Raw genomic sequence first — 56468 nt, 5'->3', positions numbered from 1 at the left:
TCGCGGGCCATGGCGTTGATGAAAAGGGCAAGCTCGGCATCGGTGAAACTGCCGCCGCCGAACCAGCGGGCGAAGTTTTCGATAATGTCGGTGCCGCCGGGGCGGTATTCGCCGACGCGGCGGATCGTGCCGGGATCGTCCGCGCCGCGGCGTTGCTCGCTCACATGGGCAAGCTCATGGGCGATGATGCCGCGCCCGTGCGGTGTCTCGGGGCGGAAGGCGCCGCGGGCAAAGCCGATGTCGCGCCCCTGGGCGAAGGCCGTGCTGTTGAGGGCGCGGGCGGTCTGGTCGGCCTCGGGGCCGGTGTGCAGGCGCACGTCCCCGAAGCGCTCGCCGAAGGCGCCCTCCATCTGGCTGCGCAGATCCCGGTCGAGCGGGCGGCCCCCTTGGGGCACGGTGGCGGGCTGCGGCGCTGCATCGGGCGCGCGGGCGGGCGCCGGGCCAAGCGCGCCGCCGTGCAGCGCCGCAAGGCCGGGCTCGGCGCTCAGCCGCTGTTCAACTCGCGCTTCGGCCGGATCATCGCGCCGGCCGACCACTGGCCCTGCGGGTTTGTGCTGCTGTGCCTGATCACTCATCGCCCGATCCTCCCGGTTTGGCCGCGCGGATTTCAGGGCCGACGCGCTGCGCGATCCCCGCCGCCGCGCGCGCCGCATGGGCCTCCATGCTGCGGGGAAGCGGGGGCGCCGCCGGGGCGCCCGTGGGGGCCATCCGTGCCTGCACCGCGCGCTTCAGCGCCTCGGCAAAGGCGCCTTCCTGACCGCGCATCGTGCCCGGCAGGGTGAGCCGCGCGATGGAGAGATGGACCGGCCGGCTCATCGCCCGACCCTCCGCCGCAACACGCCCAGATCGACCGGCTGCGCGAGCTTGGCGTTTTCCGACTCCAGAGCCGCGACGATGTCCTGCAGTCCGATCGCCCGTCCCGCCTCGGCCGCGCGGAACCCCGCGCCAAGCGCCGCATTTCGGATCGTCCCGCCGGTGGCGGGCAGGGTCGCCAGAAGGGGGATGTCGATCTCCCCCAACGGCGCCGCCTCGGGGAAGGCCGCGGCCCAGAGCCGCGCCCGCTCCGCCGCGCCGGGAAAGGCGAACTGGACCGCGAAGCGCAGCCGCCGCAGGAAGGCATCGTCAATCGCCCCGCGCATGTTGGTGGCGAGGATGCAGGTCGCGGGCGAGGCCTCCAGCCGTTGCAGCAGGTAGGCCACGGTCATCGCGGTGAACCGCGCGGCCCCGCTCTCGCCATCGCCGCGCTGGCGAAAGAGCGCCTCGGCCTCGTCGAAAAACAGCACCGCGCCAGCGCGTTCGGCCCGGCCAAAGACCCGGTCGAGGTGTTTTTCCGTCTCGCCCACGTATTTATCGACCACCTGCGCGAGGTTGACCGACAGCAGCGGCAGGTCGAGCGCCCCCGCGATCGCTTCGGCAGCGAGGGTCTTGCCGGTGCCCGAGGGGCCGGAAAAGAGCGCGCTGACCCCCAGCCCGCGACTGCTGCGCGCGGCAAATCCCCACGCGCGATAGACTGTCGCGCGGTGGCGCACCTGGGCCAGAAGCGCGCGCAGGGCGGCCTCCGTCGCGGCGGGCAGGATGAGGTCCGCAAGCGTGGCGCGCGGGGTGATGGCGGTGAAGAGCGGATCGGGCGGCGGGGCGCAGAGGCGCCGGGTCGCGGCCCATGCGGCGGCCGGGCGCGCCTCTGGCGGCACATGGGCGAGGCCGGTTGCGGCGCGGGCGATGTCATCGGCGCCGAGGGCGAAGGCTTCGGCGAGGGGGGCGAGTGCGGCGCTGTCGTCGAGCTCCAGCGCGGCGGCCCAGAGCGCGGCCCGCTCGGGCGCGCCGGGCGGCGCAAGCGTAATCTGGTCGCAGCCGGGCGGCAGGGCCTCGGGCGCATCGAGCGCGGGCGCGGTCAGCAGCGCCGTGCCCTCGATCCGGGCGAGCGCCTCGCCGAGACCCGCGTCGATGCGGGGCAGGTCAAACACCGGCAGAACCCGGTCGAGCACGGTCTCGCGGGCGAGACGGCGCAGGACCGCCTGCCGCTCCTGCGGGGCGAGCCGCAGCAGACCGGGGTCGATCGACAGGGTGTCACAACCGAGGCTGGCGGCGAGGTCGCTGGCGAGCCGCTGGCGCGTGGGGCCGTCGCTGCCGGTGATGAGTGTCAGGGCGCGCCCCGCCGTTTCCGCCGCCTCCGCGAGCCGGTCGGCGGCCGGGCCGATCTCGGCAGCGGCGGGAGCGGTGAGCATCGCGGCGGGCCCGGGCGGGCGCAGGTAGGGCAGCAGAGCCGCGTCGGGCCCGGCGTGGCCGAGGCACCAGTCAAGGCAGCGCGGATCGAGGAACGCGCGCCGGTCCGTGCGCCGGCCGCTTTCCGCCATCGAGATCAGCGCCCAGCTGCGCAGCACGGCCGTGGGCAGAAAGCTGTCCCACCCGAGCGCGGGCAACCGGGCGAGCAGCGCGCCGATGGGCAGGCCCGTCGCCTCGGCGCTCCCTCCGGCAAGCGCCGCGAAGTCCCGGTCCAGCTCGGCGCCGGCGAGCAGGGCGACGGCGAGGGCTTCGGGATCGGAGAGCCCGAACCGCGCGGCAAATTCGGCGAAGGTGCTGCCCCCGATGTCCTCGGCGCGCAGCGCGCGTTCCTCCGATAGCGCGGTCGTCAGCCGGTCGAGCACCGCCGCAACGCTGGTTTCACCCGCGTCTTGCGCCGTCGCGGGCCGGGGGATCTCGGCGAGAGTCATGCGGGCACCGTGACGATCTGCGCCGGGTCATAGACCGGCGGTTCGGGGGCGAAATCGGGCCCCGTGGGCGCGACCTCGCGGGTGATGAGCCAGCTTTCGACCCCATCCACCCGCAGCCGCACCGGGTAGGCCCCGGCGGGCAGGTCCGGGAAGGTGAACTGCGCCGTATCGGTTGCGGCGGTGCGCGCGGGCGCGACGGCCCCGGATCCGCCGAGGAAGAGCTCCACCATCTGCCCGGGCCGAAGCTCGGGCGCGGTGGTGAGCGAGACCTCGACCCGGGGCGGCGGCCCGGCGATACGGCTGACCGTGAGTGGTGGCAGGGCCGGCACGGGCGCGATCTGGAGCGCCGCTGCATTGGAGCGATAGAGAGGATCGCCGCCCCCGCGCCGCGCGGAAATCCGCACCTGGCAGGGGCCCGCGGCCATGACGCCCGGCGCGGCGGGAATGGTCACGGTCTGGGCGCGATCGGTCCCGCCGGGCTCGGGCACCACGTCCACTTCCGCGGCCAGCGCGGGGCTCTCGAAATGGGCGGTGACATCCACCCCGCCGAGCCGCTCGCCGCGCAGGACAATCACATCGCCCGGCCGCGCGCTCGGCTGGCCGTCGGGCAGGGTCACGGCGCGGATGAGCGGCGGGCCGATCTCCAGCGTCGGTTCGACCTGCGGCCCGGAATTGCCGCTGCCGATGGTCAGGACGGGAAGCGCCGACCGGCTGGGGCGGTCCTGCTGGATGATGACGGAGGAGACGCGATAGGCCATCGAACTGCGATAGTTGGTCTGGAAACTGGTCCAGATCCGCGACATCTCCTCGGCCGAAAGATAGACCGGCGCGATCACCAGCCGCTCGACCTGATCGGCGAGCCCGGTGGCGGCGAGCGCCTGCAGCGCGGGCGGCAGGGCCCCGGCCACGGCGGGCGCGGGCGAGAGCCCGGCGGCGATCTCGGCGCGGTCGAAACCGGGGTGTTCGTGCAGGATCTGCATCGCGTAGCCGAGCAGGATGTCCTGATGCAGGTCTTCGGTCGCCACGGCGCTGATGAGATAGAAAAGATCGAGCGTCAGCGGGGTGTTGGCGAGCCGTGCGCCGCGCGCGTCCCGCGTCGGCAGCACCTGATTGGCCCAGCCGGGCTGGTTCTCGACATTGTAGAGACAGACGTTGAGCACCGAGCCGTCCTCGACCAGATCAATCACCCGATCGGGAGGGCGGGCGTGGACAGTCACATTGGTGCCGAGGGAGGCGCCCACGTCATTGTCCACGAGCCCGTCGTTGAGCACGTCGCGCAGCAGCTGGGTGACCCCGGCGATGGCAAGCGCGGTGCTCATCGCGCCCCCTTGCGACGGCTGTCGCGGTAGGCCTCGAGCGTGAGGGACGGGGACCAGTCGGGCCGCTGCGGCGCGGCGGGCGCCTCGGCGGCGATCACGATCTCGCCGATGTGGACGTGGAGCGGCGCGCTGTCCGGGCCGGGGGGGTGCCCCCTGTCTTCGGCGTCCGGCCCGGCATCCCGGTCTGGGCCGCGCGCGGGGGCGGGGCGGGGAGCGGGCTCGGCGGCGTGTCGCGGCTCCGGCGCGGGGTGGGGGGCTTGCGGGCCCGTCATCTCGGCGCGGCTCGGGGCCGGGGGCGCGGCGGGGGAGAGCTCGCGCGCGGCGTCTTCGGCAGGGGGCATCATGCGCGGCGCCTCCTCCCCGCGCAGGCGGGCCACGGCGGCGGCGATCTCGGCGGCGATATCGGGCATCTGCGGCGGGGCGGCGGCGGGGGCCTCCGGCGGCTCGGTCCGGGGAGAGACGCGCGGGCGGCGCGCCTCAGGGGAAGGCGCAGGCGCCTCGACGGCGGGAGAGACCCGGGGCGCCGCCGCGGCCGGCTCCGGCGGAGCGGCGTCCATGAGGCGCGGGGCGTCCGCGCCGCGCGGCGTGGGCGGGGCCGCAGCGGGGCGGGCAATCTCGGCCTCCTCCGCACTCTGCGGCCCGGGCTCTTGGGGCGCGGTGCGCCGGCTCTCCACGGGCGTGCCGGGCACGTCCCGGGTAATCTCGGCCAGCTCCGGCGCGCTGGCCTCGCCCGCGAAATAGGGATCGATCCGGGGCCGCGCGAGGCGCGCCTTGCCCGCCGTCCGGGCGAGCAGGTCGGAGATGTATCCCGCCCCGCTCATGCCGTCACCATCGCGATATGCGCCGCGCGGCGGGCGGGAGAAAGCGCGAGGATTTCGCCGCTGGTCCAGCCGTAGCCGCGGGCGAGGATGTGGATGTCCCACAAAAGCTGCTGCGCCCGGGCCGCGATCCGGCGCCAGAGGATGTCGAGGATATCGACCCCGGCGGCGTGGCGCGCGCCACATTCGGCGCAGTCGTGGGCAAGACGCAGATCCTCGATTCCGGCCTCTTCGGCAAGCCGGGCCTCCAGCGCGTCGAGCAGGGCTGGCGCGGGATCGGCCTCGTCGATCAGATCGGCCAGAAGCGCCCGCCGCGCCGCGTCTGGATCGGGCTGGCGCAGGGCGCGGGCGAGATCGGCGCTGTCGGGCAGGCGGTAGGCGAGCGCGCGCCCGTCGTGGACAAGGCGCCGCCCGGGTCGGCCCGGGGCGGGCACACGGGACAGGATGTCGTCAAGCCGCAGATCGAGCTCCGTCTCGCCGCCGCAATCGGGGCAGACCGAGGTGAGCTGCAACTCCGGACCGAAGAGCGACTCCGCCAGCCGGAAGAGCCGCATGTCGCGCTCGTCGATCGGCAACCGGGCCAGCGCCGCGCGCGGCTCGCCGGTGGGCCCGGAGAGCAGCGTGAGCGCCCGGTCGATGGGATGCTCCCCTGCGCCGACCTCCCAGAGGTCGAGCAGCATGGCGTCGGTGGAGGCGGTCATGATCAGGCGGCCGGTATGTCAAAACTTGGCTCGCCGGGGACGGTGACCTCCGTGTCGCGTTCCCAGCCCTCGTGTTCGAGCTTGATCGACTGGATGGCAAAGGCCGAGCTGTCGGCCTGCAGGTCCGGGAAGGCGCGGAACTCCGAGACCCAGGCGCGATAGATGTTGTAGCCAAGCACGCTCTGGCCCGCCTCGTTGTAGATCTCGAGGTAAAGGTCCTTGCGGAAATCCGACAGCGAGACCTCGGCCCCGAGCGCCGCGCCATAGGCCCAGACCTTGTTGGCCCAGACCTCGAACTCGGTGTTGTTGGTCACGCCCCGTTCCATCGTGATCGGCTCGTATTTCACTTGGCCGGGCGATTTGCGCATCAGGGACGGATCGCCCCCCTCGCGGTATTCCATCACCTCAACCGTGCGCGAGAGCGCGCTGACCTTGTTGACGGCAAAGAAATAATCGCCGCCCACCTCCTTGATGCGGAACTTGTAGCCGGCGTAGGGGATCGCGCGGGTTCCGGTTGTGTCGAGCTGTGTCATCGCGGGCTCCTTCAGGCGTCTTGCTGGATTTGCAGTTGCAGGCTGATCACCACGAATTCCGCCGGGCGCAGCGGCGCGAACCCGATGAAGATGTTGACGATCCCGGCGTTGACATCCGCCGGCGTCGTGGTGGTTTCGTCGCAGCGGACGATGTAGGCCTCGGAGGGCGAGGCCCCCTGAAACGCGCCCTGACGGAAGAGCCCCTGCATGAAGGATTTCGCGGCAGAGCGCATTTCCGTCCAGAGCGGGGTGTCGTTGGGTTGGAACACCGCCCATTGCAGCCCGTCGAAGAGCGAGCTCTCGATGAAATTCGCCATCCGCCGGACCGGCACGTACTTCCAGTCAGAGGCCAGAAGATCAGCGCCCTGCAGCGTCCGCGCGCCCCAGGAGACGTTGCCCGGAATGTCGAAATTGCGCAGTGCATTGAGGCCGAGCGGGTTGATGACGCCGTTTTCCTGATCGGTCATCGCGAAGTCGAGCGCGAGCACATTGGAAAGCCGCGCGGTGATCCCGGCCGGGGCCTTCCAGACGCCCACCTGCCCATCGGTGCGGGCCCAGACGCCCGCCATCGTGCCCGAAGGCGCGACCGAGCGGGGCCGGTTGTCGAGCCCCGGATCGGGGACCTGCACATTGGGCACATAGGCGACCGCGTATTCCGAGCGCAGCCCCGCATCGGCGATGGCGTCAAGCCAGGCCTCGCATTCCTCGATCGTGTCGGTGCCGGGGGGCGGGTCGATGAAGACCATCGCCCGGCGCTCCTCGCAATAGGCGATCGCGGCGCCCATCACGGCGGCGAGATTCGCGGTCGAGCCGAGCGCTGCGGCTTCGGGAATCGACAGCATGGTGAAGGCGGTCACGTCGTCGAGCGCGTAGATGCCGGTGCGGGTGGCGCGGTTGCCGCGCAGGGTCGCGGCGTCGGGGGCGGAGCCATCGGTGCCGGCGCTGCCGGCCGACTGGAACCCCGCGGCCCCGTTGCCGGGCGCGTATTGCAACACGTTGATCTGGGCCGCGTCGAGCGAAAGCCGGGCCGCGAGATCGCCCACGTTGTCGGCGATGCTGATGAGCGTGGCGGGGCTGTAATCGGTCGAGTTGCGCCCCGGCGCGATGCGCAGCTGGGCGCCGATCACGGTGACGGAGGCCTGCGACCAGAGCCGGTCCGCCGGGAAGGCCGCGCGGATCGCGCCCTGCAGCAGCGCGGCGGCGTCCGCGAGGGTCGTGGGCGGCGCATCGACCGGAACCTCGACCTCCTGCGCGCCGGTGCCGAAATCGATGTCGAGCGTGTTGGCCGCGGCGATTCCGGCGAACTGGGCGGTGTCCACCGTGCCCGAATAGAACCCGGTGGGCGCGGGCAGCCCCCCGGTCCAGCCGCCATCCCGGCTGAGCTGGACAAGGCTGGACTGCGCGTTGACCACGTCGATCGCGTTGCGCGGCCCGGCGGTGATGGTGAGATTGCGGTAAACCTCGGTCTGGACCGGTTGCTCGATGCCATTCTCGACTAGCACTTCCGAGATCGTCAGGTTGAACTGCGAGGCCGGGTCGGCGCTGCGGTGATCGACGTCGATCCGCAGCGCATTGGCCCAGGTGCCGGGATCGTCATGCGAGGTGCCGGCGATCTGGCGCCCGGCGGTGAAGCGCAGCGTGTCCGAGGGCCCGGCCACATCCTGCACATCGATCACCGCGGCGCTCGCATCCGCGCTCACCCGGACGCCGTAGCATTGCCCGCCGCCGTTCAGGAAGAACTGCGAGACCGCGAAACTGGTGGGGTAATCGCTGCTGAGCCCGCCCAGATCGCTCTCGAAATCGCCGAGGTTGAACAGGCGCATCGGCATGTTGAGCGGCCCTCGGGCAAACGCGCCGACAAACCCCGCGATAGAGGTGGGCGCGCCGGCGATGGACCGCGCCCCGCTTGGAATTTCCCGAACGTAAACGCCCGGATAGGTTGGAACAAACGCCATGTGCTTCCCCCGCAATCAAACGCACCTCTCCCGGCCCTGCAAAATCCGTAGCAGGGGTGGGCAAGACGCTGGGTGTGTTGGATCGGAAGAGCCGCCGGGTAGAAATAATAAATTGAATTTTCAGATAGTTAGTGTGCAACCGACGCTCCCGATCAATCCATCGAAAACGTAAGCCGACTGTGACACGGACCTTACGTCAATTCAAGGTTCTCTCCTGTGCCACCGCGCGGCGCGGGGCCGTCTCGCCGCCTTGCGCGAGGCGAGAACGCGGCGCAGGACCGGCAATGCCGCAGCATGGCGAAATCGCGATTAACCAAAGCTTCTCAGATAGGTAAGCGGCGGGTTTCAAGTTTGCATCGGCAGGGGCGAGGCGGGTCGATCGTCCTCGGCAAAACCCTGCCGAATTCGTCGCGATCCGGAGCGATCCAGTGCGGCGGAGGCGGTCATTCGGGGCGCAATCGCCCTTCGGTCAGCCCCGGGATAGCGCCGGAAAGGGCGGACAACCGGACGTTGATTCGATGCCGGAGCGTGCCGCCCCTCTCAATCGGGCTTGCCGCGCAGCTTCTTGACCTCGCTGCGCACCTTCTTGGCCTTGATCCGACGTTCGACCGAGCCTTTGGTGGGCCGGGTGCGGATCCGCCGCTTGGGTGCGTGGGTCGCTTTTTCGATCAGCTCGGCCAGCCGGTCGCGCGCGATGTCTCGGTTGCGGCTCTGCGAGCGGGTTTCGTCGACCTGCAGGATGAGCGCCCCGTCCTTGGTCCAACGCCGCCCGGCGAGCCGCTTCAGCCGCGCCTTGACCGGCCCGGGCAGGTTGGGCGAGCGCTCCGCTTCGAAGCGCAGTTCCACCGCGGTGGAGACCTTGTTGACATGCTGCCCGCCCGGCCCGGAGGCGCGGACGAACTGCTCGGTCAGCTCCCACTCGCCGATCTCGATTGTCTCGGTGATCTTCATGAGGTGAGTCATAGGCCGCGCGGGCCACGCAATCAAATGGGGCCGTTGATTTGGCCATCAAAAAAGGGTCGCCCGGCGATGGACGACCCTTTCGAGAATTTACGGAGGTGGGGGCCGGTTAGGCATGCCACCAATCCGGGATATCACGCCACCAAGGTCTGCCTCAGTGAATGCTCTCCCGCACTGTTCCGACACCTCTCTCCAATGTTTCTCTCGACACTGGATCACCTCCTTTCTCTAAGTTTCGCCTAGGAGAACGGTGGCACAGATCCGGTGTTTGTCAAAACAAAATTACACCGCACGCGGCGAAAGCGCGCCGACAATGAGCCGGAATGGCAGCAAAGCGATCAAAGCGACGGCAAGTTTGACCAGCCAATCGGCCACGCCGAGCGTCACCCAGAGCGGCGCGGGGGCGCCGAGCGTCATGAAGGGCATCGCGTCGAGCGCCCAGGAAACCTGCCCGTCGGCGGCGGCGCCGAAGGAGAGGAAGCCGGCGAAGGCGATGGTGAAGAAAAGGGCCGTGTCGAGCGCCGAGCCGAGCACCGAGGAGACCAGCGGCGCGCGCCACCACGAGCCCGCGCGCAGCCGGTTGAAGACCGCCACGTCGAAAAGCTGGGCGATGAGGAAGGCCGTGCCGGAGGCGATGGCGATCCGCAGCGGGACGGCGGGGCCATATTCGAGCATGATCTGCGAGCCGATGAGCGAGCAGACGACCCCGACGAGAAAGCCGGTGAAGACCACCTTGCGCGCCGCCGAGACGCCGTAGAGGCGGTTCATCAGGTCGGTCACGAGGAAGGCGAACGGGTAGGTGAAAGCGCCCCAGGTCAGGAGCCCGTCGAGCAGCAGGAACTGCACGAGGATGTTGGAGGCAACCACGATGGCCGCCATGGCGAGAACGCCGGGGAGGAGGGTGCGTGTCATTATATCTGGTCCGTTTTGACAAGGTCGCGGAGACTTGGCCCGGGTGATCCGGAACGGCGGGCGTCTACAGGGTACCACGGATCAGGGCAAGACGTATTCGACGAATTCGCTGCGTTGGAAGAACTTGAAATTGTCGTCCGAGATCATCGTCAGCCGGGTGCGCCCCTCCCCGTCGCGCCAGACGGAGAGCCCTTCGAGGTTGTCGTATTGGCCAAGCTCGCTTTCCAGCAGGACCTCTTCGGAGGCGATGCTGTCGCCCGACAGGGTGAAGCGGCGGACGCGGCTTCGGAACTGCAGCAGGGTGAAGGCGCGTTCGAGCACGTAGAGCGCGCCGTCGGGGCCGAAATCGGCGCCCACGGGCAGGTAGCGGTCGCTTTCGGAGAGGCGGAAGGGCACCGACCAGTCGGGTTTGCGAAACCGGTAGACGGGGAAGCCCGGCGCGCCGTCGGGGGCCCGTTCGGGGATGGCGTAGATGTCGCCGCGCGCGTCGATGGCCAACGCTTCGAGCGAGGCGTTGGATTCGAAGTCGCGCCAGCCGGGGATCTGCTTGACCCAGCGGGCGTCGTCCAGCGCGCTGTCGTAGTGCCAGATCCGGGTGAAGCCCTCGAAGGAGATGTAGAGCCGCCCCTTGGGGTGCCACGAGAGCCCTTCGGTGTCGGGGTGGAAGCGCTGCGGGTAGGTGCCCTCGTCGTCCTTCAGGCGGATGTGGCGCACAGCGCGCACGCCGGTGATCCGGTCGTCCTCGCGCTCCAATTCGCCGCGAAAGGCGTGGCCCCGGTCCGTGATCGCGATGAATCCGCGCCCGTCCGCGTCAAGCTCCAGCCCCGAGAGCCCGCCGAAGGCCCAGTGCTCTTCGTCCCAGGTGAAGCTGGAGAGGGGCTGCGCCGGGTAGGCCGCTTGATCGCTCGCGCCGATTGCCAGCGCCCCGGACACGCCCCAGAGCGCGCCGCAAAGCGCCCCCAGAGCGGCCGCGCCTAGCGCGACTGAAGGACCGAAACGCATTGGTTGGGCAGGCTCGCGAGCATGAGTTCGCGGCGCGGCGCGGGGGCCGGCGCGTTGGGATCGGGCGGGGGCGGGTTGATGATATTGTTGACCCAGGTCTGGGCGTCGGCGCAGCCATCGCCAGCGGGCGGCGGGGCCTGATCGACGCAGCCCTCAAGCCCCTCGGGGCAGCTCAGCCGCACATGGAAATGGTAATGGTGCCCCCACCACGGCCGGATCTTGCGCAGCCAGTCGCGATCGCCGGTCTCGTCATTGCACATCCGCACCTTGGCGCCGGGGAAGACGAAGATGCGCGCAACGCGCGGATCGGAGGCGGCGGCTTTCAGCACCTCGTGATGCTGGGGCGTCCAGTTGCCGTTGGTATAGGCGCCGGCCGCCCGGCGCAGCGAGATCGAGGATATCTGCTCGCGCTCGGCGGCGGTGAGGTCGAGCCGCTTGGGCGGCAGCATCCAGATATCGGCGTCGAGGCCGATCTGGTGACTGGCGTGGCCGGTGAGCATCGGGCCGCCGCGCGGCTGGCTCAGATCGCCGACATAGAGCCCCTCCCAACCCGGCTGGCGCGCGGCCTTGGCCGAGAGATCCTTGACGAACTCGATGAGCTCGGGATGGCCCCAGTTGCGGTTGCGCGACAGGCGCATCGCCTGCCATGTGGGCCCGGTTTCGGGCAGTTGCTCGGCGCCCGCGAGGCAACCCTTGGCGTAGCTGCCGAAGGGGGCCGGGCGCTGGATGGAGGGCGCGGGTTTGGCGCCGAAGAGCTGCTTGGCCGGGGTGCCGGCAAGGCTTTCGGGAATCGCCGCGGTGGCGATGCGCGCGGTCGGCGCCGCGGCATCGGAGCCGCTCGTGGTCGAAGATCCGCCGCCGCAACCGGCGAGCAGGAGGCCGATCAGACCGGCTCTGAGGATCCGCGGGCGTAGAGGCCCTGTGCCGAGGATGGGTTTGCCTGCCATTGGGGGGGTATCTCCCTCTGCTTTCACATAGCGTAGCAGGAAGAGGCCGAGCAGGAAAAGCACGATCAGCGGGGTGACGCCGATTTGCTGGCTTCCGCTCAGATCCGTGACCAGCCCGATACTCAGCGGCGCGAGGAAGCTCGTCGCCTTGCCCGCCAGCGCGTAGAGGCCGAAGGCTTCGGTCATGCGCTCGGGGTTGGCTTGTCGGACCATCATCGTGCGGCTGGTCGAGCCGAGGATGCCGCCCGCCGCGCCGATCACCGCCCCGATGATGTAGAACGTCAGGTCCGGCAGGCGCGAGCCCGCGTCGATCGGGATGAGGAAGAGCCGCTCGCGCGAGACGAACACGGTCGCGATGGCCACGGCCAGAAGCGCGAGGATCGCCAGCCGGATCACCGGTTTGGGCCCGAACCGCGCATCCCACTTGCCCCCGATCCAGGCGAAGACCGCGCCGGAGATGACCGCGAGGATGCCGAAGATGCCGGTGTCGACCACGCTCCAGTCGAGCACGCCGGCGGCATAGATCCCGCCGAAGACATACATCCCGTTGAGCGCGTCGCGGTAGAACATCGAGGAGGCGAGATAGGCAAAGAGCGACGGGGTCCGGGGCAGGCCGCGGATCGTCCCGCCCAGCCCGCGCAGGGCGGCGCGCACCGCGCCCTTGGGCGGGCGGGCGATGCGCGGATCGCGCACGAAGAGCACGAAGGGGATCATGAAGATGACGTACCACAGCGCGGTGAAGGGCCCGACGCTGCGGGTGCCTTCGCGCGCGGCTGTGTCGAAGCCGAAGGTGGCGGGATCGAAGCCGATGAAGGTCCGCCCGGTGGCGGAATCCTCGGCCAGAAACAGCAGCATGATCACCAGCGCCAGCAGCCCGCCGCAATAGCCGAAGGCCCAGCCGGAGCCGGAAATGCGGCCGATCTCTTCCTTGGTGCCGAGGTCCGGCAGCATGGAGTTGGTAAAGATCGTGGTGAATTCGAGGCCAATGAGTCCGATCGCAAAGAGCGACATGATCAGGAGCAGGTTGTACTCCCCCGGTACGGCCAGCCAGAGCCCCGCCGAGCCGAGCACGTAAAAGCCCGAGAAGACCCAGACCCACTTCAACCGGTTGCCCGAGACATCCGCCATCGCCCCGAGCGCCGGGGCCAGCAGCGCGATGATCAGCCCCGCCGCGCCGACGCCATAGCCCCAGACCGATTGCGCCGCCGTCCCGTCGTCGAGCAATTCCTTGATATAGGGCGCGAAAATGAAGGTGAGCAGCAGGGTCGCGAAAGGCTGGCTGGCCCAGTCATAGAAGAACCAGCCCCAGATCCGCTTGCGTCTGGTTGCGTCCATGCTCTGCCTCCGCGTTTTGCCGCGATATGACAGGGTTTGGCGCGTTTAGGCAAGGGTGTCCTGCGCCGGGGTGCCCTGCATGGCGTCCTGCATCGGCGGCCAGGGGCGCAGCGCATCCGCGGCGATCCAGGCCGCGACCCATTCGGGCATCGGCGGGCAAGTCTCCTTCAGGCCCATCGCCGCGAGGACCGCGCTCGGGGGGATGATCCCGCCCTTGCCGGTCACGGCCGAGCGGTAGAGGATGTGGTTGCAGCAGGTGCCCTTGCGGTCGAACATCGCCTGTTCGAGATAGAGGAACCGCTCGTCCCAGCAGACCGCACGCGAATGGGTCTCGATGCGCTGGAACGCCCGGACGCGCGCCCGGTAGCGCACGCTGGCCCCCGCCATCGTCAGGCCCCAGCGGTTGTCCCGCAGCACCTTGACCAGCCCCGTGCGCTGCGCCAGCGGGATGCGGGCGAGATCGTAAAGCGTCAGCGTCCGGCCGTTGTTGAGCTCCATCCACATGTCGATATCCCACGGCCAGCAGATATGCTGCGAGACGTGCGTGCCCAGCAGCGGCAGCGGCGGCGCGTTGCGGTGCTTGATCATTTCCTTGGTCATGCGGATGAATGGGTACATTGGCCGGCCTCCTTGGCCCCTCTGCGAAGCATTGCCTTACGCTTGCGTCAACCACTACCTCGCGGAAGGCTTGCGATTTTTCGCCGCGGTGCTTACCTCGGTGCAAATCACTCAGCGAGGCCCGGCCGATGCAATCCCTTTACCAGATCCTGATGCTCCTTCTCGACGTGGCATGGTTCATCATGATCGCCCATATCATCATGAGCTGGCTCATCAGCTTCCAGGTGCTCAACCTGCACCAGCCGCTCGTGGCCAATATCTGGAGCGGGCTCAACCGGTTGCTGGAGCCGATTTACGCGCCGATCCGGCGCGTCCTGCCGGCGACGGCGGGGCTCGATCTGGCGCCGCTGGTGGCGTTCATCGCGCTGATCGCGATCCGCATCATCTTGCAGAATAACGCCGCGCTCTTCTTCTGATCCGGGGCTTGCCCCCCAACCGCTAGTATGAAACCTTTCCTGCCAGAGCAGATCTAGACAGGATTGAGTGGCATGAGCGAGTCGGCGCGGCTTCTGCGCGAGGTGTTCGGCTTCGACGGGTTCCGCCCCGGACAGGGGGAGATCGTCGACGCGGTGGCCGCGGGCGAGAACGTTCTGGCGATCATGCCCACAGGCGGCGGCAAGTCGCTGTGTTTTCAGCTTCCGGCGCTGATGCGCGCGGGGGTGACGGTGGTCATCTCGCCGCTGATTGCGCTGATGCGCGATCAGGTCCGCGCGCTGCGCGAGGCCGGGGTCGAGGCCGGCGCGCTCACCTCCGGCAACACAGAGGCCGAGACCGAGGAGGTCTGGTCCGCGCTCGAAGATGGTCGGCTGAAGCTGCTCTACATGGCGCCCGAGCGGCTCGCCTCGGGCGGGACGGAGCGGATGCTGCGCCGGGTGGGCGTCTCGCTCATCGCGGTGGACGAGGCCCATTGCGTGAGCCAGTGGGGCCATGATTTCCGCCCCGATTACCTGCGCATCGGCGCGCTGCGCACCGCGCTCGACGTGCCCCTCGCCGCCTTCACCGCAACCGCCGACGAAGACACCCGCGAAGAAATCGTCCGCAAGCTCTTCGACGGGCAGCCGCCCCAGAGCTTCCTGCGCGGGTTCGACCGGCCCAATATTCACCTCGCCTTCACCGCCAAAAACAACCCCCGCCGCCAGATCCTCGGGTTCGCCGAGGCGCGGCGCGGCCAGTCCGGCATCGTCTATTGCGGCACGCGCGCCAAGACCGAGACGCTGGCCCGCGCGCTGCGCGAGGAGGGGCATCTGGCCTGTCATTACCACGGCGGGATGGAGGCCGAGGACCGGCGCATCGTCGAGGCCCGGTTCCAGCGCGAGGACGGGCTCATCGTCGTGGCCACGGTCGCGTTCGGGATGGGGATCGACAAGCCCGATATCCGCTGGGTTGCTCATGCGGACCTGCCCAAGAGCATCGAGGCCTATTATCAGGAGATCGGCCGGGCCGGGCGCGATGGCGCGCCGGCCGAGACGCTGACGCTCTTCGGGGCCGATGACATACGCCTGCGCCGGGCCCAGATCGACGAAGGGCTCGCCCCGCCGGAGCGCCGCGCGGCGGATCACGGGCGGCTCAACGCGCTTCTGGGGCTCTGCGAGGCGCTGTCCTGCCGGCGGCAAACGCTGCTTGGGTATTTCGGCGAGGAGGCGGGCCCCTGCGGGCGGTGCGACCTCTGCGACCAGCCGCCTGAGCTCTTTGACGGAACCACGGCGGTGCGCAAGGCGCTTTCGGCAATCCTGCGGACGGGCGAATATTTCGGCTCGGGGCATCTCATCGACATCCTGCTCGGGGCCGATACCGAGAAGATCCGCGCGCGGGGGCACGACAAGCTCCCGACCTATGGCGTCGGCGGCGAGTATGACAAACGCCAGTGGCAGGCGGTCTTTCGCCAGATGATGGGCCATGACCTCGTGCGGCCCGATCCGGAGCGCCACGGCGCGCTGCGCATGACCGACGCGGCCCGGCCGATCCTGCGCGGCGAGGCGGAGATCACGCTGCGGCGCGATACGATCCAGCAGGCCGAGCGCCGCCCTGCGGTCAAGATGATGGTCTCGGAGGAGGACGCGCCGCTGCTCTCGGCGCTCAAGGCCAAGCGGCGCGCGCTCGCCGAGGCGGCAAGCGTGCCGGCCTACGTCATTTTCCCCGACCGGACGCTCATCGAGATGGCCGAGACGCGGCCCGCCGATCTCGACGCGATGGCCCGCATCGGCGGGGTCGGTGCCAAGAAGCTCGAACGCTATGGCCGGGCGTTTCTCGATGTGATCAACGGCGCGTCGGAGGAGGTCCACCCGGCGCGGCGCAAGCTGGCGGGCCGGCCGGCGGGCGATGTCTATGACCGGTTGCTCGAAGTTCAGGTGGCGCTGGCGCGGGGCGAGACCGGGACGGAAAAGCCGCTGAGCTGCTCCACCAGCCAGATTTCCGCCCTCGCGCGGATGCGGCCGGGCGGGGTCGAGGAGATCGCGCGGGTCTTGGGCGAGCGCCGCGCCGAACGCTTTGGCGCGGCTTTTCTGGACGTGCTGCAGGCCGGGACCTAGATCGGTCAGGAAACGAAGGAGACGGTGTGATGCTGAGTGTGATTTCCCCTGCCAAACGGCTCGACTGGACGGCGCGTGCGGCCAAGACCCAGCCGGAGTTTGCCGAGGACGCGGTGCGGCTGGCGCGCAGCGCGCGTAACCTCACGCTTGGGGAGTTGCAGAAGCTCATGTCGATCTCGCCCGATCTGGCCAAGCTCAACCGCGACCGGTTCCGCGCCTTCGAGGCCGAGCCCGCGCCCGAGGCCACCCGGCCCGCCGCCTTCGCCTTTGCCGGTGACACCTATCAGGGGCTGGAGGCCGCGTCGCTCGATCCGGAGGAGCTGGATTGGGCGCAGGATCACCTGCGGGTTCTCTCCGGCCTCTATGGCCTCTTGCGCCCGCTCGATGCGATTCAGCCCTACCGGCTGGAGATGGGCAGCCGCCTCAAGACGCGTCGGGGCGCAAACCTGTATGAGTACTGGGGCGACCGGATCGCGCAGGCGCTCAACGCCCAGGCCGCCGCGGTTGAAACCGATGTGTTGGTCAACTGTGCCAGCCAGGAGTATTTCTCCGCCGTCGCGCTCAAGGCGCTCAAGCCGCGCGTCATCACGCCGGTCTTCCTTGAGGACAAGCCCGGCGGGCCGAAGATCGTGAGCTTTTTTGCCAAACGCGCGCGCGGCGCGATGGCGCGGTTCATCATCCAGAACAGGCTCCGCGATCCTGAGGCTCTGGAGGGGTTCGATGCGGGCGGCTACGGCTTTGCACCGGAGCTTTCGGAGCCAGGCCGTCCGGCCTTTTTGCGCTCCGAAGCGGCCGCCGCCGCCGCCTGACCCTCACCCCGCCCGGGCGAAGCCGGTCTTGGTGCCCGGGGGCAGCGGGCGGCGGATATCGCTCGGTGCGTAGCGGTGGATCGTCTCCAGCAGCGCGGCCTTCTGCAAGGGTTTGGTGAGAAACCGGGTCATGCCGCTGGCGAGAATCGCGGCCTCATCCTCGGGCGAGGCATGGGCCGTGACGGCGACGATGGGCACCGTCGCGCCGGGGCCGGGCATGGCGCGGATCTGCCGCGCGGCCTCCTGCCCGTCCATGACCGGCATCGAGACGTCCATGAAGATGAGATCCGGCGTCTCTGCCTCGAAGGCGGTGAGCGCGGCGGCGCCATTTTCCACGCAGCGCAGCTCGATATCGCAATCCTCCAGCATCTTCTTGATCACGAGCCGGTTGGTCTGGTTGTCCTCGGCCACGAGGACGCGCATCGCGCGCGCGTCCGGGCCAGAGGCGAAGGCGGCGTCCTGATCGGCCTCGCTGTCCTCGCCGAAGGCGGCGACCTCCTCTTGCCGCTTGAGGATATCGGCGACCTTGTGCAGCGCTTCGAACAGGGCGCGGCGCAGGATCGGCACATCGAGCGGAACCGTGTCGGGCGGCGGCTCCTGCGTCGCGCGCAGGCCCGGGGGCGGCTTGCCGATGAGGACCACCGGAGTTGCATCGCCCTGCGCGCGCAGCGCCTGGACAAAGAGCTCCCCGGCCTCGGCGCCCCGCCCGCGCGGCACCAGCAGCACATCCCACAGCCCCTCGGGAATCGCCGCAAGGCTCGGGGTCGCTTCGACGGCCGAAAACCCGATGGCGAATTCGGCAAAGAGCCGCTCCAGATCGCCGCCGAATTCCCCCCGCGGATCGAACAGCAACGCGCGGCCGAGCGTGTCGGGGATATGGGTCGGATCGGTGCGGTACGCCTCGTCGATCGGCAGTTCGAGCGAGATGCCGAAGATCGTGCCCTCGCCCTCGACGCTCTGCACCCAGATCTCGCCGCCCATCATCTTCACCAGCCGGCGAGAGATCGCGAGGCCGAGCCCGGTTCCTTCGAACTCGCGGCTCTGGGCGTCGTCGGCCTGGGTGAATTCGTCGAAGATCTGCGTGGTCTTGTCCTCAGGGATGCCGATCCCCGTGTCCTCGACCGTGAGCCGTAGCGAGCAGGTCCCGTCATCGGTGTTGGGAATGCCGGTCACCCGCACCGTCACCTGGCCCTCCAGCGTGAACTTGACCGCGTTGCCGATGAGGTTGGTCAGGATCTGGCGGAAGCGGCCCTGATCGCCGAAAAACCGGGTCGGCATGAAGATGTCGTAGTCGACCTCGAGCTCGATCTGTTTGTCGCGGCAGGTCGGCAGGAGCAGGAGCAGGATCTCCTGCAGGCAGCGTTCGAGATCGAAGACCTCGGGCTTGAGCACCATCTTCCCGGCCTCGATCTTCGAGAAGTCGAGAATGTCGTTGATGATCACCAGAAGCGCCTCGGCCGACGTCCGGATCGTGCTGGTGAAAAGCTCCTGATCCTCGGCGAGCTCGGTCTCGCCCAACAGTTCGGACATGCCCAGAATGCCGTTCATCGGCGTGCGGATCTCGTGGCTGATGTTGGCGAGGAAGGTCGATTTCGCGGAGTTGGCCTCCTCGGCGATCTTGCGGGCGGTTTTCAGTTCCTCCTCGCGGATGACCGATTTGGTCACGTCGATCGCGAGCGAGACGGTTTCGCCGTCGCCGCCGCGCTCGTCGATGAGCTGGAAATAGCGGTCGTCGAAGGTGCGGATCGAGATCGGGGCGCGGGCGCCGTCCTTCCAGCGGTCCACCATCATCGAGGTCCATTCGTCCTTGCTCAGCCCGCCGGGATTGACGATCCCCTCCTCGCAGAGGATCTCGACCACCCGCCCGTAGGGCACCTCGGGCGCGATCTCCTCCAGCCCCTCGAAAATTTCCAGATAGGCGGTGTTGGCGATGACGAGCCGGTCTTCCTGATCGTAGACGGCGAATCCACCCTCGATCGCCTCGATCGATTCCCACAGCCGACGCTCGGCGATTCGCACCCGTTTGTTGGCGACGGTCAGGTCTGATTTGACGCGAAAGTTCTCATCGAGCACCCGCGCCATTTCGGCCCGGCGATTGGCGATCTGCTCGTTGAACATGCCGGACATCTTCTGAATCTTGCGATTGGCGGCGTCGAGCTCGGCCTGCTTGAGCTCGAGCTTGCGCTGCGCGGCCAAGCGCTCGCGGCGCTCCTCGGCAAGTTTTGTGATGAGATCCATGGTCTTACGGTCGCGGGCTCTTAGGCTGCGACGCAGGTTGGGGGACGGAAATAAACATAGTCTTAACGACGTTCGCCCCCCCCGGCGCGCCGGCTTGTGGCCCGCGCGCCCTGCGGCCCCCGCCGGGTGACGTTGGAGGCGGGCGGGCGAGGTTTCATAATACTGTTACAAAAATCTTACAGAAGCGTCACGCGATGACCGTAGCACGTCGCCGAGGTCGCGAGACTGCGACCGTTCAGGACCTGTTGAAACCGGGAGACCCAAATGTCCTTTGTGAAACTGACCGCCTCCACTCTGGCGATCGCAGCCGTTTCCGCCACTGCTGCCGCCGCGCGCGACAACGTGCAGGTTGCCGGCTCCTCCACCGTGCTGCCCTATGCCTCGATTGTCGCCGAAGCCTTCGGCGAAAACACCGATTTCCCGACGCCGGTCGTCGAATCGGGCGGCTCGTCGGCTGGTCTCAAGCGCTTCTGCCAGGGCGTCGGCGAAGAGCACACCGACGTGGCCAACGCCTCCCGCGCGATCCGCGACAGCGAGATCGAAGCCTGCGCCGCCAACGGCGTGACCGACATCATCGAAGTGCGCATCGGCTATGACGGGATCGTCTTCGCCAGCCAGATCGATGGCCCCGACTACACCGCCTTCACCCAGTCGGACATCTTCAACGCGCTCGCGCCGAAGGTCGTCGTCGACGGTGAGCTGGTCGACAACCCCTACACCAAGTGGTCCGATTTCAACGCCGATCTGCCCGACGCTGAAATCCTCGCCTTCATCCCCGGCACCAAGCACGGCACGCGCGAAGTCTTCGAAGAGAAGGTGATTGCGGTTGGCTGTGAAGAAACCGGCGCCATGGACGCGATGATCGAGAGCGGCATGTCCGAAGACGACGCCGAAGACGCCTGCCTCGAAGTTCGCACCGACGGCCGCTCGGTCGACATCGACGGCGACTACACCGAGACGCTGGCCTCCATCGACGCCAACTCCAACGGCATCGGCGTGTTCGGTCTGGCCTTCTACGAGAACAACACCGACAAGCTGAAAGTGGCCACCATGTCCGGCGTGTCCCCCTCCACCGAGACCATCGCCTCCGGCGAGTACCCGGTGTCCCGCCCGCTGTTCTTCTACGTGAAGAAAGCACATATCGGCGTGATCCCCGGCCTCAAGGAATACGCCCAGTTCTTCATCTCCGATGAACTGGCCGGCCCCTCCGGCCCGCTGGCCCAGTACGGCCTCGTGTCCGACCCCGAGCTCGCGGCGACGCAAGCTGGCGTTGCGAACGAAGAGACCATGAACTAAGCGACCCCACAGGTCGTATCGGGGGGTGGCGACCGCGCCATCCCCTTTCCGCCTTCGAGCCCTTAGAACTTGAACTGCGAGGTGTCTGGATGCCGCTGCTTTGGCTCATTTTGATTGTCCTGGCCATTGCCGCCGCGGGCTATGTTCTTGGGCGCAGCCGTGCGCTCGCAAGCGCCGGGGGCGATATTCGCCAGCTGCACTCCCTGCCGAGCTATTACGGCAGCAATGCCGCGCTCAAGGCGGTGGTGCCGGCCCTTCTGCTGCTGGTCTTGTGGCTCATCGCCCAACCGCTCTACATCAACTCCGTCATCTCCGGCACGCTGCCCGATGAGCTGATCTCCGAGGGCAGCTCGCGCGGGCTGCTGATGGCCGAGGTCAGCCGCACGGCGCAGGGGCTTGATCTCGCGGTTTCCCAAGGGGTGATCGACGAGGGCGTCGCCAGCGATCCGGCCGCCGATTTCAACGCCATGACCGACCGGCTCAAGCAGGCCGGCGCCATCGTCACCAGCCAGATCACCCAGCCGGTCCTGAACGCCGCGCAGCGCTATCGCAGCATGAGCCACACCGGCACCGCGATCATGAGCATCGCGGTCATCATCATCGCCGTGCTCGGCGCGTTTTACGGGATACGCCAGTCGAGCGCGCAGTTCCGGGCCCGCAACGTGGTGGAGCAGGGGGTGCGGGTACTGCTCGTCGCCGCGGCCTCCATCGCGGTCCTGACGACCGTCGGCATCGTGCTCTCGCTGGTCTTCAACACAATCGAATTCTTCCGCCTCTACCCGGCCTCGGAATTCTTCTTCGGCCTGAGCTGGGCGCCGAGCTTCTCGGGCCGGGGCGGCTCCTCCGAGCTTGGGGTTCTCCCGCTTCTGTGGGGCACGATCTACATCTCCATCGTCGCGCTCATCGTGGCGGTGCCGGTCGGGCTCTTCGCCGCGATCTACCTGTCGGAATACGCCGGCAGCAAGGTGCGCGCCGTCGCCAAGCCGCTGCTTGAGGTGCTCGCGGGGATCCCGACCATCGTCTACGGCCTCTTCGCGCTGCTGACCGTCGGGCCGCTGCTGGTGAGCATCTTCGGCGACGGCGGCGTTCTGGGCGTAAGCTGGCAGGGGGGCGGCCGCGCGGTCATCACCGCCGGGCTCGTGATGGGCATCATGCTCATCCCCTTCGTCAGCTCGCTGTCGGACGACATCATCAACGCGGTGCCCCAGGCGATGCGCGATGGCTCCTACGGGCTCGGCGCGACCAAGTCCGAAACGATCAAGCAGGTGGTCCTGCCCGCGGCCCTGCCCGGGATCGTGGGCGCGATCCTGCTCGCTGCCTCGCGGGCCATCGGCGAGACGATGATCGTCGTGCTCGGCGCGGGCGCTGCCGCCCGGCTCAGCCTCAACCCCTTCGAGGCGATGACCACCGTCACCGCCAAGATCGTCTCGCAGCTGACCGGCGACAGCGATTTCGCCTCGCCCGAAGCCCTCGTCGCCTTCGCCCTCGGGATGACGCTCTTCGTCCTGACCCTCGGGCTCAATGTTTTCGCGCTCTACATCGTGCGCAAGTATCGGGAGCAGTATGACTGATGTCGGATATGAGCATGGATAGCGCGGCCCCCCGCCGCTCGTCGAAATCGCTGCACGAGGTCGACGCCCGCACCCGCCGCCGCAACGCCGCGGAGACCCGGTTCAAGGCCTGTGGCATCGGCGCCATCGCCATCGGGCTGTTCTTCCTCGTGGTGCTGGTGGTGGCGATCTTCCGCTCCGGCCTTCCGGCCTTCACCCAGACGGTGCTGGATGTGGAGTTCGCCCTCACCCAGGAGCAATACGAGGACGCCGAATCCCAGCTTTTCAAGACGAAAGCCTACTCGCAGGCCTTCAACGGCGCGCTCAAGACCCAGCTTGATGAGAGCGGCGTGACGCTGCCCTTCGATGAGGCCAGCATCGAGCGCATCGCCGGCAAGGTGGGCGGCACGATCCGCGAATATTTCCGAGCCAACGAAGACCAGCTTGGCCAGCCGACGAGCTTCCAGCTCGCCGCGTCGAGCCGGGTCGATGGCTACATGACCGGCCGCGTGACACGCGACGGGTTTCAGGACAGCCGCTTCCTGACCCTCGCCGATCTGGACCTCGTGGACGCGCTCGAGGACGCGGGCATCATCCGCACCCAGTTCAACTGGAACTTCATCACCGGCGCGGACTCCGGCGTGGACAACCCCGGCGGCGCGGGCATCGGCGCCTCTGTCGTCGGGTCGTTCTTCATGATGCTTGTGGTGCTCTTCCTGTCGCTGCCGATCGGCGTCGCGGCCTCGATTTACCTTGAGGAATTCGCGCCGAGGAACCGCTTCACCGACCTGATCGAGGTCAACATCTCAAACCTCGCCGCCGTGCCATCGATCGTCTTCGGGATCCTTGGCCTTGCCGTCTTCATCCAGTTCATGCACCTGCCGCAATCGGCGCCGGTGGTGGGCGGGCTCGTGCTGACGCTGATGACCCTGCCGACGATCATCATCTCGACCCGCGCCTCGCTCAACGCGGTGCCGCCGTCGATCCGCGACGCGGCGCTCGGGCTGGGGGCCTCGCGGATGCAGTCGGTGTTCCACCACGTGCTGCCGCTGGCCATGCCCGGCATCCTGACGGGGACGATCATCGGCCTCGCCCAGGCGCTTGGCGAGACCGCGCCGCTGCTGCTGATCGGGATGGTGGGCTTTGTCGCCCGCGGCTATCCCGACTCCTTCATCGACGGGTTCGTAGAGCCGAACTCCGCCATGCCCGCCCAGATCTACACCTGGGCGGCCCGCGCCGACGCCGCCTTTTACGACAAGGCCTGGGGCGGTATCATCATCCTGCTGATGTTCCTGCTGACGATGAACATCATCGCGATCATTCTGCGCCGCCGCTTCGAGCGCCGCTGGTAGGGGGAACGTGTCATGAATGACATGAGACTTTTGGAGAGAGACGTGGACGCAAAAGACATCAAGATCGCGGCCCGCAAGGTGCAGGTCTATTATGCCGACACCCATGCGATCAAGGACGTGGATGTCGACATCGAAGACAAGACCGTGACCGCCTTCATCGGCCCCTCGGGCTGTGGCAAGTCGACGTTCCTGCGCTGCCTCAACCGGATGAACGACACCATCGACATCTGCCGTGTCGAGGGCGATATCCGGATCGACGGCGAGGACATCTACGATGCCAAGGTCGACCCGGTGCAGCTGCGCGCCAAGGTGGGGATGGTGTTCCAGAAACCCAACCCCTTCCCCAAGTCGATCTATGACAACATCGCCTATGGCCCCCGCATCCACGGGCTCGCGCGGTCGAAGGCCGATCTGGACGACATCGTCGAGAAATCCCTGCGCCGCGGCGCGATCTGGGACGAGGTCAAGGACCGGCTTCACGCGCCCGGCACCGGCCTCTCCGGCGGGCAGCAGCAGCGTCTCTGCATCGCGCGCGCCGTGGCCACCGAGCCCGAGGTGCTGCTGATGGACGAGCCCTGCTCGGCGCTCGATCCGATCGCCACGAGCCAGGTCGAGGAATTGATCGACGAGCTGCGCCAGGAGTTTTCGGTCGTCATCGTCACCCACTCGATGCAACAGGCCGCCCGGGTCAGCCAGAAGACCGCCTTCTTCCACCTCGGCAACCTCGTGGAATATGGCGAGACGGGCCAGATCTTCACCACCCCGCAAGACCCGCGCACCGAGAGCTACATCACCGGCCGGATCGGCTGAGTCGGAACGGAACAGGACAGTCAGAACATGTCGGACCAACACATCCACTCCGCCTATGATCGCGATCTCGAAGCGATCCAGGCGATGATCATGAAAATGGGCGGTCAGGTCGAGGCGGCGATCCGCGATTCGGTGACCGCGCTTGAATCGCGCGACGAGGAGCTTGCCCGCAAGGTCCGCGCCGGGGACCGGTCGATCGACGAGCTGGAGTATCTCATCAACGAGGAAGTCGCGCGGATCATCGCGCTGCGGGCGCCCACGGCGGTCGATCTGCGGCTGGTGCTGTCGATCCTCAAGATCTGCGGCAATCTCGAACGCTGCGGCGATTTCGCCAAGAACATTGCCAAGCGCTCGACCATCATCATGGCCTCTCCCCGGGTTGAAGGCGCTTCGGCGACGATCCGCCGGATGGCGCGCCAGACCGAGCTGATGCTGAAAGACGCGCTCGATGCCTACATCCAGCGCGACACCGATCTCGCCACGGCCGTGATCGAGCGCGACCTGGACGTCGACCAGCTCTACAACACCATGTTCCGCGAGCTTCTGACCCACATGATGGAAGATCCGCGCCACATCACGCCCTGCATGCACCTGCATTTCATCGCCAAGAACATCGAACGGATCGGCGACCGGGTCACCAACATCGCCGAGCAGACGATCTACATGGTGACGGGCGAGATGCCCGAGGAGATGCGCGAAAAGGCGGACACCACCGCCACGGAACAGGTCTGATCAGGAGGCTTTGCGGCTCATGGCACGGACGACGGAACCGACCGTCCTTGTTGTTGAGGATGAAACCTCTCAACGGGAGGTCCTTCGCTATAACCTCGAGGCCGACGGGTTTCAGGTGATCATGGCCGAAAACGGCGAAGAAGCGCTGTTGCAGGTCGATGAATACATGCCCGATATCATCCTGCTCGACTGGATGATCCCGTTGGTGTCGGGCATCGAAGTCTGCCGCCGGATCAAGCTCCGGAGCGACACCCGCGCGATCCCGATCATCATGCTCTCGGCCCGCTCCGAGGAGATCGACCGGGTGCGCGGCCTCGAGACCGGCGCCGATGACTACATGGTCAAGCCCTACTCGGTGATCGAACTGATGGCCCGCGTGCGCACCCAGCTGCGGCGCTCGCGCCCGGCGTCGGTGGGCGAACAGCTCGAATACGAGGATCTGCTGCTCGACGCGGAGAGCCACAAGGTGTTTCGTCAGGGGGAGGAGATCCGCCTCGGGCCCACCGAATTCCGCATCCTGTCGACCTTCATGGAGCGCCCCGAGCGGGTCTGGAGCCGCGAGCAGCTGCTCAACCGCGTCTGGGGCCGCGATCTCTATGTCGATACCCGGACGGTCGATGTGCATATCGGGCGGCTGCGCAAGGCGCTGATGCAGAACGGCGGCGGCGATCCGGTGCGCACGGTGCGCGGTGTGGGCTACAGCCTCGGCTGAGCGCGCGGGCGTCAGCCGTGGCGGCGCCCCCGCCAGAGGATGAACAGCCCCGACAGGACGATCAGCCCCGCGCCGAGCACCATTGACCAGCGGAGCTCTTCGCCGAAGATCAACACGCCGAAGGCGATCCCGAAAAGCAGTCGTGAATAGCGAAACGGGGTCACGGCCGAGACCTCGCCGGTGCGCATCGCCTTCATCAGGCAGGCATAGGCCGCAGCCCCCGCCAGCACCGCCCCGCAGAGCGAGAGCGCGGGCGCCGCCTCCGGCCAGACGAACGGCGCGCCGTGCCAGAGCGAGACCAGCGCGCCGGCGAGGATGATCGGCAGGAACCCGTAAAACCCCAAACGCGCCGTGCCGAGCGCGGCCGGCGCCGCGCGGCTCGCCAGATCGCGCCCGGCAAAGCCGAGCATGCCGACAAGCGCGAGGATCGACAGGGCGGAAAACCCCTCCGTCCCGGGCTGGAGGATGATGACCACGCCCAAAAGCCCGATGAAAATTGCCGTCCACCGGCGCCAGCCCACGCGCTCGCCAAAGACCAGCGCGGCGCCCGCGACGACGACGAGCGGCGTCGCCTGCAGGATGACGGTCGCGGCGGACAGCGGGGTCAGGACGATGGCGAGGGTGTAGAAGAGGCGCCCGACAAGCTCGAAGCCGACGCGGATTTTCATCGGGCGCGAGAGCACGGCCGGGATGAAGAGCGGCTCGGCCCGCACCCGCGCGGCGCAGGCGAAGACAAGCGCGCCGCCAAGCCCGAACAGCGCCATGATCTGGCCGATCGGCAGGCTCTCGGCGGCGGCCTTGAGGAACACGTCCTCCACCGCGAAGCCCGCCATCGACGCAACCATCCACAGGCTGCCGAGAAAGTTGGCCCCGAGGGGCGGCGTGGTCTGCGCTGTCATGGGCGATCCCGGGGCTCACGGGCGGGCCGATATGCGGCCCCCTGCCTGCCCCGATGCCTGACCGCGCCGCGCCGGTCAATGCCAAAGCCGGGGGGGCTAGATCCGCTCCAGCGCGAGCGCGATGCCCTGACCGCCGCCGATGCACATGGTGACCAGCGCGCGCTTGCCGCCCGTCCGCTCCAGCTCGTAGAGCGCCTTCACCGCGATGATCGCGCCGCTGGCGCCGACCGGGTGGCCAAGCGCGATGGCGCCGCCGTTCGGGTTCACCTTCGCCGGATCGAACCCCAGTTCGCGGCCGACGGCGATGGCCTGGGCCGCGAAGGCCTCGTTTGATTCGATGACGTCGAAGTCATCGACCGTCAGCCCGGTGCGCTCCAGCAGGGCGCGGACGGCCGGCACCGGGCCGATGCCCATCACCGCGGGCCGCACCCCAGCATGGGCATAGCCCAGGATCCGCGCGCGCGGGCGCAGCCCGGCGTCCGTTGCGGCGGAGGCGCGAGCGAGGACCAGCGCGGCGGCGCCATCGTTGATCCCGCTGGCATTTCCGGCGGTCACGCTGCCGTCCTTGCGGAAGGCGGGGCGGAGCCCGGCCAGCGCCTCGAGGCTGGTGTCCTTGGGGTGTTCGTCGGTGTCGAAGAGCACCGTCTCGCGCCGGGCCTTTACCTCGACCGAGACGATCTGCTCGGCAAAGCGGCCCTCGGCGATGGCCCGCGCGGCGCGGCGCTGGCTTTCCAGCGCGAAGGCGTCCTGATCGGCGCGGCTCACCCCGTGTTCATCCGCGACATTCTCCGCCGTCACGCCCATGTGTCCGGTCCCGAAGGGGCAGTTGAGCGCGCCGAGCATCATGTCGAGGCTGCGCACGTCGCCCATCTTGGCGCCCCAGCGTTGGTCTGGCAGGATGAACGGGCTGCGCGACATGTTTTCCGCCCCGCCCGCCAGCGCGAAATCGGCGTCGCCCAGCATCAGCGACTGGGCCGCCGAGACGATCGCCTGAAGCCCCGAGCCGCAGAGCCGGTTGACGTTCATCGCCGGTGCCCCCTCGGGCACGCCCGCGCCCATGGCGGCCACCCGCGACAGGTACATGTCGCGCGGTTCGGTGTTGATGATGTGGCCAAAGACCACATGGCCGATGCGCGCGGGATCGAGTGCGGCCCGCTCCAGCGCGGCGCGACTTGCCGTCTCGGCCAGGGCGATGGGCGGCGTGCCCGCCAGCGCGCCGCCGAATGTGCCGATCGCGGTCCGCGCGGCGCTGAGAATGACGATATCGTCGGACATGAGGCTCCCTCCCCCCGGGTGTCGGTTTTGCCGGCAGAGTAGGCGCGCGCGCCGTGCCTGTCATCGGCGACGTGCCGTCAGAGCGGGCCCCCTACCGCAGGAGGGCGCATGTCTCCGGCCCTGGCTGCCCGGTCACGGGGAGGCGCGCTCGGGACTGCAGATCGCGCAGCGCAGCCTCGGTCTTGCTGCCGATTACGCCGTCCACCGTGCCGATGTCGTAGCCGCGCGCGGCGAGGCGGCGCTGCAGCGCGATCCGGTCGGCCTTGGTCATCCCGTTTGCATCGGGCGGGAAGCTGCCGCGCAGCGGCGCCCCCCCGACGAGCTGATCCGACAGAAGCCCTACCGCGAGCGCGTAGTAGTCGGAGTTGTTATAGGTCTTGAGCACGTCGAAGTTGCGGGTCACGGTGAAGCGCGGCCCCCCCGGCTGCGGCGTGAGGCTCCGGCCCGAGGCGCTTCCGTAGCCGTCCTCCGCGCCCCAGCTCAGCCCGCTCTGCCAGCCGTTTCGCGCAAGGTAGGCAGCGGTGGAGGCCAGCGCATCGCCCGGATCCGCCCCCCAGATGTCGCGCCGCCCGTCGCCGTCGAAATCCACCGCGAAGGCTTCGTAGGATGTCGGGATGAACTGGGTATGGCCCATGGCCCCGGCCCAGCTCCCGCGCAGGTTGGCGCGCGAGGTCTCGCCCCGGGCGAGGAGGCGCAGCGCGGCCATGAGCTGGTTTTCGTAAAACCGCGCCCGCCGCCCGGAGTAGGCAAGGGTGGCCGTGGCCGAGATCACCGGGATCTGTCCGCGTTTCTCGCCATAGAGGCTCTCGATGCCCCAGATCGCCGCGGTGATGCGCGCGGGCACGCCGTAGCGTGCCTCGATGGCGCGCAGGGTCGGGCCCTGCGCCGCGAGCGCCGCGCGGCCCTTGGCGAGCCGTTCGTCCGAGACGGTGATCGAGAGGTAATCCTCGAAGCTGCGGCGGGTCTGGATCTGGTTGCCGTCGCGGGTGACGACGCCGGGCAGGTAGCCCGCCTCGGCGAGCGCGGGATCGAGCACGCGCGCGGGGATGCCGCCGGCCAGCGCGCGGGCGCGGAAGGCCGCGCGCCACCGGTCAAACCCCGCGTTGGCCTGCGGGAGCAGATCTGGCGGGAGCGCGGCGCGGCTGACTGCACTGGCGGGCGCGCGCGGCGCGGCGGGGGCGCAGGCCGAGAGCCCGAGGGCCCCCATGGCGGCGAGGAAAAAGCGGCGGTCAATCGTCATCAAAGGCACCATTCTGGTTGCGGCATGGAACGCGTCACCCGATGAGCCTAGGGCGTGCGGCCGGCGCAGCAATCGGTTTTCGCGCGCGACGGGGAGGCCCGGCGGAGACCCGCCGGACCTGCGGCGCGCGCTAGTCCGTCTCGCCGGCGAGCAAGCTCGCGTTGCCGCCTGCCGCGGTCGTATCGACACACAGATGCCGCTCGAGGACCGCGTGGCCCGGATCCGGCGCGCCGGTGATGAGCGGGAGGATCGGCCCCTCGCGTTTGCTGAGCGCCTCGGCGATCTGGCGTGCAGTCCTGGCATCGCCCCACCAGAGCACCCCGCCGAAGGGCGGCAGATCGCACAGCGCGCCCGGCGCGAACCCCTCGTCCACCGGGATGGCCCGCCCGCCGAGGGCCTCGATCGCGCGGTGCTGCGCGGCGCGGGCGGCGTTGCCAGGGCCGAGGCAGAGGAGCGGTGGGCGCGGCAGTGTCGTGAGCTGGTTGAGCTCGCCCGTCGGGCCGGGAAGCTGGGTCACGTTGTGCGGCGCGTTGCGGGCGTCCGGCGCGCGCAACCGCGCGGCCACCTCCTCCGGAGTGGCGCCCGCGGCCCCGCCCGAGGGCGCGGCGTCCGGCGTAAATTCCGGCGCGGGCGCCGCGCGGAACCGCGCGAGGTAGTGCGGCCCCCCGGCCTTCGGCCCCGTGCCCGAGAGCCCCTCGCCGCCGAAGGGTTGGCTGCCGACGATCGCGCCGATCTGGTTGCGGTTGGCATAGACATTGCCCGCCTCGACCGCGTCGGCCACCCGTTGGACACGCTCGTCGATCCGGCTGTGCAGCCCGAAGGTCAGCCCGTAGCCGGTCGCGTTGACCTCCGCGATCACCCGGTCGATCTCGCCCGCGCGGAACCGCGAGACGTGTAGCACCGGGCCGAAAACCTCGCGCTCCAGCGCGCCGATTCCGGCCACGCGCAGCAGGGCGGGGGCGGTGAAGACGCCCCGAGACGGGGGTGTCAGGCGATGCAGCAGCCGCCCCTCGGCCTCGGCCTTGGCGACATGGGCGTCGATCTCGTCGCGGGCGGCCGCGGTGATCACCGGGCCGACATCGGTGGCGATGTCGCGCGGATCGCCGAGGCTGAGCTCGTCCATCGCGCCCATGAGCATCGCCTCGAACCCCGGCGCAATATCCTCCTGCACGTAGAGACAGCGCAGGGCCGAGCAGCGCTGGCCCGCGGACTGGAAGGCGGAGGCGACGATATCCCGGATCGCCTGTTCGGGCAGGGCGGTGCTGTCGACGATCATCGCGTTGAGCCCGCCGGTCTCGGCGATGAGCGGCGCGCCGGGGGGCAGGCCCCCGGCCATTGCGGCCTGAATGCGCCGGGCGGTGGCGGTGGAGCCGGTGAAGGCCACGCCGCCCACGCGCGGATCGGAGGTGAGCGCCTTGCCCACCGTGGCGCCGTCTCCGGGCAGAAGCTGGAGCGCGGTGTCGGGCACGCCCGCGCGCCGCAGCCGCTCCACCGCCCATGCGGCGATGGCGGGCGTCGTCTCGGCGGGTTTGGCCAAGACGCCGTTGCCCGCGGCAAGCGCGGCGGCGATCTGGCCGGTGAAGATCGCCAGCGGGAAATTCCAGGGGGAGATGCAGGTAAAGACCCCGCGCGGCCCGGCGGGATGGGCGGCCTCAACGCGCGCGGCCCCGGCGGCGTAGTAGCGCAGGAAATCCACCGCCTCGCGCAGCTCAGCCACGGCATCGGGCAGGGTCTTGCCCGCTTCAAGGGCCAGAAGCGCAAATGCCTCGCCGAAGCCCTCTTCGTAGAGATCCGCCGCGCGGGTGAGCACCTCGGCGCGCGCCTCTGCCGCGGCGTCCCATGGCTGGGCGGCGGCGAGGGCGGCCTCCACGTCCTCAGGCGCGGCGAGGGTGACCGTCCCGATCTCCTCCCCCGTGGCCGGGTTGAGGATCGGCTCGCGCGCGCCCCCCGCGACGGCGCTGGCGATGATCGGCCCGACTTCCAGTCGTTCGGGGCGCGGGCGCGCCTCCGCGATCCGGTCGAGCTCGGTGCTGTCAGCAAGATCGAACCCGCGCGCGTTCGCCCGCTCGGGCGCGAAAAGCGCGGGCCCCCGGCGCAGCAGCGGCTCCCCATCGGCGGGCGGCGCGGCCAGCGCGGCGAAGGGGCAGGCGACGACCTCTTCGGGCCGCACGGTCTCATCCACGATCCGGTTGACAAAAGACGAATTCGCGCCGTTCTCCAGCAGCCGCCGCACGAGGTAGGCCAGCAGGTCGCGATGCGCCCCGACCGGCGCGTAGATCCGGCAGCGCGTCCCCGCCTCGCGGTGGACGATATCGTGCAGCGCCTCGCCCATGCCGTGCAGGCGCTGAAACTCGAAGCTCTCGCGGCTCAGGCCCGTCGCCATGTGCAGCACGGCGGCGACGGTATGGGCATTGTGAGTGGCGAATTGCGGATAGATCCGGTCGGTCATGCCAAGCAGCGTGCGGGCATGGGCGATGTAGCTCACATCGCTCGCCGGTTTGCGGGTGAAGACCGGGAAATCCTCCAGCCCCTCGACCTGCGCGTGCTTGATCTCGGTGTCCCAATAGGCACCCTTCACGAGCCGGACCATGATCCGCCGGTCATGGCGCTGTGCAAGCTCGTGCAACCCGGCGAGCACGTCGCCCGCGCGGCGGCCATAGGCCTGCACCACCACGCCAAACCCGTCCCAGCCTTCGAGCTCGGGATCGGCGATTGCAGCCTCGATCAGCGCCATCGAGAGGCCGAGCCGGTCCATCTCCTCGGCGTCGATGTTGAGCCCGATCCCGGCGCGGGCGGCGCGGCGCAAGAGGTCTGTGAGGACAGGCGTGAGTTCGGACAGCACGCGCTCGGACTTGGCAGGCTCGTATCGGGGATGAAGCGCGGAGAGCTTGACCGAAATGCCCGGGTTCGCCGCGATGGAGGACGAGGTTGCGCCCGTGCCGATGGCGTCGATGGCCTTGATGTAGGCCTCGCGGTAGCGCGCCGCGTCCGCCGCGGTCATCGCCGCTTCGCCGAGCATGTCGTAGGAATAGGTGTAACCGCGCGCCTCCATCTTGCGGGCGCGCTCCATCGCCGCGCCGATGGTCTGGCCGAGCACGAACTGTCGCCCCATTTCGCGCATCGCGGCCCCGACCGCGGCGCGGATCACCGGCTCGCCCAGCCGCCGCACCATCCCGCGCAGACGCCCGGCCACGCTCGGCGCGCCGTCCTCCAGCACCTTGCCCGTGAGCAGCAGCCCCCAGGTGGAGGCGTTGACCAGCGGCGAGGCGCTGTGGCCCAGATGGCGCGACCAGTCGGAAGGCGCGATCTTGTCCTCGATGAGCGCGTCGATCGTGCGCGCATCGGGCACGCGCAGCAGCGCCTCTGCCAGACACATGAGCGCCACGCCCTCATCCGTCGAGAGCCCGTATTCGGCGAGAAAGACGTCCATCATCCCCGGCCGCGCGTTTTCGCGCATGCGCCGGACGAGCGCCGCGGCCTCGGAGGCGATGCTGGCGCGCGCGGTCTCATCGAGCGCGGCCTGCGCCTTGAGCGCGGCCAGAAGCGCCGCCTCATCCTGTCGTTTGTTGCGATCCCAACGCCGATCCACCGCGATCATGGCCCTTGCCCCCGATATGGTCTATGCGGCCAGTCTAGCACTGAGGCGCAGGGCAGTTTACCTATAGTTCTCGGAATGGTAGTGAAAAGAACCAAATATTTCCGAAAATGAAGGCCGAAATGTCTCAAGAACCGCTCGAGCTCGACAAGATCGACCGCGCCATCCTTCGGGCGCTGGTGCAGGACGGGCGCATGTCCATCACCGAGCTCGCCGCCGAGGTCGGGCTGTCCAAGACGCCGGTGGGCGCGCGGGTGCGGCGGCTGGAGGCCGAGGGCGTCATCACCGGGTATCGCGCCGAGCTGTCGGCGCGGCGGCTCGGGCTCGACCATATCGCCTTCATGGAGGTGCGCCTGACCGACACGCGGGAGCACGCGTTGCAGGCCTTCAACGCCGCTGTGCGCAAGGTTGCCGAGATCGAGGAATGCCACATGATCGCCGGCGGGTTCGACTACCTCGTGAAGATCCGCACGCGCGACATCGCCGCGTATCGGCGGGTGCTCAGCGAGCAGATCTCGCGCCTCCCGCATCTGGCCTCCACCTCGACCTATGTGTCGATGGAAAGCGTCCGGGATGCGGGGCTGCGCGAGATCTGAGCTCAGTCGAGCACGGCCACATCCACCGCTTGCGAATTGACCTGACCGCCGGCGCTGCGCAGTTGGCCGCGCACCGGGGCGAGGTCGGAGTAGTCGCGCCCGTAGCCGACGACGATGTGATCGCTGCCGATGAGCGTGGCGTTGGTGGGATCATACTCGATCCATCCCTGCGCAATGCCGCACCAGGCGCGGACCCAGGCATGCATCGCGTCCACCCCTTCGAGCTTCTCCTGCCCTACCGGCGGGAGGGTGCGCAGGTAGCCGCTCACGTACCCCGCTGGAATCCCCAGCGATTGCAGGGCGATGATCATGATGTGGCTGAAATCCTGACACACGCCGCCGCGCATGCGAAAGGCCTCGGCGGGGTCGGTGTCGACCTCGGTGGCGGTGGCGTCAAAGGCCATCTCATCGTGCAGCGCCTGACCGATGCGCAGGACATTTTCCGCAGCCGTCCGCTCCGGATCGAACCAGGCGCGGGCAAATTCCGCGATCGCCGCATCGGGGGTGAGCCGCTGGGTCCCGCCGAGGAAATGCAGCGGTGAATCGGGGCCGAGGTCGATCTGCTTGCGCCAGTCGGCGCGCAGGGCGTGGACCTGCGGCGAGAGGTCGGACCAGGGCGCGGGGTCGGAGACCTCGACATGGCAGGAGAGGTCGATCGACATCTCGTCATGGGGCTCGGAATGGACGCAGGTCACCACGGTGTTTTCAAAGAAATCGAAGGTCTCGCGGCGGCTGTGAAGCTCCGGCGTCACGGTGAGCAGATGCATCGCCAGCCGTTGCCGGCCGGGCAGGTTGCGCGGCAGCACGCGGATCAGGTGCCGCCCCTGCGCGGCGGGCTGATCGTAGCGGTGGGTGATGTTGAGCCGGATGTTGTAGAGCATGTCGGCTAGCCCAGATGCGAGGCGTTGAGGGCATCGCAGACGCCCCAGATTTCGTAGCGGATAGTGGCGAGCTCTTCGCTGGTGAGGTTTTCGGGGGCGCTGACGGCGAGGCGCGTTTCGATGGTCAGGATCCGCGCGGCGACGTCGCTCAGGATATGGCCGTGCCCCTTCTGCGGCAGCTTGGCGATGTGATCCTTGGCGCGGGTGATGTGATAGCGGATCGCACGCGGGTTGGCGGTGTCGAGCCCGAGAAGATCGGCGACCGAGGCGCCGGTGGCCGAGATGAGGAACCGCGTGCGGTGGGCGCCGATACTGTCGCCGATCTCAAGCGCGGCATCGAGCGCGCCCTCCGGGGCGTCATCATCGAGACAGGCGGCGAGCAACCCGGCCAGATTGGCCGCGCGCTCCAGAGACAGGCCAAGCGAGAGGAAGCGCCAGCCATGGGAGCGGTACATGTTTTCATGGACCAGCCCGGCAAAACCGGTGATCTGGCGCAACAGCGTGCTGACCTTGCCGGGGATGTCGTCGAGCGCGACGAGGCGCCGGTCCAGATCACGCGCGTCATGCACAAGGGTGCGCAGTGCCATCATCCCGTCGGGCGAAAACCGGTCCGTGACCCGCGCGGCGGTCTGGAGGCTGAGCTCCAGCGGCTGGGTGAAATGATCAGCGATCGCCTTGGCCTCGGGCGGGGTGTCGGGCAGAAGCCGCGTTCGCAGGTAGGCGTGCAGCGGATCGTCGTGCCCGGCGCCATCGGCGATGCGGGCGAAATAGGCGCGGAAGAGGCGCATGTGATGCTCGGCGCGCTCGACGTAGCGCCCGAGCCAGAAGAGGTTGTCCGCGGCGCGGGAGGGCAGCATCTGGTCGCTGGAGCCGCGTTCGCGCAGGGTGTCTTCGGTCGCGATCAGTGTCTGCGGCGCGACCTCCGCCTCGCTCAGAACCCAGACATCGGCCACCTTGCCGCCCTGCTGCATGGCGAGCGCCTTGGCGTCGTCGCTGGCGCTGACCCGGGCATAGCCCCCGGGCATGACTGCCCAGCCGTCATCCGTCCGCCCCAGCGAAATCCGGATGCACACCGGGCGCGGGCGGAAGGCGCCATCCTCGAAGACCGGTGTGCTCGACAGCGTGACGGCCTCCTGGCCCACGAAATTATGGCCCTCGGTCTCCAGCATCTCCACCAGCCGCGCGGTCGCGGGGTCGCCCGTCTCGCGCTCCAATGCGACGGTCGCCGGATCGGCCATGAGCGGCCGGGTCGAGAAGGCATCGCCCACCATCATCGCGCCGGCATTCTGCAACACGTGGGCGCGCTGCGCTTCCTGCCCGCACCACCAGGTCGCGATATTGGGCAGGGCGAGCCCGCGGCCCAGCCGCTTTCGCGCGATGCTCGGCAGGAAGGCCATGAGGGCCCGGGTCTCCAGCACGCCCGCGCCAATCATGTTGACCGTGTGGACCGCGCCATCGCGCACCGCCTGCAGCAGGCCCGGCGTGCCGAGCATCGACTCGGGCGCAAGCTCCAGCGGATCGGTCATCAGGCTCGGCACCCGGTTCCAGATCAGCGAGACCGGCCGCGGGCCATCCACCGTGCGGACCATCGCCTGACCGTCCTGAATCGCAAGATCCTCGCCCTCCACCAGCAGCATCCCGAGATAGCGCGCGAGGAAGGCGTGTTCGGCATAGTTCTGGTTCATCGGGCCGGGCGAGAGCAGTACCATCTCGCCCTCCACGCGGCTCTTGAGCGCGAGAAGGGTCTGCTGGAACTGGCGGAAGTAGCCGGCCAGCCGGAGCACCTTGGCGCGGCTGAAGAAGTTGGGGAAGACCCGGCTCGTGGCGATGCGGTTCTCGATCGCGAAACCGGCGGTCGAGGGGGCTTCGATCAGATCGCTGATCACCCACCAGCGCCCGTCCGGCCCGCGCGAGACCTCGAAGGACACCGAGTTGAGCCCCGCCTCGCCCGGCTCCAGCGCGCCGATCATCGGCCGCAGCCAGGCCGGGTTCTTGGTGAGCAGGGTGGGCGGGAGCTGGCCGGAATTCACCAGCGTGTTCTCGCCGTAGAAATCGCGCAGCACGAAATCGAGCAGCTCGGCGCGTTCGATCAGCCCTTGGGAAATCTCGGCCCATTCCGCCTCGGACAGCAGCACCGGGATATGGCTCAGCGGCCATTCGCGCTCGCGCGATTCCGCGTCATACTGGCGGTAGAAGACGCCCGCGTCGTGCAGGTACTGGTTGCCGCGGCCCATGCGCGTGGCGATCTGGTCGGGGGTGAGCCCGGCCAGATGGGCCATGAAATCGGCCCAGACCGGGCGCAGCGTGCCGTCAGGCAGGAGCATCTCGTCGCTATGGGCCGAGCCGCGCGCCACCTTGGCCGCGTAGTCGCGGACCAGCGCGTCGAGCGGCGTGGGCTGGTCCCGTCCCTGCATCTGATCGGCCGTGCCCATGATCAGAGCCCGGGCCGGCGGCGCAGATCGAGCGTCATCGGGAATTCGGGGTGCGGCGTCTCGGAGGGCGGTGCGTAGTCGCGCCCGGTGTGGCCCATCTTCTCGAACCGGCTGAGGCGGCGGGCCTCGGCCTCGTTGCCGTTGACGGGGAAGGTGTCGAAATTGCGCCCGCCGGGGTGGGCGACATGGTAGCGGCAGCCGCCGATCGCGCGACCGGTCCAGCTGTCGTAGATGTCGAAGACCAGCGGCGCGTCCACCTCCAGCACCGGGTGCATCGAGAGCGGCGGCTTCCACGCCTTGTAGCGCACGGCGCCCACGCGCTCGCCGGTGCTCGCGGTGGGGGTCAGCGGGACGATGCGGCCGTTGGCGGTGACCTTGTAGCGGTCGGGCGCTGCGCCCGAGAGGCGGACCTGAAGCCGTTCGGTCGAGCTGTCGGTGTAACGCACGGTGCCGCCGATCGCGCCTGTCTCGCCCATGACGTGCCACGGCTCCAGCGCCTGACGCAGCTCCAGCGTCGCGCCCTCGTAGGTCACCTCGCCGCAGAAGGGGAAGCGGAACTCGGCCTGCGCCTCGAACCACGCCGGATCGAGCACGAGATCATGGGCGCGCAAATCGCCGAGCACCTCGAGGAGATCCTCCCACAGGAAGGCGGGCAGCATGAACCGGTCATGCAGCGTCGTGCCCCAGCGGGTGAGCGATCCGCTCAGCGGCGCTTCCCAGCAGCGCAGGATGATAGCCCGGAGGAGCAATTGCTGGGCGAGGCTCATGCGCGGGTTGGGCGGCATCTCGAAGCCGCGGAATTCCACGAGCCCCAGCCGCCCCGTGGGCCCGTCGGGCGAGAAGAGCTTGTCGATGCAGATCTCGGTCCGGTGGGTGTTGCCGGTCACGTCGATGAGCGCGTTGCGCAGCAGCCGGTCGGTGAGCCACGGCGGCGGGGGCGTGCCCTCTTCGGGCGGCCAGATCTGGTCGAGCGCGATTTCCAGCTCGTAGAGCGAATCGTGGCGCGCCTCGTCGATGCGCGGGGCCTGCGAGGTCGGGCCGACAAAGGTGCCGGAGAAGAGATAGCTCAGGCTCGGGTGGCGCTGCCAGAAGAGGATCAGGCTCTTGAGCAGGTCCGGGCGGCGCAGGAACGGGCTGTCGTTCGGCGTCGCGCCGCCGACCACCACGTGATTGCCGCCGCCGGTGCCGGTGTGGCGGCCATCGAGCATGAACTTGTCGGCCCCGAGCCGGCTCTGACGCGCTTCCTCATAGACCGTTTCGGTGGTGGCGACGCAATCGTCCCAATTCGCGGCGGGGTGGATGTTGACCTCCAGCACGCCGGGATCGGGGGCGATGCGCATCACCTCGATACGCGGATCATGCGGCGGGGCATAGCCCTCGATCAGCACCTTGTGGCCCGTGGCCGCCGCGGCGCCTTCGACCTTGGCGATCAGTTCGAGGTAATCCTCAAGCCGCTCCACCGGGGGCAGGAAGACACAGAGCCGCCCGTCGCGCGGCTCCACCGAGATCGCGGTCCGGACCCGGCCGTCAAGCTCGGTCAGGCTCTGCTCGACGATGGTTTGCCCGGCGGGGGCCTCCGTCCGGCTGGCGACGGGTTGGCGCTCCTGAGCGGCGTCGCGATCCTTGGCCTGCCGCGCCTTGGCCAGATCCTCGGCGGCGGGCAGAGCCCCGCGCGGCTCGGTCGGATCCTGCGGCACGATGAAGGGATAGCTCGCCTCGTCCACATGCGGCAGCGCGCCGAGCGGCAGGCGGTAGCCCACGGGGCTGTCGCCCGCCACGAGGTAGACCTTGCCGCGCCGCAGCTTCCAGACCTCCGAAAGCCAGGCGCTTTCGGCCTTCGCCTGGGCGCGCTGGACCGGGAGGATATAGCCCGCCGGTGTGGTCAGACCGCGCTCGAAGACCCGCGCGATGCGCGCGCGTTCCTCGGGGTCGGTCAGCTTCGAATTCTCCGGCGTGACGTTCTCGGGCAGGTTGGATTCCTTGACGATCCACTCGGCGGGGTCCTCAAAGGCCGGCAGTACGTTGTCTTGCGGCACCGAGAGCCCCGCGGCGATCCCCTTCAGCAGCGCCTCCGCCGCTTCGGGCCCGACATCCTCATCCGTGTCTTCGCGCGCCAGAAGCTCCGGGTTGCGCCAGATCGGCTCGCCGTCCTTGCGCCAGTAGAGCGAGAAGGTCCAGCGCGGGAGGGTCTCGCCGGGATACCACTTGCCCTGCCCGTAGTGCAGCAGCCCGCCGCTGGCGAACTTGTCCGCGAGGCGGCGGATGAGCGTGTCGGCGAGGTGGCGCTTGGTGGGGCCGACCGCGTCGGAATTCCACTCGTCGCTCTCGAAGTCGTCGATCGAGACGAAGGTCGGCTCGCCGCCCATCGTCAGGCGCACGTCGCCCGCTTCCAGCCGCGCGTCGACCTGTTTGCCCAGCGTATTGAGCGCGGCCCAGGCTTCGTCGGAAAAAGGCTTGGTGATGCGCGGATGCTCGGCCGTCCGGGTGACTTGCATGTCGAAGGAGAAATCGACGTCCGCCGCGCTGGCCACGCCCGAGATCGGCGCGGCGTGGCGGTAATGCGGGGTCGCGGCGAGCGGGATGTGGCTCTCACCGGCCAGAAGGCCGGACGTCGGGTCGAGCCCGACCCAGCCCGCGCCGGGCAGGTAGACCTCGACCCAGGCGTGAAGATCGGTGAAATCCTTGTCGGTCCCCGCAGGCCCGTCGAGCGCGATCAGGTCCGGCTTGAGCTGGATCAGGTAGCCCGAGACGAACCGCGCCGCGAGGCCGAGGTTGCGCAGCACCTGCACCAGCAGCCAAGAGCTGTCCCGGCAGGAGCCCGCCGCGCGGGTGAGGGTTTCTTCCGGGGTCTGGACGCCCGGCTCCATGCGGATTTCGTAGTTGATCTCGTTGGCGATATGGCTGTTGAGCGAGACGAGGAAATCGATCGTCCCGGTGCTCTCGCGCGGGATCCGGTCGAGGAAACGTTGCAGCGCGGGCGAGGGCGGTTCGTGGCGCAGGTAGATGCTGAGATCCGTGCCGATGTCCTCGTCATAGGCGAACGGGAAATCCTTGGCGCTGTCTTCGACGAAGAAGTCGAACGGGTTGTAGACCGACATGTCGGCCACCAGATCGACCTCGATCTTGAACTCGCGCACCGGCTCGGGAAAGACGAACCGCGCCAGCCAGTTGCCGTAGATGTCCTGCTGGTGGTTGACGAAGTGCCCCGCGGGCGAGACCTTCAGGCTGTGCGAGATGACCCGTGTGCGCGAATGCGGCGCGGGGCGCAGGCGGATCACCTGCGGGCCCAGCGTCACCGGCCGGTCATATTTGTAATGCGTCAGGTGATAAATGCTTGCGGTGATCGCCACGCGTCGCTTCCCCGTTCCAGATCTCGTTGAGCAGAAGGCAGGACCAGCGCGCCGCTCGGATCGCTCCTACGGCGTTGCCTCCCCCTGATGATGCGCCCGGCCTTGTGACGCGGCGCGCCACCCCCTGTCTACTGAACGCGGCTCGGCCCCTGCAAGGTTCCTCGCCCCGCACAACATATTTTGCGCGGGCCCTGTGGCCCTGCGGCCCGGGGCGGGGCAGGGGGCGGCGCGAAAATGGGCAAGGGCGGGCGCGCGGTCCGTGCTATGCTCGGCCGGAAATGACGGGACGAGGGAGGCATGAGATGTGGAAACAGTATGGTGCGGGGGCGCTGCTGGCGGCTGGGATCGCGGGAGGCGCCTGTGCCGAAGCGCTGCCTGTCGCGGTCTTCGAGATCGAATTCGTGAACTTCAGTCAGGAGGTCGAGTACGGCCGGACCAACGAGGTGGAGGAGGCCCGCGCGGCGATGCTCACGGAGGCCTTTCGAGTGCTGCTGAGTGATAGCGGGCGCTACGCGCTGGTCGATACCGCTCCGGCCGCCGATGCGCTCGCGCTGCACGGAAATCCGTTCAGTTGCAACAACTGCGAGGCGGGAATCGCTGAAAAGCTTGGGGCAGAGCGCTCCTTCACCGGGGTGGTGCAGAAGCTCTCGGTGCTGGTCCAGACCATCGTGATCCGCGAGCGCGACACCGGCACCGGCGAGATCCTCGCCCAGTACCAGACCGACATTCGCGGCAATACCGACGAGGCCTGGCGCCGGGGGCTCACGTGGCTGATGGAGAACCGGATGCTGCCGGGCACCGCCGCGCTGGATGGCGGGTAGCGCCCGGCGCGGGGGCTGGGGTCAGACGCCGCTGTCGACGATCGCGCGGGCCAGCAGCGGCACGGTCGCCGCGTTGAGCCCGGCGATGTTCATCCGCGAATCGCCCACCATGTAGATCCCGTGCTTGGTCTTCATCGCCTGCACCTGCTCGGGGCTCGCGCCGAGGCGTGAGAACATCCCCCGGTGCTGGGCGAGGAAGCCGAACCGGTCCGAGCCGGTGAGCGTCTGCAACTCGTCGGCCAGTTTCTGGCGCAGCGAGAGCATCGAAAGCCGCGTATCTTCCAGCTCGGCCTGCCAGTCGGCGCGCAATGCCTCGTCGTTGAGGATGGTCGCGACCACGCGCGCGCCGTGGTCGGGCGGGAAGGAGTAGTTCTGGCGGTTGAGATAGGCCAGCGTCTCCTGGGTGAGCGCCTGCTGCGCGGTCTCGTGGACCACGGCCATCAAAAGCCCGGTGCGCTCGCGGTAGACGCCGAAGTTCTTCGAGCAGGAGGCCGCGATCAGCACTTCGGGGCAGGAGGAGGCCACAAGCCGCGTCCCCGCCGCATCCGCCTCCAGCCCGTCGCCGAAGCCCTGATAGGCGATGTCGATCATCGGGATCGCCCCGGTGGCGTTGAGGTGGTCGACCACCGCCTGCCATTCGGTGAGGTTAAGGTTGGCCCCGGTCGGGTTGTGGCAGCAGCCGTGCAGCAGCACGATATCGCCCGCCCGCACCTGCGCCAAATCGGCCATCATCCCGGCGAAATCGACCGCCCGCGACTCCTCGTCGAAATAGCGGTAGGCGATGGTCTCCATCCCGAGATACTTCAGGATCGACAGGTGGTTGGGCCAGGTGGGGTTGGAGACGAACACCCGCGCGTCGGGATTGGCCATGCGCACCAGCTCAAAGGCCTGACGCACCGCGCCGGTGCCGCCCGGCGTCGCCACGGCGGCGATCTGCCCCGGCGCGACCGCATCCCCGAGGATCAGCGCGGAAAGCGCCTGGGTATAGGCACTGTCGCCCGCAAGCCCGGTGTAGGATTTGCTCTCCTGCGTCTCCCAGATGCGCTTCTCGGCGGATTTGACCGCACGCATCACCGGGGTGATGCCCTCGGCATTGCGATAGACGCCCACGCCAAGGTCGATCTTGTCGGTGCGCGGATCGGCCTTGAACTCGACCATCAGGGCGAGGATCTTGTCTGCGGGCTGGGCCTTGAGATTGCCGAACATCATGCGTCTCCGGTTGCGACGGGAAGGGTATGGAAGGCGCCCCACTCGGCCCAGGAGCCGTCGTAGAGCGAGTGGTCATGTTTGCCCAGGCGCTCCAGCGCGAGGTTGAGAACCGCCGCCGTGACGCCCGAGCCGCAGGTCGTGATCGCCGGCTTGGCAAGATCGACGCCGGCGCCCTCGAAGGCGGATTTGAGCGCGGGGAGGTCCTTCATCGTGCCATCTGGATTGAGCAGCGCGGCATAGGGAACGTTCTTGGCGCCGGGGATGTGGCCGGTGCGCAGATCGGCGCGGGGCTCGGGCTCGGTCCCGGCAAAACGGCCGGGAGAGCGGGCGTCGATGATCTCGTGATCGCCGAGCTTGGCGGCCGCCGAAACCTGCGTCACGTCGCGCACGAGGTACGCCTGCCGCTGCACCGTCATGTGCCGGTCCCGGATCACCGGGGCCAGGTCCTCGACCTCGCGGCCTTCCTCCTGCCACTTGGGCAGGCCCCCGTCGAGCACCGCCACATCGCGCTTGCCCATCAGCCGGAAGAGCCACCAGACCCGCGCCGCCGAAAACAGCCCCGCCCCGTCATAGACGACCACCTGATGCCCGTCACCGACCCCCATGGCGCGCAGCCGCGACATGAATTTCTCCACCGGCGGGGCCATGTGGGGCAGCTCGGAGCGTTGGTCGGAGATCTCGTCGATGTCGAAGAACCGCGCGCCGGGGATATGGGCGCGCTCGAACTCGGCCCGGGGGTTGCGCCCGGCGGAGGGCAGATACCACGAGGCATCGAGAAGCCGCAGGTCCGGATCCTTCAGGTGCTGCGCCAGCCAGGCGGTGGACACGAGGGTTTGCGGGTCGTCTTTTGCCATCGCCGTCTCTCTCGCGGGCTCGCGCGCGGGGCGGGCCCTCCATCTTTGGTCTTGATCGGGTGCGGCCCGGGGCGCGCTCGGGCGTTCAGTCCGGGCATGGGTAGCCGAGGGCGGCGGGGCTGACAAGGGCGTGCCTGCTCAGCCGTGCCTCTTCAGCTGTTGTCCTTCAGCAGCCGCTGTTTCTGGCGGGCCCAGTCGCGTTTGGCGTCGCTGGCGCGCTTGTCATGGGTCTTCTTGCCCTTGGCGATGCCCACCTTGAGCTTCACCAGCCCGCGGTGGTTGAAGTAGATCACCAACGGCACGAGCGTCATGCCCTTGCGCTGCGTCGCGTTCCAGAGCCGGGCGAGCTCGCGTTTGCCCACCAGCAACTTGCGCCGCCGCCGCTCCTCATGCTGGAAGGTCTTGGCCTGCTTGTAGGGCGCGATGTAGGCGTTGACGAGCCACAGCTCGCCCTCCTCCACGGCGGCGTAGCTCTCGGCGATATTCGCGCCCCCGCTCCGCAGCGATTTGACCTCCGAGCCCTCCAGGATGATCCCGCATTCAAGATCGTCCTCGATGGCATAGTCGAACCGCGCGCGACGGTTGTCCGCGATCACCTTGTAATTCTTGTCGTCGTCTTTTTTGGCCATGTCGGAGGCAGATATAGGCGCGCGGGCGGGCTGTAAACAGAGGGCGCGGCTCAAACTTCCGCGGCGACCGGCTCCGCCCGGAGCCAGACGCCGCCCTCGGGGCGGAGCGTGAGGATCATCACCGGGTCCGGCGCGCGGCCCGGGTCGGGCGTGAAGCGGAAGCGGGCGAGGAGGGTCGCGAGGATGATCACCGCCTCCTGCAGCGCGAAGCTCGCGCCGATGCAGACCCGCGGGCCATCGCCGAAGGGCAGGTAGGCGTAGCGGTCGATCGCGCGGGGATCGGCGAAGCGCTCGGGGCGGAAGGCGTCCGGATCCTCCCACAGGAGACGGTGGCGATGGAGCGCATAGACCGGCAACAGGACCGTATCGCCCGAGCGCACCTCGCGGCCGCAGAGCACGTCAGCTCGCTGCGCCGTGCGCGCCAGAAGGGCCGCGGGCGGGTAAAGGCGCAAGGCCTCGTCGAGCACCTGGCGGATGTAGGGCAGGCGGTCCACATCATCACCCGTCGCGGCGCGCATGCCGAGCACGGCCTGCGCCTCGGCGCGCGCGCGGTCCTGCACGTCGGGGTCGAAGGCGCAGAGGTAGAGCGCCCAGGAGAGCGTGAGCGCGGTGGTCTCGTGCCCCGCGACGATGAAGGTCAGCAAGTTGTCGCGCAGCTCCTGCGTGCTCATGTGACGCCCGCTCTCGGGATCGGCGCCGGCGAGCAGAAGGTCCAGCAGATCGGGCACGCCGGTCGCCTCTGCCGCGCGCCGCCGCTCGATCGCCTCATCCGCCACCCGCTTCATCGCCCGGAGGCCAGAGCCGGTGACAAGCCGCCCCGGGCGCGGGACCCAGTCCGGCAGGCCCAGGATATCGAAGAGCGAGGCCTTGCCCGCCTCGGCGATGTAGCTCTCGATCGCGCGGTGCACCCCGTCGCGGTCAAACCCCTCGCCGCCCGAAAAGGTCACGTCCGAGATCACGTCGAATGTTGTGGAGACCATCTCCTCGAAGAGATCGACCGGCTGCGCCCCGGCGGCGCCGATCCGCTCGGCCGAGCGCTCGGCGGCGGCGCTCATGATCGGGGCGAGGTTGCGCATGTTGCGCAAGGAGAAGGCGGGCGCGACGGTGCGCCGCTGCCAGCGCCAGTCGGCCCCCTCGGCGATGAAGATCGAGCGCCCGATCGCCGGGCGCAGCAGGTTCTTCGTGACCTCCGATTTGGGGTAATCGTCAAGCCGGTCACGCAGGATGTGTTTCAGCGCGCCGGGGTCCATCACCATGTGCCAGCGCTTGCCCGTCCGCCCCGAGACCATCGGCTGGCGGGTGGCGATTTCGGGGATGATCGAGAGCACGTTGCGCCGCATCGCGCGCAGAGACGCCAGAACGCCCATCGGCGCCGTCACCAGCGGCACGCGCACCGGGTGCGCGGGGGGCGTGGCGCGCGCGGAGGGGCGCGGCGGGGGGCTCGTGATCTGCATGACCCTGACCATAGGGCGCCGGCGCGCCCCTGCAAGCGCGGGGGCTCAGGCCTGTTGCGAGATCTTTCCCTTGGCGGGCAGGGCGAGGGACCGCATGGTTTCCTCACTGGCGCCGCGGCGTTCGGCGAGGAACCGCGCGGTGGTCTTGGCATCCATGGGGCGCGCGAGGCCGAACCCCTGCAGGTAGCAACAGCGCATCTCGCGCAGGATGTGAATATGGGCGTCGCTCTCGACCCCCTCGGCCACCACCTTGATCCCGAGCATGTGGCCGATGCCGATGATCGTCCGGACAAGGTCCTTCTGGCGCTGCGAGCCGACGATGGGCTGGACGAGGTTGCGGTCGATCTTGAGGCGCTTGGGCGCGATCTCGAGAAGACTCGCGATCGAGGCATGGCCGCTGCCGAAATCGTCGATCTCGATGTCGATCCCAAGCGCGTTGATCGCGCGCAGGTTCTGGTCGATCACGCTGCTGCGCGCATCCAGAAAGGCCGATTCCAGCAACTCGAAGGTCAGCATCCCGGCAGGCAGATCCATCGCCCGCAGGCTCTCGGCCAAGGTTGGATCGTTGAGCCGGTTGGCCGAAACATTGACCGACACCGGCGGCACCGCGAGCCCCGCCGCGGTCCAGCTCTTGATGTCGTGCACCGCCCGGCGCAGGACCAGCTCGTCGCATTGCGCGATCAGCCCCATCTCCTCGGCGGTGCGCAGGAATTCCTGCGGCGAGATCATCCCGTATTTCCCGCTCTGCCAGCGCACCAGCGCCTCCAGCCCGGTGACCTCGAGCGTCTCGGTGTCGAATTGCGGCTGGTAGTGGCAGGTGATTTCGCCCTTCTCGAACCCCGCCGAGAGCGCATCGAAGGAGGTCTTGCGCCGCCGCGCCTGCTCCTTCATCGACGCCGAGTAGAACCGCACACGCCCGCGCCCGGCTTGCTTGGCCTCGTAGAGCGCCAGATCGGCGTTGATGAACAGCTGCCCGCCATCGGCGGAGGGGTAATCGGTCGTGGCGACGCCGATGCTGGTGCCGATCTTGCACTCCTGCGCGCCATAGAAGAAGGGCTGTGAAATCTCGCCGATGATGTCCTCGGCGATCCGTTCCAGCGTCGCATCCCCCGGCGCATCGAAGAGCAGCGCGACAAACTCATCCCCGCCCACGCGGGAGACGAGTGCGCCCGGCGGCGTGGTGCGGCGCAGCACGGAGGCAGCATGTTTGAGCGTGGCATCGCCGGCGTCATGGCCGAGCGTGTCATTGATATGCTTGAAGTGGTCGATGTCGAAATGCAGCACCGCAAGGCGCTTGGCGCTGCCCGCGCGATGGATCGAGGCCTGGGTCGCATAGGCCTCGTCGAGCTTGCGGCGATTGGCGAGCCCGGTCATCGCGTCATGGCGGCTCTCGTATTCGAGCCGCGCGCGCGCCTGTTCCAGCGCCTGGGTCTTGAGCTTGTCATGGGTGACGTCGAAGCTCACGCCATAGTAGCGCGGTTCTGCTTCGTCATCGGTGATGTACTTGCCCCGCGCGCGGATGTGGCGGATGCCGCCCTCGCGGGTCAGCACGCGGTAGTCATGGGCGATGTCGCAGCGCCGGTCGATGCAGGCCCCGAGATAGGCGAGCGCCTCTTCGCGATCCTCGGGATGGATGCGTTGGGCCCAGTCGGGGAAGGAACGGCCGCGGCGCCCTCCGGCCAGTTCGGGCATGATCAGGCGGTGGTTGTTCCAGAAGATGCTCCGCGTCTCCGGATCGATCTCCCATCGGGCCATGCCTGCGGCCTCCATCGCCACATCGAGCCGCCGCGACATGCGCTGTCCCTCCAGCTCGACCGATTTGATGTCGGTGATGTCGGTGTCCGTCCCGATGATATGAACCGGGGCGCCCGCCGCATCGCGCCGCACGACGCTTCCGCGGCTGAGGAACCAGACCCAGTGTCCATCCTTGTGGCGCTGGCGGAACTTGTAGTTGATGATGTCGGTCTCGCCCGCGTCGATCCGCCGCCAGTCCTCCTCCAGATGCGCCACGTCCTGCGGGTGGATCGTGAGCAGCCAGTCCTCGGTGGTTTTGGGAATTTGATCGTCGGGGCCGAGCCCGCGCAGATCGCGCCATGTTTTGGACAGAAAATGCAGATCGCGTTCGAAATCGTGGTCCCAGACTGCCTGGTTCGCGCCCTGCACGGCGCTGCGCCAGCGCGAATCGCCCTCGCTGAGCCCGTGCACCTCGCCGCCCTCGCTGCTGATCCCGGTCACGTCGATCTCCTCGACCGTGATCCGCAGCGGCACCCCGTTTTCATCGCGCGCGTAGACCTCGCCTGAGGCGAAGATTGACCGTCGTCCGAGCGCGGGGCTGTCGAGCTGGTAATTGCGCCGGAATTCGGGCTCGACCGAGGAGGCCAGCCGCGTGATCCCGCAGTGCAACGCGACCACGTCGCGCGGGGCCAACTCGCGCAGGTACTCGGCGATGCTCGGCGCCGTGATGTCCGGCAAGCCCGGCCCGCTGGCCTGCATCCGGATCTCCCCGTTGGTCAGGTCCAGCTCCCACTGGCGCCGCGGCAGTGGGTCCCGTTCGTCTTCCGAAGGCGGAAAATCGGCGCCATGCGGGGTCGGGTCCACCTGCTGCAGCAGGTATCCCTGAAGCGTGCCGGACGCGTCCTTGATGCCATTGGCGCGGAAAAGCTGTGTTCCGCCGGGGCCGCGCACGGCCGCCATCGCGGTGTCGAGCGGGGCAGGGCGTTCGGCGATCTGACTCAGGTGCCCGAGAAAGCCCGACGCTTCAATGGGGCAAAGACAGTCCGAGAGCGGCTTTCCGCGCAGATCGCTGGCATGATCATGGCCCAGAAGCGACAGGCCGGCCCGGTTGACCGCGAGGATATCCGTCTGGGGCGAGAGCAGCAACGCAGGCGCGGCGATCGCTTCGATCAGCGGATTTGTGCAATCCTCGCCGGGATTTCCTACATGCGGCATCACTCACCATACTTTGGACACGAGACGCATCGCGTCGTGCTTCGGGGTTCCTATGGATAGGTTTCAAAGGGTTTGCAAAGTGTTAACAGTTGGTTGCGCCGGGCGCCCCGCAGCGGGCGATTTAGGCACGACTTTACTCGAATGCCCCAAGGTCAAGTCGCCTCTTAGATACAGGGCAGAGATACAGGTTTATGGATTTTCAGGCCCGTCCCTGGCGCGAGGGTCGATTTGCCCTGCCCCTAGCGCAACCCGGTGCCTTCCGTTAGTCATGCCCCCCGAGGCCGCCGGATCGGGGACGGGCCATCACGGATGGGAGACCGCATGACACGGATTTTCGCGCTATTTTTGCTCTGCGCCGGGCTTGCGGCCTGTGGGGTCAACGATCTTGACAAGGCACCGGTGCCGCTGGGCGATTTCGCCCTTGGTCACAACGTGGTTCGGGCACCAAAGCCGGTGAAGGGCCCCGCCTCGCGCGTGGCCACGCCCGAGGCACTGACCGAGGCGCTCAGCTCCGCCATCGAAGCGCGGTTCGGCCGCTACAAGGGCGACCGGCTCTATCACCTCGGCATCAGCATCGATGGCTACGTGCTGGCGCAACCCGGGATCCCTCTTATCTTCACGCCGAAATCGGTCATGATCGTGAACGTGAGCATCTGGGACGACGCGACTCAGACCAAGCTCAACGAGGAGCCGCACCAGATCATCGTCAGCGAGGCGATTTCGGGGCGGACGCTGATCGGCTCGGGCAACACCCAGAGCGCGGATGTGCAACTGGCCAACCTCTCGGCCGTGACGTCCAAGACGCTGGAGCGCTGGCTGGTCGCGCGCATGGCCGAGGACGGCTGGTTCACGGCCCAGTGGCGCGCCGCCGCCGCAGCCGCGGAAACCCCGGCCCAGGCGACACCGTAAACCCCTACGGCACAGTGGCGCGCAAAGCGCCACAGGGCCCCCAACTCCCGCTTGATTTTCCCTGTCCAACCCAATACATCGCCCGCCGAGACGAAACCGGCCCGGCGGGGCCATCAACCAGAGGGCGCCTCACTCCATGGCTAAGGAAAAGTTTGAACGTAACAAGCCGCACGTGAACATCGGCACGATTGGTCACGTTGACCACGGGAAGACGACGCTGACGGCGGCGATCACGAAGTACTTTGGTGACTTCCAGGCCTACGATCAGATCGATGGTGCGCCGGAAGAGAAAGCGCGGGGGATCACGATCTCGACGGCGCACGTGGAGTACGAGACGGAGAACCGTCACTACGCGCACGTTGATTGCCCCGGCCACGCCGACTACGTCAAGAACATGATCACCGGTGCGGCGCAGATGGACGGCGGCATTCTGGTGGTGAACGCGGCCGACGGCCCGATGCCCCAGACCCGCGAGCACATCCTGCTGGCGCGTCAGGTTGGCGTTCCGGCGCTGGTTGTCTTCATGAACAAGGTCGACCAGGTCGATGACGAGGAGCTTCTGGAGCTCGTCGAGATGGAGATCCGCGAGCTGCTGTCCTCCTACGACTTCCCCGGCGACGATATCCCAATCATCGCGGGCTCGGCGCTGGCGGCGATGGAAGGGCGTGACCCGGAGATCGGCGAAGAGAAGATCAAGGAGCTGATGGCGGCGGTTGACGACTACATCCCGACGCCCGAGCGCGCGGTTGACCAGCCGTTCCTGATGCCGATCGAGGACGTGTTCTCGATTTCCGGCCGCGGGACGGTTGTGACCGGCCGTGTCGAGCGCGGTGTTGTGAACGTCGGCGACGAGCTCGAGATCGTGGGCATCAAGGACACCAAGAAGACGACCTGCACGGGCGTCGAGATGTTCCGCAAGCTGCTCGACCGCGGTGAAGCGGGCGACAACATCGGCGCGCTGCTGCGCGGCATCGACCGTGAAGGCGTCGAGCGGGGCCAGGTGCTCTGCAAGCCCGGCTCGGTGAAGCCGCACACGAAGTTCGAGGCCGAGGCCTACATCCTGACCAAGGACGAAGGTGGTCGCCACACGCCGTTCTTCGCCAACTACCGCCCGCAGTTCTACTTCCGCACGACGGATGTGACCGGGACGGTGACGCTGGCCGAAGGCACGGAGATGGTGATGCCGGGCGACAACGTGTCGTTCACGGTTGAGCTGATCGCGCCGATCGCCATGGAAGACGGCCTCCGCTTCGCCATCCGCGAAGGCGGCCGCACCGTCGGCGCAGGCGTCGTCGCCAAAATCGTCGAGTAAGCACAAACCTTCGGGTTCGAAGAGGGCCGGCGGATGAGCCGCCGGTCCTCCTATCAACTCCAAAGCCGCGAAAGGCTAATGAAATGCAAAGCCAGAACATTCGCATTCGGCTGAAGGCCTTCGACTACCGTGTGCTGGATGCCAGCACGCAGGAAATCGTCAACACGGCCAAACGGACCGGCGCCCAGGTGCGCGGGCCCATTCCGCTGCCGAACAAGATCGAGAAGTTCACCGTTCTGCGTGGTCCCCACGTGAACAAGAAATCCCGCGACCAGTTCGAGATCCGCACACACAAGCGCCTTCTCGACATCGTCGACCCGACGCCGCAGACCGTGGACGCGCTCATGAAGCTCGACCTCGCCGCTGGCGTTGACGTGCAGATTTCGGTTTAAGGAGAGTGACGAAGATGTTGCGCTCTGGTGTAATCGCAAAGAAAGTCGGCATGACCCGGCTTTTCATGGAAGACGGCAAACAGATCCCCGTTACCGTTCTCCAACTGGACAAACTTCAGGTCGTCGCCCAGCGGACCGCAGACGAGCACGGCTATTCCGCCGTTCAGCTCGGTGCCGGCACCGCGAAAGCCAAGCGGACCTCCAACGCCATGCGTGGCCACTTCGCCGTTGCGAAGGTCGAGCCCAAGCGCAAGGTTGCGGAATTCCGCGTCGACCCTGACAACCTCATCGCCGTGGGCGAGGAAATCACGGCGGACCACTACTTCGAAGGTCAGTTCGTCGACGTTTCCGGCACCTCGATCGGTAAGGGTTTCGCCGGTGCCATGAAGCGGCACAACTTCGGCGGTCTGCGCGCCTCGCACGGCGTGTCGATTTCCCACCGTTCGCACGGCTCCACCGGCCAGTGTCAGGATCCCGGCAAGGTCTTCAAGGGCAAGAAAATGGCCGGCCACATGGGCGCCGCCAAGGTGACCACGCAGAATCTGCAAGTGGTCAAGACCGACGCCGACCGTGGCCTGATCATGGTCAAGGGCGCGGTTCCGGGCTCCAAGGGTGGCTGGGTCACGATCAAGGACGCGGTGAAGAAACCGTTCCCCGAGAACGCGATCCTGCCCGCAGCCCTGCGCTCCGCAGCCGAAGAAGCGGCCCGTGCCGCCGAGGAAGCTGCTGCCGCTGCAGAGGCCGAAGCCAAAGCCGCCGAAGAGGCTGCCGCCGCTGAAGCCGCCGCTGCTGAAGAAGCCGCTCTGAAAGAGGCCGAGGCATCCATCGAGGCCGAGAAGAAGGAAGGCGAGGAATGAAACTCGACGTGATCAAACTGGACGGCGGCAACGCCGGGTCGGTCGAGCTGGACGAGGCCCTGTTCGGGCTGGAGCCGCGCGCCGACATCCTGCACCGCGTCGTCCGCTGGCAGCGTAACAACGCGCAGCAGGGCACGCACAAGGTCAAGACCCGCTCCGAGACGAGCTACTCGACCAAGAAGATCTATCGCCAGAAGGGCACCGGCGGCGCACGCCACGGTGACCGCAACGCGCCGATCTTCCGCAAGGGTGGTATCTACAAGGGCCCGACCCCGCGCAGCCACGGCCACGACCTGCCGAAGAAATTCCGCAAGCTCGGCCTGCGCCACGCGCTCAGCGCCAAGGCGAAAGCCGGTGAGCTGGTGGTGATCGAGGCGGCGGAAGCCGAAGGCAAAACCGCAGCTCTGGCCAAACAGGTGAAGAACCTGGGCTGGAAACGCGCGCTCGTCATCGACGGCGCCGCGGTCAACGAAGGCTTCGCCAAGGCCGCCCGCAACATCGAAGGTCTGGATATCCTGCCGACGATGGGCGCTAACGTGTATGACATCCTCAAGCGCGATACGCTCGTGCTGACCAAGGCGGGTGTTGAAGCTCTGGAGGCTCGTTTGAAATGAGCGCAAAAGCAGAACATTATGACGTGATCCGCAAGCCGATCATCACCGAGAAAACCACCATGGCGTCCGAAAACGGCGCGGTGGTCTTCGAAGTGGCGATCGACAGCAACAAGCCGCAGATCAAGGACGCCGTCGAGGCGCTCTTTGGTGTGAAGGTGAAAGCGGTCAACACGACGATCACCAAAGGCAAGACCAAGCGCTTCCGGGGCATCTCCGGTCGCCGCAAGGACGTCAAGAAAGCCTATGTGACGCTCGAAGAGGGCAACACCATCGACGTGTCCACCGGTCTTTGATCCACGGCACATGATGACTTAAAAAGGCCTCCGCAAATGCGGAGGCCTTTTTCCTTTTCAGGGCCTTGGATCGCTATGAGTAGCGGCGAAGGCTTTAGCCGCGCGTCAAACGCCGCTCGGCCAGGAGAACTCCGGGCGAAGACCTTCGTGGACTGGGCGACCATCGTCAGGCTGTTTGTAGCCTTTGGATGCGTCGTAGAAGGCGTGATAGGTCGCGGCCGGGAAACTCGCGTTGTCGTAGCCCATGACATTGGGCACCGCGACGCGGATCCGCTTCTGCTTGTCGTCCAGCATGATCGGCGTGCCGCAATCCTTGCACAGGCACAGCTCGAGCGGCCCATCGGGATTATCGGCATTGAAGGGCACACGATCGAGGTTGCCTTCGTTCGAACACTTCAGATCGCCATGTTTGAAAAACGCAACATGCGTGGTGAGCTGGCCCGTGACGTTCTTGCACACGTTGCAGTGACATTGGTGGTTGTCGATCGGTTCGGCATTCGACGACACGACGACATGCGCACATCCGCCCTGATACTTGGCTTTCCCCATTCCGACGAGCGAGCCGGCGATCTGTTCGGATATATAGCCAAACACGTTGCCGATGATCATCGATATGGAGACTGCGATCGCAACCTGGATGATGCCGCCCGAACCTTCGCCATAGGCAGCACCGCCCAGTAAAAACAGGCCCGCCGTCGCGGCGTAGCCGTAAACCTGTGCGGGGATCGCCGACAGAATGCTGACCTTGGCGCCGAGGATCATGATCAGGACGGTCGCACCGACACAGATCCCCGCGTTGACCGCCGTGACGCCCATGGACGTAAGCACGATAAGGGCGACCGCGGCCATGATGGCGCCCCAGATATTGGCGAGGGTCGAACTTTTCAGCCCTTCAGTCTTGCCGCCGCAATGAAAGTAACTTGCCCAGGCGATGAAGATCACCCAAATCAAAACATATGGGCTGGCCATGGCGACGGCCCCCCATGTTGCCAAACCACCCATCACTCCTATGACGATGGCGAGTGCGATTATAAGATCCATTATTGGTCCCTCCCTTATTGTGAATGCCTTTTTGCGGGCAGTGGAGTGACACATCTGATTGACTTTTGGTCAATCTGGACATTCGGCTGTGTCGGGGGCTCTTCGTAGTGTGATCAAGACGCCCCTATGCAACGGTAGGACCTGACGCTTTCTGCGCGTCCCTGATCTCCCGACTGACGTCTAGAAGGCTCGAAGAGGGCAACACCATCGGCGTGACCACCGGACTCTGATCGGATCAACCGCTGGATAGGGGGCGAGGCCTCCGCGGATACCGAGTGCAGTGCTCGAAACTACGGCGTCGTGTCAGGAAAGCTGCGTCACATCTGGATAGAGGTACTTGATCGAGCCGCTCAACTTATGGCGTTTTGACAAGCCCAAGGCATAGTTTGCGGAAGCAAACGCGGCGTCCCAGGTTTCCGGTTTGGTGGGGCCATTCAAATCCGGGTCGTTCAGAAAGCAAACGTAGAACAACGTCGCTTTTACGCCTTGTTCTCGGAGCCACCACAGAAACGCCAAGCGATTACAATATTGGAAGTAGATTTCGGACCACAGGTCGGGACGGGTCGCGCCAAGATCGATAGCGACCTTCCGGAGCGAGGACTCGATCCTGTGTTTCGAAGGTTCGGTTGCAGCGGTCCTGGACGAAAAGAACTCGGGAATGTGGGCCTTCGCTTCGACCAAAACCGGACCCGTTTCGGAAACCCCGAGCGCATCCCATTGTGGGCCGCCCCGGGGCCAGAAATCGGAAAGCGCATCCGCGTGCTGAGCGCATCCGACCAAATTGAGAAAATCGCGATCCCGGTATTCTGCATAGTCATCCGATTTTAGTGGTGAGCGCCATTCGATTTGGGGGATGTCATCTGGTTGGAGTAGATCAGGGCGACGTTCAACTGCGCGTTGAAGCCATTTCAAACTGCCCTTCGCGCCCTTGGGTTGTTTTACGCGCATGAAACGATGCCCTTTTATTGCGACCTCAACTGAGTGTCGGATTTCCGGCGCGCGCGTGTCTATAAATTTCTGATATTTCTTGATTTGATGACTGTGCCTTGACGGGCGGTGTCCCATCCCCTAAACGACCCCATCCGCTACGGCCCCGGATTCGTCCGGGGTTTCGTTATTCGCGGCGGAGCAGAACCGGGCACCTTCGGGGGCCTATACCAGGCGGGTCCATCGCGACCCCACACATAGCGGGAGTTTTCTCTCGCGTTTGCTAAACGGAAGACAGAAAGCATGGCACTCAAGTCGTACAAGCCGACGACGCCGGGCCAGCGCGGGCTGGTGCTGATCGACCGTTCGGAGCTGTGGAAAGGACGTCCTGTCAAGTCCCTCACCGAGGGTCTGACCAAGTCGGGCGGCCGCAACAACACCGGACGGATCACCTCGCGTCGTCGCGGGGGCGGGGCGAAACGCCTCTACCGGATCGTCGATTTCAAGCGCACCAAATTTGATGTGTCGGCCACCGTGGAACGGATCGAATACGACCCGAACCGGACGGCCTTCATCGCGCTGATCAAATATGAAGATGGCGAGCAGGCCTACATCCTCGCTCCGCAGCGTCTCGCTGTTGGTGACAAGGTGGTCGCCTCCGCCAAGGCGGACATCAAACCCGGTAACGCGATGCCCTTCTCGGGCATGCCGATCGGGACGATCGTCCACAACATCGAGCTCAAGCCCGGCAAGGGTGGCCAGATCGCACGCGCCGCGGGCACCTATGCCCAGTTCGTCGGCCGTGATGGTGGCTACGCCCAGATCCGCCTGAGCTCGGGCGAGCTGCGCCTGGTGCGTCAGGAATGCATGGCGACCGTTGGTGCCGTGTCGAACCCCGACAACTCCAACCAGAACCTCGGTAAAGCCGGCCGCGTCCGCCACATGGGCAAGCGCCCGTCGGTCCGCGGTGTCGCGATGAACCCGATCGATCACCCCCACGGCGGTGGTGAAGGCCGGACATCCGGTGGTCGGACCCCTGTGACGCCTTGGGGTAAAGACACCAAGGGCAAGCGCACGCGCAACAAGAACAAGGCAAGCCAGAAGCTCATCATCCGCTCGCGGCACGCCAAGAAGAAAGGGCGCTGATCCATGTCACGTTCTGTTTGGAAAGGTCCCTTTGTCGACGCTTACGTGCTGAAAAAAGCCGAAGCTTCGCGCGAAAGCGGACGCAACGAAGTTATCAAGATCTGGTCGCGCCGCTCGACGATCCTGCCCCAGTTCGTGGGCCTGACGTTTGGCGTTTACAACGGCCAGAAACATATCCCCGTCAACGTCTCGGAAGACATGATCGGTCAGAAGTTCGGTGAGTATTCGCCGACCCGGACCTATTATGGCCATGCCGCGGACAAGAAAGCGAAGCGGAAGTAAGTCATGGGCAAGGAAAAGAACCCCCGCCGCGTGGCAGAGAACGAAGCGATGGCAAAACTGCGCATGCTTCGCACCTCCCCGCAGAAGCTGAACCTGGTGGCTGCGATGATCCGCGGCAAGAAGGTCGAGAAGGCGCTCGCCGATCTCACTTTCTCCAACAAGCGGATCGCGGACGACGTGAAGAAATGCCTTCAGTCGGCCATCGCCAATGCCGAGAACAACCACAACCTCGACGTGGACGAACTCGTCGTCGCCGAGGCCTATGTGGGCAAGAACCTGACGATGAAGCGCGGTCGCCCGCGGGCGCGTGGTCGGTTCGGCAAGATCATCAAGCCGTTCTCGGAACTCACCATCAAGGTGCGTCAGATTGAGGAGCAAGCCTAATGGGTAACAAGGTCAATCCGATTGGCATGCGTCTTCAGGTCAACCGCACCTGGGACAGCCGCTGGTATGCCGATACCAAGGATTACGGTGATCTTCTGCTGGAAGACATCAAGATCCGCGACTTCATCAAGGAAGAGTGCAAGCAGGCCGGCGTGGCCCGCGTGATCATCGAGCGTCCGCACAAGAAGTGCCGCGTCACGGTGCACACCGCGCGCCCGGGTGTCATCATCGGCAAGAAAGGCGCGGACATCGAGTCGCTGCGCAAGAAGCTGGCTTCGATGACCGACAG

General features: G+C 67.5%; 49 protein-coding genes and 1 pseudogene (2 of these 50 cut by a window edge). 21 read left to right on the top strand and 29 right to left on the bottom strand.

Annotation, left to right across the window (positions count from 1 at the left end; all coding sequences use genetic code 11):
• The 14 genes and pseudogenes from BM353_RS08075 to BM353_RS08015 all read right to left on the bottom strand — a co-directional run.
• A protein-coding gene (locus tag BM353_RS08075; protein ID WP_177220495.1) for an eCIS core domain-containing protein crosses the window boundary here: on the bottom strand, positions 1 to 575 show its 5' portion. 1756 nt of this gene lie to the left of the window's left edge; the window shows 575 of its 2331 coding nt (coding positions 1-575); it begins with the start codon at positions 573 to 575; its stop codon lies beyond the left edge, outside the window.
• On the bottom strand, positions 568 to 816 hold the full coding sequence (locus BM353_RS16600) for a hypothetical protein (RefSeq protein WP_143104127.1): 249 nt from the start codon (positions 814 to 816) through the stop codon (positions 568 to 570). The genes BM353_RS08075 and BM353_RS16600 overlap by 8 nt, the downstream gene beginning before the upstream one ends.
• Positions 813 to 2711 (bottom strand): ATP-binding protein, encoded by a 1899-nt coding sequence (locus BM353_RS08070; RefSeq protein WP_092079064.1) that lies wholly within the window; start codon positions 2709 to 2711, stop codon positions 813 to 815. Before BM353_RS08070 ends, BM353_RS16600 begins: the two co-directional genes overlap by 4 nt.
• Positions 2708 to 4030 (bottom strand): Pvc16 family protein, encoded by a 1323-nt coding sequence (locus BM353_RS08065; protein WP_092079061.1) that lies wholly within the window; start codon positions 4028 to 4030, stop codon positions 2708 to 2710. The genes BM353_RS08070 and BM353_RS08065 overlap by 4 nt, the downstream gene beginning before the upstream one ends.
• The gene (locus tag BM353_RS08060; protein ID WP_092079058.1) at positions 4027 to 4851 is read right to left on the bottom strand and encodes a hypothetical protein; all 825 of its coding nucleotides are present in this window, start codon (positions 4849 to 4851) and stop codon (positions 4027 to 4029) included. The genes BM353_RS08065 and BM353_RS08060 overlap by 4 nt, the downstream gene beginning before the upstream one ends.
• On the bottom strand, positions 4848 to 5549 hold the full coding sequence (locus BM353_RS08055) for a hypothetical protein (RefSeq protein ID WP_092079055.1): 702 nt from the start codon (positions 5547 to 5549) through the stop codon (positions 4848 to 4850). Before BM353_RS08055 ends, BM353_RS08060 begins: the two co-directional genes overlap by 4 nt.
• A gap of 2 nt (positions 5550 to 5551) precedes the next feature.
• Positions 5552 to 6082, bottom strand: a complete 531-nt coding sequence (locus tag BM353_RS08050; RefSeq protein WP_092079052.1) for a phage tail protein — start codon at positions 6080 to 6082, stop codon at positions 5552 to 5554.
• Positions 6083 to 6093: 11 nt separating this feature from the next.
• The gene (locus tag BM353_RS08045; RefSeq protein ID WP_092079048.1) at positions 6094 to 8037 is read right to left on the bottom strand and encodes a phage tail sheath C-terminal domain-containing protein; all 1944 of its coding nucleotides are present in this window, start codon (positions 8035 to 8037) and stop codon (positions 6094 to 6096) included.
• A gap of 540 nt (positions 8038 to 8577) precedes the next feature.
• The gene (gene arfB / locus BM353_RS08040; RefSeq protein ID WP_092079045.1) at positions 8578 to 8988 is read right to left on the bottom strand and encodes an alternative ribosome rescue aminoacyl-tRNA hydrolase ArfB; all 411 of its coding nucleotides are present in this window, start codon (positions 8986 to 8988) and stop codon (positions 8578 to 8580) included.
• Positions 8989 to 9279: 291 nt separating this feature from the next.
• Positions 9280 to 9909, bottom strand: coding sequence for a queuosine precursor transporter (locus BM353_RS08035; RefSeq protein ID WP_092079042.1), 630 nt, complete (start codon positions 9907 to 9909; stop codon positions 9280 to 9282).
• 81 nt (positions 9910 to 9990) lie between these two features.
• Positions 9991 to 10911 carry an esterase-like activity of phytase family protein gene (locus tag BM353_RS08030; RefSeq protein WP_092079039.1) on the bottom strand — a complete coding sequence of 307 codons (921 nt, stop codon included), beginning with the start codon at positions 10909 to 10911 and terminating at the stop codon, positions 9991 to 9993.
• Entirely contained in the window at positions 10884 to 11717 is an 834-nt protein-coding gene (gene mepA, locus BM353_RS08025) for a penicillin-insensitive murein endopeptidase (RefSeq protein ID WP_245759604.1), read from the bottom strand. Before mepA ends, BM353_RS08030 begins: the two co-directional genes overlap by 28 nt.
• A gap of 150 nt (positions 11718 to 11867) precedes the next feature.
• Positions 11868 to 13193 (bottom strand): annotated as a pseudogene (locus BM353_RS08020) (MFS transporter); the annotation flags it as partial.
• 45 nt (positions 13194 to 13238) lie between these two features.
• Positions 13239 to 13811 (bottom strand): acyl-CoA thioesterase, encoded by a 573-nt coding sequence (locus BM353_RS08015; RefSeq protein ID WP_092079036.1) that lies wholly within the window; start codon positions 13809 to 13811, stop codon positions 13239 to 13241.
• A gap of 128 nt (positions 13812 to 13939) precedes the next feature.
• Between BM353_RS08015 and BM353_RS08010 the strand changes: the two genes are divergently transcribed.
• From BM353_RS08010 to yaaA, 3 genes are all read left to right on the top strand, one after another.
• Positions 13940 to 14227, top strand: coding sequence for a YggT family protein (locus BM353_RS08010; RefSeq protein WP_092079033.1), 288 nt, complete (start codon positions 13940 to 13942; stop codon positions 14225 to 14227).
• A gap of 72 nt (positions 14228 to 14299) precedes the next feature.
• Positions 14300 to 16339 (top strand): DNA helicase RecQ, encoded by a 2040-nt coding sequence (recQ, locus tag BM353_RS08005; protein ID WP_092079030.1) that lies wholly within the window; start codon positions 14300 to 14302, stop codon positions 16337 to 16339.
• 29 nt (positions 16340 to 16368) lie between these two features.
• Complete coding sequence (yaaA, locus tag BM353_RS08000) at positions 16369 to 17148, top strand: peroxide stress protein YaaA (RefSeq protein ID WP_092079027.1); 780 nt, start codon at positions 16369 to 16371, stop codon at positions 17146 to 17148.
• Between the two features lie 3 nt (positions 17149 to 17151).
• Here the strand turns inward: yaaA and BM353_RS07995 are convergent, their stop codons facing one another.
• Positions 17152 to 19386, bottom strand: coding sequence for an ATP-binding protein (locus BM353_RS07995; protein ID WP_092079024.1), 2235 nt, complete (start codon positions 19384 to 19386; stop codon positions 17152 to 17154).
• Positions 19387 to 19650: 264 nt separating this feature from the next.
• Between BM353_RS07995 and BM353_RS07990 the strand changes: the two genes are divergently transcribed.
• From BM353_RS07990 to phoB, 6 genes are all read left to right on the top strand, one after another.
• Positions 19651 to 20682 carry a substrate-binding domain-containing protein gene (locus tag BM353_RS07990; RefSeq protein ID WP_092079021.1) on the top strand — a complete coding sequence of 344 codons (1032 nt, stop codon included), beginning with the start codon at positions 19651 to 19653 and terminating at the stop codon, positions 20680 to 20682.
• Positions 20683 to 20771: 89 nt separating this feature from the next.
• Positions 20772 to 22253, top strand: a complete 1482-nt coding sequence (gene pstC, locus BM353_RS07985; protein ID WP_092079018.1) for a phosphate ABC transporter permease subunit PstC — start codon at positions 20772 to 20774, stop codon at positions 22251 to 22253.
• Complete coding sequence (gene pstA, locus BM353_RS07980; protein ID WP_092079015.1) at positions 22253 to 23584, top strand: phosphate ABC transporter permease PstA; 1332 nt, start codon at positions 22253 to 22255, stop codon at positions 23582 to 23584. Before pstC ends, pstA begins: the two co-directional genes overlap by 1 nt.
• 12 nt (positions 23585 to 23596) lie before the next feature.
• Positions 23597 to 24394 carry a phosphate ABC transporter ATP-binding protein PstB gene (gene pstB / locus BM353_RS07975; protein WP_092079012.1) on the top strand — a complete coding sequence of 266 codons (798 nt, stop codon included), beginning with the start codon at positions 23597 to 23599 and terminating at the stop codon, positions 24392 to 24394.
• Positions 24395 to 24421: 27 nt separating this feature from the next.
• The gene (gene phoU / locus BM353_RS07970; protein WP_092079009.1) at positions 24422 to 25126 is read left to right on the top strand and encodes a phosphate signaling complex protein PhoU; all 705 of its coding nucleotides are present in this window, start codon (positions 24422 to 24424) and stop codon (positions 25124 to 25126) included.
• Between the two features lie 19 nt (positions 25127 to 25145).
• The gene (phoB, locus tag BM353_RS07965; protein ID WP_092079006.1) at positions 25146 to 25838 is read left to right on the top strand and encodes a phosphate regulon transcriptional regulator PhoB; all 693 of its coding nucleotides are present in this window, start codon (positions 25146 to 25148) and stop codon (positions 25836 to 25838) included.
• Positions 25839 to 25849: 11 nt separating this feature from the next.
• Here the strand turns inward: phoB and BM353_RS07960 are convergent, their stop codons facing one another.
• From BM353_RS07960 to putA, 4 genes are all read right to left on the bottom strand, one after another.
• The gene (locus BM353_RS07960) at positions 25850 to 26737 is read right to left on the bottom strand and encodes a DMT family transporter (protein ID WP_245759602.1); all 888 of its coding nucleotides are present in this window, start codon (positions 26735 to 26737) and stop codon (positions 25850 to 25852) included.
• A 96-nt stretch (positions 26738 to 26833) separates the two neighbouring features.
• Positions 26834 to 28012 (bottom strand): acetyl-CoA C-acyltransferase family protein, encoded by a 1179-nt coding sequence (locus tag BM353_RS07955; protein WP_092079003.1) that lies wholly within the window; start codon positions 28010 to 28012, stop codon positions 26834 to 26836.
• Positions 28013 to 28103: 91 nt separating this feature from the next.
• Complete coding sequence (locus BM353_RS07950) at positions 28104 to 29252, bottom strand: lytic murein transglycosylase (RefSeq protein ID WP_092079238.1); 1149 nt, start codon at positions 29250 to 29252, stop codon at positions 28104 to 28106.
• 130 nt (positions 29253 to 29382) lie between these two features.
• Positions 29383 to 32850, bottom strand: a complete 3468-nt coding sequence (gene putA / locus BM353_RS07945; RefSeq protein ID WP_092079000.1) for a bifunctional proline dehydrogenase/L-glutamate gamma-semialdehyde dehydrogenase PutA — start codon at positions 32848 to 32850, stop codon at positions 29383 to 29385.
• A gap of 119 nt (positions 32851 to 32969) precedes the next feature.
• Here putA and BM353_RS07940 point away from each other — a divergent pair, with 119 nt between their 5' ends.
• The gene (locus BM353_RS07940) at positions 32970 to 33443 is read left to right on the top strand and encodes an Lrp/AsnC family transcriptional regulator (RefSeq protein WP_092079235.1); all 474 of its coding nucleotides are present in this window, start codon (positions 32970 to 32972) and stop codon (positions 33441 to 33443) included.
• Between the two features lie 2 nt (positions 33444 to 33445).
• On the opposite strand, the gene BM353_RS07935 is transcribed toward BM353_RS07940, so the two are convergent.
• Genes BM353_RS07935 through BM353_RS07925 form a run of 3 tightly spaced genes read right to left on the bottom strand, consistent with a single transcriptional unit; the run spans position 33446 to position 40106 of the window.
• Positions 33446 to 34324: a transglutaminase family protein gene (locus tag BM353_RS07935; protein WP_092078997.1), complete on the bottom strand. Its 879-nt coding sequence runs from the start codon at positions 34322 to 34324 to the stop codon at positions 33446 to 33448.
• A gap of 5 nt (positions 34325 to 34329) precedes the next feature.
• Positions 34330 to 36756: a circularly permuted type 2 ATP-grasp protein gene (locus tag BM353_RS07930; protein WP_092078994.1), complete on the bottom strand. Its 2427-nt coding sequence runs from the start codon at positions 36754 to 36756 to the stop codon at positions 34330 to 34332.
• Between the two features lie 2 nt (positions 36757 to 36758).
• Positions 36759 to 40106, bottom strand: a complete 3348-nt coding sequence (locus BM353_RS07925) for a transglutaminase family protein (protein WP_092078991.1) — start codon at positions 40104 to 40106, stop codon at positions 36759 to 36761.
• Between the two features lie 302 nt (positions 40107 to 40408).
• Between BM353_RS07925 and BM353_RS07920 the strand changes: the two genes are divergently transcribed.
• The gene (locus tag BM353_RS07920; RefSeq protein WP_177220494.1) at positions 40409 to 40927 is read left to right on the top strand and encodes a DUF3280 domain-containing protein; all 519 of its coding nucleotides are present in this window, start codon (positions 40409 to 40411) and stop codon (positions 40925 to 40927) included.
• Positions 40928 to 40948: 21 nt separating this feature from the next.
• On the opposite strand, the gene BM353_RS07915 is transcribed toward BM353_RS07920, so the two are convergent.
• From BM353_RS07915 to BM353_RS07895, 5 genes are all read right to left on the bottom strand, one after another.
• Complete coding sequence (locus tag BM353_RS07915; protein ID WP_092078985.1) at positions 40949 to 42133, bottom strand: amino acid aminotransferase; 1185 nt, start codon at positions 42131 to 42133, stop codon at positions 40949 to 40951.
• Positions 42133 to 42990 (bottom strand): 3-mercaptopyruvate sulfurtransferase, encoded by an 858-nt coding sequence (gene sseA, locus BM353_RS07910; protein WP_092078982.1) that lies wholly within the window; start codon positions 42988 to 42990, stop codon positions 42133 to 42135. Before sseA ends, BM353_RS07915 begins: the two co-directional genes overlap by 1 nt.
• 152 nt (positions 42991 to 43142) lie before the next feature.
• Positions 43143 to 43619, bottom strand: a complete 477-nt coding sequence (gene smpB / locus BM353_RS07905) for an SsrA-binding protein SmpB (protein WP_092078979.1) — start codon at positions 43617 to 43619, stop codon at positions 43143 to 43145.
• 50 nt (positions 43620 to 43669) lie between these two features.
• Positions 43670 to 45073, bottom strand: a complete 1404-nt coding sequence (locus tag BM353_RS07900; protein WP_245759601.1) for a cytochrome P450 — start codon at positions 45071 to 45073, stop codon at positions 43670 to 43672.
• Positions 45074 to 45118: 45 nt separating this feature from the next.
• Positions 45119 to 48022, bottom strand: a complete 2904-nt coding sequence (locus BM353_RS07895) for an EAL domain-containing protein (RefSeq protein ID WP_092078976.1) — start codon at positions 48020 to 48022, stop codon at positions 45119 to 45121.
• Between the two features lie 321 nt (positions 48023 to 48343).
• Between BM353_RS07895 and BM353_RS07890 the strand changes: the two genes are divergently transcribed.
• From BM353_RS07890 to BM353_RS07865, 6 genes are all read left to right on the top strand, one after another.
• A complete protein-coding gene (locus BM353_RS07890) occupies positions 48344 to 48931 on the top strand; it encodes a hypothetical protein (RefSeq protein ID WP_092078973.1) in 588 nt (195 codons plus the stop codon).
• Between the two features lie 136 nt (positions 48932 to 49067).
• A complete protein-coding gene (tuf, locus tag BM353_RS07885; RefSeq protein WP_092078971.1) occupies positions 49068 to 50243 on the top strand; it encodes an elongation factor Tu in 1176 nt (391 codons plus the stop codon).
• Between the two features lie 83 nt (positions 50244 to 50326).
• A complete protein-coding gene (gene rpsJ / locus BM353_RS07880) occupies positions 50327 to 50635 on the top strand; it encodes a 30S ribosomal protein S10 (protein ID WP_037273464.1) in 309 nt (102 codons plus the stop codon).
• Between the two features lie 14 nt (positions 50636 to 50649).
• The gene (rplC, locus tag BM353_RS07875; protein WP_092078969.1) at positions 50650 to 51492 is read left to right on the top strand and encodes a 50S ribosomal protein L3; all 843 of its coding nucleotides are present in this window, start codon (positions 50650 to 50652) and stop codon (positions 51490 to 51492) included.
• Entirely contained in the window at positions 51489 to 52106 is a 618-nt protein-coding gene (rplD, locus tag BM353_RS07870; protein WP_092078966.1) for a 50S ribosomal protein L4, read from the top strand. Before rplC ends, rplD begins: the two co-directional genes overlap by 4 nt.
• Positions 52103 to 52399 carry a 50S ribosomal protein L23 gene (locus BM353_RS07865; RefSeq protein WP_092078963.1) on the top strand — a complete coding sequence of 99 codons (297 nt, stop codon included), beginning with the start codon at positions 52103 to 52105 and terminating at the stop codon, positions 52397 to 52399. The genes rplD and BM353_RS07865 overlap by 4 nt, the downstream gene beginning before the upstream one ends.
• A gap of 105 nt (positions 52400 to 52504) precedes the next feature.
• On the opposite strand, the gene BM353_RS07860 is transcribed toward BM353_RS07865, so the two are convergent.
• Together BM353_RS07860 and BM353_RS16595 are read right to left on the bottom strand one after the other, a co-directional pair.
• Positions 52505 to 53440 (bottom strand): DUF1097 domain-containing protein, encoded by a 936-nt coding sequence (locus BM353_RS07860; protein ID WP_177220493.1) that lies wholly within the window; start codon positions 53438 to 53440, stop codon positions 52505 to 52507.
• Positions 53441 to 53743: 303 nt separating this feature from the next.
• The gene (locus BM353_RS16595; protein ID WP_143104126.1) at positions 53744 to 54388 is read right to left on the bottom strand and encodes a hypothetical protein; all 645 of its coding nucleotides are present in this window, start codon (positions 54386 to 54388) and stop codon (positions 53744 to 53746) included.
• Positions 54389 to 54670: 282 nt separating this feature from the next.
• Between BM353_RS16595 and rplB the strand changes: the two genes are divergently transcribed.
• The 4 genes in view from rplB to rpsC are tightly spaced (at most 3 nt apart) and all read left to right on the top strand, a layout consistent with a single transcriptional unit that may run on beyond the window.
• A complete protein-coding gene (gene rplB, locus BM353_RS07850) occupies positions 54671 to 55513 on the top strand; it encodes a 50S ribosomal protein L2 (RefSeq protein ID WP_092078954.1) in 843 nt (280 codons plus the stop codon).
• Between the two features lie 3 nt (positions 55514 to 55516).
• On the top strand, positions 55517 to 55795 hold the full coding sequence (gene rpsS, locus BM353_RS07845) for a 30S ribosomal protein S19 (RefSeq protein WP_048532936.1): 279 nt from the start codon (positions 55517 to 55519) through the stop codon (positions 55793 to 55795).
• A 3-nt stretch (positions 55796 to 55798) separates the two neighbouring features.
• Positions 55799 to 56179 carry a 50S ribosomal protein L22 gene (rplV, locus tag BM353_RS07840; RefSeq protein WP_092078951.1) on the top strand — a complete coding sequence of 127 codons (381 nt, stop codon included), beginning with the start codon at positions 55799 to 55801 and terminating at the stop codon, positions 56177 to 56179.
• Positions 56179 to 56468 carry the beginning of a 30S ribosomal protein S3 gene (gene rpsC, locus BM353_RS07835; protein WP_092078949.1) on the top strand. Its footprint extends 418 nt past the window's final position, so 290 of the gene's 708 nt are visible here — the first part of the coding sequence; it begins with the start codon at positions 56179 to 56181; the stop codon falls past the right edge of the window. Before rplV ends, rpsC begins: the two co-directional genes overlap by 1 nt.

The organism is Poseidonocella sedimentorum (assembly GCF_900116005.1).
Classification (GTDB): domain Bacteria; phylum Pseudomonadota; class Alphaproteobacteria; order Rhodobacterales; family Rhodobacteraceae; genus Poseidonocella; species Poseidonocella sedimentorum.
This window is presented reverse-complemented; position numbering and strand designations above follow the sequence as displayed.

Excerpts from the sequence above, each read along its gene's own strand:
- BM353_RS16600 (WP_143104127.1), bottom strand. The coding sequence starts at position 816 with ATGAGCCGGCCGGTCCATCTCTCCATCGCGCGGCTCACCCTGCCGGGC.
- BM353_RS08070 (WP_092079064.1), bottom strand. The coding sequence starts at position 2,711 with ATGACTCTCGCCGAGATCCCCCGGCCCGCGACGGCGCAAGACGCGGGT.
- BM353_RS08065 (WP_092079061.1), bottom strand. The coding sequence starts at position 4,030 with ATGAGCACCGCGCTTGCCATCGCCGGGGTCACCCAGCTGCTGCGCGAC.
- BM353_RS08060 (WP_092079058.1), bottom strand. The coding sequence starts at position 4,851 with ATGAGCGGGGCGGGATACATCTCCGACCTGCTCGCCCGGACGGCGGGC.
- BM353_RS08055 (WP_092079055.1), bottom strand. The coding sequence starts at position 5,549 with ATGACCGCCTCCACCGACGCCATGCTGCTCGACCTCTGGGAGGTCGGC.
- BM353_RS08050 (WP_092079052.1), bottom strand. The coding sequence starts at position 6,082 with ATGACACAGCTCGACACAACCGGAACCCGCGCGATCCCCTACGCCGGC.
- BM353_RS08045 (WP_092079048.1), bottom strand. The coding sequence starts at position 8,037 with ATGGCGTTTGTTCCAACCTATCCGGGCGTTTACGTTCGGGAAATTCCA.
- arfB (WP_092079045.1), bottom strand. The coding sequence starts at position 8,988 with ATGAAGATCACCGAGACAATCGAGATCGGCGAGTGGGAGCTGACCGAG.
- BM353_RS08035 (WP_092079042.1), bottom strand. The coding sequence starts at position 9,909 with ATGACACGCACCCTCCTCCCCGGCGTTCTCGCCATGGCGGCCATCGTG.
- BM353_RS08030 (WP_092079039.1), bottom strand. The coding sequence starts at position 10,911 with ATGCGTTTCGGTCCTTCAGTCGCGCTAGGCGCGGCCGCTCTGGGGGCG.
- BM353_RS08015 (WP_092079036.1), bottom strand. The coding sequence starts at position 13,811 with ATGTACCCATTCATCCGCATGACCAAGGAAATGATCAAGCACCGCAAC.
- BM353_RS08010 (WP_092079033.1), top strand. The coding sequence starts at position 13,940 with ATGCAATCCCTTTACCAGATCCTGATGCTCCTTCTCGACGTGGCATGG.
- recQ (WP_092079030.1), top strand. The coding sequence starts at position 14,300 with ATGAGCGAGTCGGCGCGGCTTCTGCGCGAGGTGTTCGGCTTCGACGGG.
- yaaA (WP_092079027.1), top strand. The coding sequence starts at position 16,369 with ATGCTGAGTGTGATTTCCCCTGCCAAACGGCTCGACTGGACGGCGCGT.
- BM353_RS07995 (WP_092079024.1), bottom strand. The coding sequence starts at position 19,386 with ATGGATCTCATCACAAAACTTGCCGAGGAGCGCCGCGAGCGCTTGGCC.
- BM353_RS07990 (WP_092079021.1), top strand. The coding sequence starts at position 19,651 with ATGTCCTTTGTGAAACTGACCGCCTCCACTCTGGCGATCGCAGCCGTT.
- pstC (WP_092079018.1), top strand. The coding sequence starts at position 20,772 with ATGCCGCTGCTTTGGCTCATTTTGATTGTCCTGGCCATTGCCGCCGCG.
- pstA (WP_092079015.1), top strand. The coding sequence starts at position 22,253 with ATGTCGGATATGAGCATGGATAGCGCGGCCCCCCGCCGCTCGTCGAAA.
- pstB (WP_092079012.1), top strand. The coding sequence starts at position 23,597 with ATGAATGACATGAGACTTTTGGAGAGAGACGTGGACGCAAAAGACATC.
- phoU (WP_092079009.1), top strand. The coding sequence starts at position 24,422 with ATGTCGGACCAACACATCCACTCCGCCTATGATCGCGATCTCGAAGCG.
- phoB (WP_092079006.1), top strand. The coding sequence starts at position 25,146 with ATGGCACGGACGACGGAACCGACCGTCCTTGTTGTTGAGGATGAAACC.
- BM353_RS07960 (WP_245759602.1), bottom strand. The coding sequence starts at position 26,737 with ATGACAGCGCAGACCACGCCGCCCCTCGGGGCCAACTTTCTCGGCAGC.
- BM353_RS07955 (WP_092079003.1), bottom strand. The coding sequence starts at position 28,012 with ATGTCCGACGATATCGTCATTCTCAGCGCCGCGCGGACCGCGATCGGC.
- BM353_RS07950 (WP_092079238.1), bottom strand. The coding sequence starts at position 29,252 with ATGACGATTGACCGCCGCTTTTTCCTCGCCGCCATGGGGGCCCTCGGG.
- putA (WP_092079000.1), bottom strand. The coding sequence starts at position 32,850 with ATGATCGCGGTGGATCGGCGTTGGGATCGCAACAAACGACAGGATGAG.
- BM353_RS07940 (WP_092079235.1), top strand. The coding sequence starts at position 32,970 with ATGTCTCAAGAACCGCTCGAGCTCGACAAGATCGACCGCGCCATCCTT.
- BM353_RS07935 (WP_092078997.1), bottom strand. The coding sequence starts at position 34,324 with ATGCTCTACAACATCCGGCTCAACATCACCCACCGCTACGATCAGCCC.
- BM353_RS07930 (WP_092078994.1), bottom strand. The coding sequence starts at position 36,756 with ATGGGCACGGCCGATCAGATGCAGGGACGGGACCAGCCCACGCCGCTC.
- BM353_RS07920 (WP_177220494.1), top strand. The coding sequence starts at position 40,409 with ATGTGGAAACAGTATGGTGCGGGGGCGCTGCTGGCGGCTGGGATCGCG.
- BM353_RS07915 (WP_092078985.1), bottom strand. The coding sequence starts at position 42,133 with ATGTTCGGCAATCTCAAGGCCCAGCCCGCAGACAAGATCCTCGCCCTG.
- sseA (WP_092078982.1), bottom strand. The coding sequence starts at position 42,990 with ATGGCAAAAGACGACCCGCAAACCCTCGTGTCCACCGCCTGGCTGGCG.
- smpB (WP_092078979.1), bottom strand. The coding sequence starts at position 43,619 with ATGGCCAAAAAAGACGACGACAAGAATTACAAGGTGATCGCGGACAAC.
- BM353_RS07900 (WP_245759601.1), bottom strand. The coding sequence starts at position 45,073 with ATGCAGATCACGAGCCCCCCGCCGCGCCCCTCCGCGCGCGCCACGCCC.
- BM353_RS07895 (WP_092078976.1), bottom strand. The coding sequence starts at position 48,022 with ATGCCGCATGTAGGAAATCCCGGCGAGGATTGCACAAATCCGCTGATC.
- BM353_RS07890 (WP_092078973.1), top strand. The coding sequence starts at position 48,344 with ATGACACGGATTTTCGCGCTATTTTTGCTCTGCGCCGGGCTTGCGGCC.
- tuf (WP_092078971.1), top strand. The coding sequence starts at position 49,068 with ATGGCTAAGGAAAAGTTTGAACGTAACAAGCCGCACGTGAACATCGGC.
- rpsJ (WP_037273464.1), top strand. The coding sequence starts at position 50,327 with ATGCAAAGCCAGAACATTCGCATTCGGCTGAAGGCCTTCGACTACCGT.
- rplC (WP_092078969.1), top strand. The coding sequence starts at position 50,650 with ATGTTGCGCTCTGGTGTAATCGCAAAGAAAGTCGGCATGACCCGGCTT.
- rplD (WP_092078966.1), top strand. The coding sequence starts at position 51,489 with ATGAAACTCGACGTGATCAAACTGGACGGCGGCAACGCCGGGTCGGTC.
- BM353_RS07865 (WP_092078963.1), top strand. The coding sequence starts at position 52,103 with ATGAGCGCAAAAGCAGAACATTATGACGTGATCCGCAAGCCGATCATC.
- BM353_RS07860 (WP_177220493.1), bottom strand. The coding sequence starts at position 53,440 with ATGGATCTTATAATCGCACTCGCCATCGTCATAGGAGTGATGGGTGGT.
- BM353_RS16595 (WP_143104126.1), bottom strand. The coding sequence starts at position 54,388 with ATGCGCGTAAAACAACCCAAGGGCGCGAAGGGCAGTTTGAAATGGCTT.
- rplB (WP_092078954.1), top strand. The coding sequence starts at position 54,671 with ATGGCACTCAAGTCGTACAAGCCGACGACGCCGGGCCAGCGCGGGCTG.
- rpsS (WP_048532936.1), top strand. The coding sequence starts at position 55,517 with ATGTCACGTTCTGTTTGGAAAGGTCCCTTTGTCGACGCTTACGTGCTG.
- rplV (WP_092078951.1), top strand. The coding sequence starts at position 55,799 with ATGGGCAAGGAAAAGAACCCCCGCCGCGTGGCAGAGAACGAAGCGATG.